Genomic DNA, 57,400 nt, shown 5'->3' on the forward strand with positions numbered 1-57,400 from the left:
CAGCACTCTTCGGCACCGCCTGCGTGAACTCGCCCGCACTCGCCGGCACAGCCTGCGTGTACATCGGCGAACCAGCCACCGCCTCACCACTCAGCGGAACACCAGCACTCTTCGGCACCGCCTCCGTGTAAGCGGCCGTCTGCGCCGGCATCGTCGTGCCGAACGGATCCGTCCCGCTCATCGCCCGCATCACGCCGGGCTCGTACGCCGTCTCGGCCGGGATCACCCCCTCCACCGGCCGCCCGACGCTGCCGCCGACCCTCGGCTCGTACTGCGCGGCCATGGTCTCGCCACCGCCCCACAGCGGTGCGGCCTCCGGCTGCATCCTGTGCTGCGCGGGGATCACGTCCTCGGACGGCCCGTAGCTCGCCGGGATCACGTCCTCCGACGGCCCGTAGCTCGCCGGGATCACGTCCTCCGACGGCCCGTACCGCGCCGGGATCACATCGTCCGGCGCCGGTCCGTACTGCGCGGGGATCGTCTCGTCGTCTCCCCGGCCCCAGAGCGGTGCGGCCTGCGGCTCCATGACGGCGCGCCGCGGAGTGCTCTCCACGTAGTCGGCCGGCCGGAAGGGCGACTGGTCAGTCATGACGGTCCCTCATCGATGTCTACGGAACAGGGGAAGAAAGCAGGGGCGGCGGAGGACTGGGGGATGCCCTCCGCCGCCCGGACTTCGGGGAGCCGGTCAGCTCCGTGGGGCGCCCTCGCCGGCCGAGGCGATCCGGGTGAGCGCGGCGCGCAGGAACGGGCTCGGCACGTCGTACCCGCCCTCCTGCCGGATCGGCGTCGGTTCGACGGCCGGTGCGGCCGGTGCGGGATCGAGCGACGGGGCGTCCTCGTCGGTGCGCCCGCGCCGCTCCGCCACCGACCGTGCCCGGTCCAGGTACTCCTGCTCCGAGGAGGAGGGAGCAGCCTCCGCCACCGGAGCGCTCCCCGCCGAGGCGGACTCCGCCGTCGTGACGCTGCCCTCCGCAACCGGAGCGCCCGACCCGGCGTCAGCCGACGGAGCGTCACCAGCTCCCGCCTCGCCACTGCCCAGCAGGGCCCCTGCCAGCTGCGTCATCAGGTCGGCCCCACCGGCCGCCGCCGGCTGCGCGGCCGCGGCGGCCGCCGCGGCCTCGGCACCCTCCGGCACCCCGCCGCCCCGCGCCTCGTCCAGCCACTGACGCCGCATCCGCTCGAAGTGCGGGTCCGCCGTCTCGTGGTCGACCTGCTCGCCGCCGACGATGCCCCGGTCCCGGCGGCGGCGCTTCTCCTCCTCGCCGCCGAAGCGGGTCGGCCGGACGAACTTGCCGCCGCCCTTGCCGGCCCCGGCACCACCGGCACCGGCACCGCCGCCGTGACCGGCGCCCGCCGCACCCGGCATCCCGGACGCGCCTCGCCCGGCGCCTCCCGCCGCCCCGGTACCGGCGGCACCGCCGCGTCCGTAGGCACCGGCGCCACCGGCTCCGCCCATCCGGGAGCCCGCACCGCCGGCCCCGGCCAGACCGCCGCCGCGCCCGAGGCCACCGGCACCGCCGCCGACCCCGCCGAAGCCGAGCCCACCGCCGCCCGCGCCACCACCGGAACCACCACCGACGCCGCCACCGCCAGCACCCGACCCGGAGGAGGACGAGTACGGGCTCAGCGTGGAGCCGAAGCTGCCCTTGTAGTCGGGGTGGCTCGCCAGGTTGAGGCCGGGCGGCTGGACGGCCGGCTTGAACTTGCCGCCGCCACCACCACCCGCGCCACCGTCCAGGTACGGGTTCTTGACCTTCGGCGGCTCGTACGGCTTGACCTTCGGCGGCTGGTAGGGCTTGGTCTTGGGACCGCCGCCACCACCACCCGCACCGCCACCGGCGCCACCTCCGGCACCACCGCCCGACCCGGACCCACCACCGGCACCGCCGCCCTCGCCGCCACCGGCACCGCCACCACCGGCACCGCCCCCGGCGCCTCCGCCCGGGCCGGACGAGTTGATCTCGGTGCCGGGCGGCGGGCCGGCCTTGTCCTTGTTGAGGTTGCAGATCTCGGTGGCCGCGTCGGTGGCGGCGCCGTGGTCGGCGCCCTTGCGCAGCATCTGGTCGACGCTGCCCGTCACGCTCTTGACGTAGGTGTGGTACGCCTCGACGGCCGACTTCACGCCGCCGGACTTGGCGATGTCGTCCTTCTTGCCGGCCGGGTTCTGCTCGATGTACTTCTTCGCGTACTGGAGCTGGTTGATCATCTCGGTCTTGGTGTCGCCGATCGCCTGCGAGGCGCCGCTGAGATGAAGCTCCATCAGCTTTCCGGCCGTCAGGATCGTTCCGGCGTGCGAGCCCTCCCCGACCCCGTACTTCTGGAGGTAGCGCTCGAAGCTGTCGGCCGCCTCGCCGGACATGCTCTCGCAGGCCCGCTGGGCGTGCGCCAGGATCGTCCGGATCCGCACGTCGGCGACGTCGTTGAACTTCTTCCAGGCAGCGGCCAGATCGGCGATCCGGGTCTCGTTGCCGTCGGGGAAGAGGACGTCCTTGCCCTCCTCGTTGCTCTGGAGGGTCTTGAGCACGTCCTCGAGATCGGCAGGCAGCTCGATCGGCACGGCGGGTCACTCACTTCTCGGGGAGGGGACGGACGAGGAGAACGGAGGGCTCAGGTGACGAGGTTGCGGCCGGCACCGGGCTGCGGGCGCGGAGCGGGCTCCGGCCGGTCGCTCGCGTGGTTGTAGTCGAGCTTCGGCGGGGCCTGCGGCGAGACGTAGCCACCGCCGAGGTTGGAGCTCGGGGGCAGCGGCAGCGGGATGTCGTTGCCGTGCTCGATCTTCTTCATGTCGTCGGCGTTGTCGGTGTCGGTGCCCCGGTGACCGGCCGCCATGGTCTTCAGGTTGGCGGCCACCTGGGCGGTGTTGTCCAGGAAGGACTTCATCCCGGCCAGCACCTTGTCCTGCTGCTCCGACAGACCGATCACCGCCGCCGTCTTGCCGCCCAGCGACTCGCCGACCAGGTCCTTGCCGTAGATCTCCTTGTTCACCGTCCCCACGTACGTCTTCAGGACGATGAACGCCTCCTGGAGGTCGTCGTGCATCCGCTGGATCATCGTCGCGGAGGACTCGACCTCGGCCAGGTCGATGCTGAACGAACCGGAAGTGCCGGTCATGTACCCCTACCCCTAGGACAGTTGGGAAGCCTGCAGAGAAACGACGTCAGAGCGTGACCGGCCCGCCGGGGCCGACCACGTACAGCCCCGCCTCGCCGAAGGCGATGGCCAGCGGGGTGCGGTCCAGCGGTGCCTCGTTGACCAGGGCCCCGCTGGCCAGGTGCCAGAGCCGGAGCACCGAGCCCTGGTCGCCGGCCGCGACCAGCACCTCCCCGTCGAGTACCTGACAGACCAGAGAGCGCACCTCGGCACTGCCGCCCGGGAGTTCGGCCACCGTGTGCCCGCCGAGCACGTCCCAGCCGCGCACCGCGCCGTCGGCGCAGCCGGCCAGCAGGACGGCCCGCCCGTCCAGCGTGCCGAGCGCCAGCACCTCGGCGGGGGCGGTGAGTCCGTCCAGCACCGGGCCGGCCTGGCCGGCGTCCACGTCCCAGAGCCGGACGGTGCGGTCCTTCCCGGCGGTGGCCAGCACCCGGCGGCCGCCGAGCTCGCCCACCACCAGCGCCGTCACCCCGCCCTGGTGGGCCGTCAACTGCCGGACGGGCACGCCGTCGAGGGCCTGCCGCACCCGGACGGTGCCGTCCGTGCCGCCGGAGAGCAGCACCGCGTCCGCGCCGGGGACGGCGGCCGCGAAGGCCAGCGCGGTGACCGGGCCGGTGTGCGGGGTGGGCACCGAGAGCGGGGCGCCGTCCTTGAGCCGGTGGCAGCGGACCGCGCCCGCGACCGTGCCGCAGACCAGCACCGGACCGCCCGGCCCAGCCGGGCCGTCCGTCCCGTCCTGGTCGGCCAGCACCGCGACGGAGGCCACCGGGCCGCCGTCCGGCTCCAGCACGTACAGCTCGGTACGGGTGCCCGCGTCCCAGAGCCGGACCCGGCCGTCGCCGTAGCCGGCGGCCAGCACCGGGCGGCCGTGCAGCTCGCCCACCGCCAGCGCGTTGACCGGGACCGGGCCGGTGGCAGCGGCGCCCTCGGGCTCGCAACTGCCGACCGGCTTACCGCCCTTGAGCTCCCAGAACCTGATCCGGCCGTGCTCGTCGCCGCTGACCAGCTGCTCCGTCCCCGCGACCGGGACGGTCACCAGGGCGGTGAGCCAGCTGCCGCCCGCCGGACGGCCGCCGAGCGCCTCGGCGGCGTGCACGTCCCAGCTGCGCAGGGTGTTGTCCAGCGCGGTGGAGAACAGGACCGGGCGGCCGTCGAGTTCGGCGAAGGCCAGGCCGGTCACGGTGGCGGAGTGGCCGGAGAACTCGGCCACCGGCCGGCCGGTGGCCAGGTCCCAGAGCCGGATTTCGTGGTCCCGCCCGCCGGTGGCCAGCAGCGCCTGCTCGCCCAGCGGGAGCACGGCCAGCGCGGTGACCGGCGCCGAGTGGCCGACCAGCAGCTGGAGTTGGGCACCGCGCGCGGCGTCCCAGACCCGGACGGTGCCGTCCGGGGCGGCGGCCGCGACCAGGTCGAGCCCGGCCACCCGGGCGTGCAGCAGGGCGGTGACGCCCTCGTCGCCGACGGCCAGCAGGCCCAGTCCGCGGCCGTCCTCGGCCTGCCAGGCGCGCAGCTCGCCCCGGCTGCCACCGGAGAAGACCAGCGGCACCCCGCCGATCAGGCCGGCGGCCACCAGCTGGGCGCCCTCGCCGCCCGAAGTCCCGTGCGCGAGCTCGCCGGTGTCGGCGTCCCAGACCTGCACGGCACCGTCGGCCGCGCCCAGCGCGAACAGCTCCCGGCCCGCCACCTCGGCGAGCGCGACGGCGGTCGGCAGCAGCCCGTCCGCACCGTCCGAGCCGCCCAGCGAGGCGCCGCCGGGCAGCCGCCCGAGGTCGAACCCGGCCGCGCCGTCGGCCAGCACGTAGGCGGGTGAACCGCCGACGGTGCCGATCGCGGCGGCCGGGCGGAGCGTGTCGTCCACCGCCCCGGCCGTCTCCGACCGGACCACGGCGAACGGGAGTTGGCCGTACTCCAGCGGCTGCAGCAGCTGGACGGCGAGCGCCTCCAGCAGCCGGCCGACCGGCGGTACGGGGGTGTCGGTGCCGTCGGCCCAGCTGCTCTCCCCCACGGTGAGCTGCCGGGCCGCCGACTCCTCGGCCAGGCCCACATCCTGGCCCCTCCCCGGTGTCCCCGGGGTGGTCCTCAGCGCGGCACGGAGCCGCTGGTGCACCGCGTGGTCCACGGCACCGCCGCGGGTCTCGGTCCGCTCGGCGGTCAGCCGGCGGACGGTCAGCCCGCCCTCCTGATCGATCGCCAACTCGATCCGCCCGGAGGGCAGTCGGCGCGATCCGGCGGTGAAAAACACGTCGCTCACGGGTCTCCCAAGGAACGTCAGCAGAGCTCGCCCGGCACCCCGGTCACGTGGCGGCGTCTACGGGGCGAGGGCGCGAGAGTTGCGGTCGGCAGCCGACCAGGCGGAATCCGGCCTTTCGCTGCGCAGTGGCCGTCATCGAAACACCACCGGGACACGCCGCTCAAGCTGGGAAGGCCCCTCGGGGCACTTCACCGCAAACTCTGCCCGGTCGTTCACGTAGCACCGAGCGGGAAGGGCAGCCACCCGGTGACCGGTCGGGGACCGGGAAGGGCAGACCGCCCCCGGGCGGCACGCAAAGCCGCTGGTAGTGCCTACTGCGCGCCGATCGCCCGGAGCAGATCGAGCCGGGCCGCCCGGCGGGCCGGCCAGAGCGCGGCCAGCACGCCGATCGCGGGGCCGAGGAGCAGGAGGAGACCGAGCCGGGCCCAGGGCAGCACCAGCGCGTACTGCGGCAGGGCGGTGGCGGCCAGGCCGCCGCAGGCCCAGGCCAGGAAGATCCCGGAGGCCAGGCCGAGCACGGTGCCGAACAGCGAGATCACCACCGACTCCAGGCGCACCGTGCGCCGCACGCCGCGGGCGTCCAGGCCGACCGCGCGCAGCAGGCCGATCTCCCTGGTCCGCTCGAAGACGGACAGGGCCAGGGTGTTGACCACGCCGAAGCCCGCGATCACCACCGTCATCCCGAGCAGCCCGGCCACCATGCCGAGCATCGCGTCCACCTGCCCGGCCTCGGCCTTCGTCAGCTGCTCCTGGCTCTGCACCCGCAGCAGCGGGCTGCCGCCGAGCGCCGCCCGGACGTCCCGGTCCAGCGCCTCGCCGGCCCGGCCGGGGGCGGCCCGCAGCAGGACGGTGTCCGGCTTGCCGTCGAAGGACTGCGGCAGGGTCTCGTCCAGGGTGGCCAGGGCGCCGCCGAAGGCGCGGGTCTGCCGGTAGACGCCGGCCACGGTGAACTCCCGGGCGGGGGCGGCGCCGAACTGGCCCTCGAAGACGTCGCCCGTGGTCAGCCCGGTCTTCGCGGCCAGCGCGTCGGAGAGCGCGACCCGGCCGGGGCCGATCCCGGCCGCCGAACCGCTGCCGAACTCCAGGTCGGAGACGGCGGCCAGGCCCTTCGGGTCCACGCCGGTGAGGGTGGTGAAGTGGTCGCGCGCCCGGAAGGCGGCCGAGGCGAGCGGCACCGCGGCGGTGACGCCCGGGACGGAGGCGAGCCGCTCGGCGGCGGCCGGGTCGAGGCCGCCCGGGCCGGCCAACGAGACCTTGCGGTCGGCGGTGAGCCCGGACACCGCCGCCTCCCGCAGGGCGGCGTCCATCGAACTGCCGGTCACGCTCAGGCCGGTGATCAGGGCGAGCCCGACCATCAGCGCGGAGGCGGTGGCCGCGGTGCGGCGCGGGTTGCGCAGCGCGTTCTCCCGGGCGATCACCCCGGTGACGCCGAACAGCCGGGCGGTGGCCGCCCCGGCCAGCCGGATCAGCGGCCCGGCGAGCAGCGGCGCCAGCACGATCGTGCCGGTGAGCAGGAGCACGGCGCCCAGGCCGGCGGCGAGCAGGTTGTCGTCGTTGCCGGTGCGCTGCGAGGCGACGTACAGCAGGGCGAGCACCCCGGCGCCGGTGACCAGGCCGCCGAGGGTGTGACGCAGCTTCAGGCTGCGGGCCGGCGGCGGCAGTTCGGCGCTGGTGAGCGCCTCGACCGGCGCGATGCGGGCAGCGCGGCGGGCCGGCAGCCAGGCGGCGAGCAGGGTGACGCCGACCCCGACCGCCAGAGAGCCCAGCACCGCGCCCGCGGTCACCACCAGCGGGCCGTCCGGCAGTTCGGTCCCGCCGGCGCCCAGCAGCGGGCGCAGCGCGGCGGCGATGCCGAGGCCGAGCCCGGTCCCCGCGAGGGAGGCCAGCAGGCCGAGCAGCCCGGCCTCGGCCAGCACGCCGCGGACCACCTGGCCGCGCGAGGCGCCGACGGCGCGCAGCAGCGCGGTCTCCCGGCGGCGCTGGGCGACCAGCATGGTGAAGGTGTTGGCGATCACGAAGGAGCCGACGAACAGGGCGATCCCGGCGAAGGCCAGCAGCAGCCGGGTGAGCCCCTTGGTGTTCTCCTCGATCCGCTCGGCCTGCTCCCGGGCCAGCTGGGTCCCGCCGGTGACGGTGAGTCCGTCGGCGGGCAGCAGCGCGCGGATCCGGTCGGCCAGTGCCCGGTCGTCGGCGCCGGGGGCGGCGCCGACCGCCAGTTCGTCGAACTGGCCGGGCTGGAGCAGGAGTTGCTGGGCGGTGGCGGTGTCCAGCAGGACCAGGGTGGCGCCGGCGGTGACCCGCGGGTCCTCGGTGTCCACGATGCCGACCAGCGTCTTGGTGAGGGTCGGGCCGTCGGCGGCGAGCCGGACGGGGTCGCCGAGCCGGTACCCGCCGCGCTCGGCGGTGCGGCGGTCCAGGGCGAGTTCGGCGGCGGAGGCGGGGGCCCGCCCGGCCCGCAGCGGATGGCGGCCGTCCCCGCCGCCGCCCGGGGCACCGGGGTTGTCGGGGGAGAAGTTGGCCGCCAGGTTCTGCCAGGGCTGCTCGGCGTTCAACGGGCGGCCGTCCTTGGCCGCCACGGTGGCGTTGCCCTCGACCAGGGCCCGCACGGAGGTCACGCCGGGCACCGACCGCACCCGGTCGGCGAGTTCGGCGGTGAGCGCGGTGCGGCGGCCGCCGTCCCGGCCGTCACCGGTGGCGGCGGACTCGGCCCGGACGGCGACGGCTACTCCCCTGAGGTCCTTGGTGGCGGCGCCGCGCAGGGCACCGGCGACGGTGTCGCCGAAGACCAGCGTGCCGGAGACGAAGGCCACGCCGAGGGTGACGGCGAGGACGGTGACGACCAGTCGGGCGCGGTGCGCGAGCAGGCCGCGCAGGGCGGTGCGGAGCATGGTGGAGGTCTCGTTCCTGAGGTCCGGAGGAGGACGGGTGGGAGGGTCAGCTGGTCCGGGACGCGGTGTCGAACCGCCGCATCCGCTCCAGCACGCCTTCGGCGGTGGGCGCGCCCAGCTCGTCGGTGATCCGGCCGTCGGCCAGGAAGACCACCCGGTCGGCGTGCGCGGCGGCCACCGGGTCGTGGGTGACCATCACCACCGTCTGCCCCAACTCCCGGACGGAGCCTTGCAGGAGGCCCAGCACCTCGGCGCCGGAGCGGGAGTCCAGGTTCCCGGTCGGCTCGTCCGCGAAGACGATCTCCGGACGGGAGACCAGCGCCCGGGCCACCGCCACCCGCTGCTGCTGGCCGCCGGAGAGCTGGGCCGGACGGTGGCCGAGGCGGTCGGTGAGGCCGACGCTCTCCACCACCCGCTCCAGCCACTTCCGGTCGGGCCGGCCACCCCCGATGGCGATCGGCAGGGTGATGTTCTCCAGCGCGGTCAGGGTGGGCAGCAGGTTGAAGGCCTGGAAGACGAAGCCGGTCTTCTCCCGGCGCAGCCGGGTGAGCTGACGGTCGTTCAGCCCGGAGAGCTCGGTGTCGCCGATCCGCACCGACCCGGCCGTGGCCCGGTCGAGACCTGCCAGGCAGTGCAGCAGGGTGGACTTGCCGGAACCGGACGGCCCCATGATCGCGGTGAACCGCGCCCGGGCGAACTCCACCGAGACGGAGTCCAGGGCGACGACCCTGGTGCCGCCCTCGCCGTGGACCTTGCTCAGCCCGGTGGTCCGGGCGGCGGTGGTGCGGGAACGGGCGGGCGCGTGTGTCGTCATGTCAGCTCCGGTGCGGGGTGGGGTGGTCACCTCCCATCCTCGGAGCGCCGGACGGCCCGACCGTCGGCCTCAGGGCCTGACCTGGGCCTCTGTCCGAGGCCGGAGCCGGGGCCCGCTCTGCTCCCCGGGGCGGACGGCCGGCTCCCTCTTCCGGCAGAGGCGGCTCAGGAACTCAGCCCCGAGCGGTGGGCCAGCACCGCCGCCTGGAGCCGGCTCTCGGTGCCCGTCTTCACCAGGACGGCGCTGACGTGGGTCTTCACCGTGCCCACCCCGATGCCCAGGTGGCGGCCGATCTCCGCGTTGGCCAGGCCCTCGCCGAGCAGCGCCAGCACGTCGCGCTCCCGCTCGGTGAGCGCGGCGAGGCGCTCCTCGAAGACGGTCGGCGCGGCGGGCCCGGGCCCGGGCCCGGCGCCGCCGTTCAGCATCCGCTCGATCACGGTCCGGGTGACCCCGGGCGAGAGCACCGCGTCCCCGGCGGCGGCCGCCCGTACCGCGCTGACCAACTGCTGCGGGCCCTCGTCCTTGAGCAGGAAGCCGGTGGCGCCGGAGCGCAGGGCCCGGGTGACGTTCCGTTCGTCGCCGAAGGTGGTGAGCATGACCACCTGCGGCCGGGGCCGCAGCGCCAGCAGCCGCCCGATCGCGGCCAGCCCGTCCAGCACCGGCATCCGGACGTCGACCAGCGCCACGTCGGGGTGGGTCTCGGCGGCGATCCGCACCGCCTCCTCACCGTCGGCGGCCTCGCCCACCACCTCGATGCCCTCGGCATGACGCAGGATCAGCCGGACGCCGTGCCGGACGAGCACCTCGTCGTCGGCGAGCAGCACCCGGATCGGCCGGTCGGCGGGCAGGGTCACGGGTTCTCCCAGGGCGGTGTGCGGGCCGCGAGCGGCACGGTGAAGGGGTCGATGGCGGCCAGCACGCCGTCGCGCAGGCAGTAGCGGGTGATCCGCAGCCCGCCCGGCTCCGCCTCCGGCCCGGCCGGTCGCGGTGGCGGTGGCAGCGGCAGGTGGGGGCTGTAGAGGCACTCGGTCACGCCCGCCGGGTGGGCGGGCTCCCGGCCGGCCGCCGCCGCCCGGGACGCCGGGTCGTCCCCGTAGACCGCCTGGATCAGCGCCGCGCGGTCCATCCCGAGCACCGGCTCCGCCTGCGCCGCGAGCGGCTCCGGGGCCTGGAAGGCCTGCGAGACCAGGGCCAGGCCGCCCAGCATGGTGACGCCCACGCCCAGCAGCCCGACCAGCCCGCCGGCCACCCGCACGGCCCGTCGGCCGGCGGCGCCGCCTCCGGTGCCGCGAGCGGCTCCTGACGGTTCCTCGGCCGTCCGGAGGGCGGCGGGCCCGGGCTCGGCCGGCATCGAGGCGGACAGGGCGTAGCCGCCGTCCGCCGTCCGACCGGCCGTCAGGGTGCCGCCGAGCAGGGCGAGGCGCTCGCGCAGGCCGACCTGGCCACGCCCGGTGCCCAGCCCGGTCCGGGCCGTCGGCGGCACCGGCGGCTCGCCGTTGCGCACCCGCACCTCCACCCGGTCCGCGGTGTGGACGACGGCCACCGTCACCTCGGCCCCGGCGGCGTACCGGTGCACGTTGGTCAGCGACTCGCGCACCACCCGGTGCACGGCGTGCCGCACCCGGGCCGGCCGCCCGTCCAGGTCCGGCCCCTCCCACGCGACCGCCACCCGGACGCCCGCCGCCCGCGACTCCCCCGCCAACTCCGCCACGTCGGCCCGGGTGCCGGTGGCGCCGGTCGCGGCGGCCGGGCCGCCCGCCGGCTCCAACGGGCCGAGTACGCCGAGCAGTTCGCGCAGCTCCCGCATCGCCTCGCCGACCGAGCGGCGCACCAGGGCCGCCTCGTCACGCAGCTCGGGCGACTGCTCCCCCATCGCCATCTCCAGGCCGCCCGCGTGCAGCGAGACCACGCTCAGCCGATGGCCGATCAGATCGTGCATCTCGGCGGCGATCCGGGACCGCTCCTGGGTCCGGGCCTCGCTGTCCGCGGACCGTCGCGCCGCCTCGGCCGCCTCGGCCCGCTCCCGCAGCGCCCGCAGCAGCCGCTCCTCCTGCCCGCCGGTGCCGCCCAGCAGCCCCGGCAGCACCAGCGTGGTGGCGGCCAGCACGGCGCCGTAGCCGAGCCCGAACCCGTGCCCGCCGTAGCCGAACGAGGGCGCCGCCACCGCGGCCACCGCCGTCGTCAGCCCGCCCGCGGCGAGCAGCGCCGCGATCCGGCGCCGCGGTTCGGTCAGCCGCCGGGCGGAGGAGTACGCGACCACGGCGGCCGGCAGCCCGGCCGGCGGGTAGAGGCCGAGCAGGGCGGCCGCACCCAGCAGGGCCGCCACCGGGAAGCGCCGACGGAGCGTCAGGGGCACCAGCGCGGCCGCCGCCAGCGGCAGCTGCACCCGGGCGGACGGCCCGGGGCCGGTCAGGATCAGCTGGGTCACCAGCACCAGCACCGCCCCGCCGGCCACCTCGGCGCAGGCGCGCGCGAGCGCCCGGCCGGGCCGGCCCGGCCGGCCGCGGTCCTGGGGGGTGGGGGTGGAAGCCATCAACCCATTCTCCGGTGCGAGACGGGGCCGCCCGGTACGCCCCCGGGAGGAGCGGCCCTCTGCCGAAGGTCGCAGACGCCGTGGGGCCCGGGCGGAGATCCGCCCGGGCCCCACGGCACGCCTACGTCAGAGCACCCGGGTCATCGTCCGGTGCGGGATGCCCGCGTCCTGGTAGACCGGGCCCTCCGCCAGGTAGCCGAGCCGCTCGTAGAAGCCCAGCGCCTGCACCTGGGCGTGCAGCTCCAGCTCGGTGCCGCCGTGCTCGCGCCCGGCCTCCTCCAGCGCCCGCACCAGCTCGGCGCCGAGCCCTGTGCCGCGCGCGGCCTTGCGCACCGCGAGCCGCCCGAGCAGCACCCGGCCCTGACGGCCCGTCATGCCCAGCGCCTCGGCCCCGTGGATCAGCCGCCCGGTGCCCAGCGCCGTACCGTCCTCGCCGACCGCCAGCACGTGCACCGAGGTGGCGTCGTACTCGTCGTACTCCAGCTCCACCGGCACGCCCTGCTCGACCACGAAGACGTCGTGCCGGACCTCCCGGACCAGCGCCAGGTCGGCCTCGGAGAGGGCGGTCCGCAGCTCGGCGCCCATCAGCTCTCCGAGGCGATGATGTCCAGCGCCCGCTGGAGGTCCTCCGGGTACCCGCTGGAGAACTGCACCCACTGCCCGTCCGAGGGGTGCTCGAAGCCGAGCTGCACCGCGTGCAGCCACTGCCGGGTCAGCTTGAGCCGCTTGGCCAGCGTCGGGTCGGCGCCGTAGGTGAGGTCGCCCACGCAGGGGTGGCGCAGCGCGGACATGTGCACCCGGATCTGGTGGGTGCGGCCGGTCTCCAGCTTGATGTCCAGCAGCGAGGCCGCCCGGTACGCCTCGATCAGGTCGTAGTGGGTGATGGAGTGCTTGCCGTCCTGGGTGACGGCCCACTTCCAGTCCGAGCTGGGGTGGCGGCCGATCGGCGCGTCCACGGTGCCGCTCATCGGGTCCGGGTGGCCCTGCACCAGGGTGTTGTACTTCTTCTCCACGATCCGGTCGTGGAACTGCCGCTTGAGGTCGGTGTACGCGCGCTCCGACTTGGCGACCACCATCAGGCCGGAGGTGCCGACGTCCAGCCGGTGCACGATGCCCTGGCGCTCGGCCGCGCCGGAGGTGGAGATCCGGTACCCGGCGGCGGCCAGGCCGCCGATCACGGTCGGGCCGGTCCAGCCCGGGCTCGGGTGCGCGGCCACGCCGACCGGCTTGTCGATCAGCACGATGTCGTCGTCGTCGTGGACGATCCGCATGCCCTCGACGTGCTCGGCCACCACCTGGACGGGTGCGGCGGGGGCCGGGATCTCGACCTCCAGCCAGGCACCGGCCGACACCCGGTCCGACTTGCCGGCCGTCGTGCCGTCGATGGTGACCTTCCCGTCGGCGGCGAGCTCGGCCGCCTTGGTCCGGGAGAAACCGAACATCCGGGCCAGGGCGGCGTCGAGACGCTCGCCCTCCAGGCCGTCGGGAACGGGGAGGCTGCGGGTCTGTGCGGGGGTACTCACCCGTACGAGTATGCCGGACGGCCACCCCGCCGGATCACCGCCGAGCCGCCGCACCCTTGCCGGTCGGTCTCACTCGCCCTTGCCGGAAGCCGGCGCCGTGGTCCCGTCCGGGTTGCTCCCCTTGAACGACAGCAGCACCACCAGGATCCCCCCGCAGACGATCGCGCAGTCCGCCAGGTTGAAGACCGCGAAGTGCTGCACCGAGATGAAGTCCACCACGTGCCCCCGGAACACCCCCGGCGAGCGGAACAGACGGTCCGTCAGGTTCCCGAGCGCCCCGCCGAGCAGCAGCCCGAGCGCGATCGCCCACGGCAGGCTGTAGAGCTTGCGGGCGATCCGCCAGATCACCACGATCACGGCGGTGGCGATCGCGGTGAAGACCACCGTCATCGCCTGGCCCATGCCGAACGCGGCACCGGGGTTGCGGATCACCTGGAAGGTGGCGAACTCCCCGATCACCTCGATGGCCTGGTGGCCCTCCAGCCGGGCGACCACCAGCAGCTTGCTGCCGAGGTCGATCAGGTAGGCGAGCAGCGCCACCACCAGCAGCACGCCGATCCGGCGCCGCCGCACCGCCTCAGCGGCGGCCGCCGCTGCGGAGTCGGGCTCGGTGGTCACTGCGGCCTCCGCGACGTCGGTTGCGGGCTGGACGTCGTCGTCCTGGGTCTGGGGGGAACCTGGCGTACTGATGATCCGCTCCGCTGCCGGGATGGGGTGGGGTGGACAGGTCGTCGGGGTCGAGCGTACGGCACCCGCTCGACCCCGTGGCCCACCTGTCACCTGTGCTCGGACCGGACTACCTGCGCTCCTGCTTGGCCTTGCAGGTGACGCAGAGCGTCGCCCTCGGGAAGGCCTGGAGGCGGGCCTTGCCGACGGCCTGGCCGCAGGACTCGCAGACGCCGAAGCCGACGCCCTCCAGGCGGGCCAGGGCGCGCTCGGTCTGGGCCAGGCTGTCCCGGGCGTTGTTGGCCAGGGCCAGCTCGCTCTCCCGGCTGATGTTCTTCGTCCCGGCGTCCACCTGGTCGTCGCCGGCCCCGTCGTTGGAGTCCCGCATCAGGCCGTTGAGGGCCTGCTCGGCGGCGGCGATCTCGGCCCGCAGCCGGTCCGCGTCCTCGTTCAGCTCCTGGTGCAGCTCCTGCACCTCGGCCGCCGTCCACGGGTCCTCGCCGGGGCGGACCGGGAGCTCCGCCGGGTCCACCGACTCCGCGCCCCGCGCCCCGCTGCCCGCCGGGGCGTGACTGCGGCTGGTGGCGGCCACCCGGCCGGTGCTGGTGGTGGTCTTGCGCCGTGTAGTGGTCACGGTCCCCTCCCCTGAGTCGCCCGCCACGGCCTTGTGCGTCCGCTTGGTGGCGGTGGTGGCGGTAGCACCACTTGCCTTCTCAGCCATGGCTTCGACCTCATCTACGAACGAAACGAACCGCCGGTTCCCGGCGGTTTCCGTGCCGGAACGATAATCCCCATCGAATCCCCTCACAATGGGACATACCGATACGGCCGCCGGTTCCCACCCGATCCGACCCGGCTAGCCGTCCAGCCCGGATGCTGACCAGGTTGTGCCCAGATCGTCACCTGCTAACCACGACGCCCCGAGCGCCTCCGGCGGCGTGCGACACAAAACGGTTGTGCGGGCCGATACACTGAGCGCTGCAAGGCGCTGATGGGACGAGTACCGACGTACGCAGCCAGGAGCGACCCGGGGACGGTGCGAGCCCGGGGGTGTGCGCGGCGGGAAGATCACCCCGGAGCCGCCGGAAGAGGGGCCTGACGGCCCGTTAGAACCGGCCGCAAGCCCAAACAAGTGGGCCGCATCCAGCAGTTCGCGGCCAAGGAGGGTGGTACCGCGGGGCGGCCCGGCCGTCTCGTCCCTCCGTCGGAAGCCAGTCCACGCATCCGTCGGAGGAAGACGCCCGCGATGAGCACCTACAACTCCGTCCCCGCGCAGGTCGACCTGCCCGCGCTGGAGCACCAGATCCTCTCCTTCTGGCAGGACCAGAAGGTCTTCCAGCGCACCCTGGAGCAGTCCGAGGGCCGCCCCGAGTGGGTCTTCTACGAGGGCCCGCCGACCGCCAACGGCATGCCCGGCGCCCACCACATCGAGGCCCGCGTCTTCAAGGACGTGTTCCCGCGCTTCAAGACCATGAAGGGCTACCACGTCGCCCGCAAGGCCGGCTGGGACTGCCACGGCCTCCCGGTCGAGCTGGCCGTGGAGAAGGAGCTCGGCTTCTCCGGCAAGAAGGACATCGAGGCGTACGGCATCGCCGAGTTCAACGCCAAGTGCCGCGACTCGGTGACCCGCCACACCGACGCCTTCACCGAGCTCACCACGCGGATGGGCTACTGGGTCGACCTCGACGAGGCCTACCGCACCATGGACCCGTCCTACATCGAGTCGGTCTGGTGGTCGCTCCAGCAGATCTTCGACAAGGGCCTGCTGGTCCAGGACCACCGGGTCGCCCCCTGGTGCCCGCGCTGCGGCACCGGCCTCTCCGACCACGAGCTGGCCCAGGGCTACGAGACCGTGGTCGACCCCTCGGTCTTCGTCCGCTTCCCGCTGACCTCCGGCCCGCTGGCCGGCGAGGCCGCGCTGCTGGTCTGGACGACCACCCCGTGGACCCTGGTCTCCAACACCGCCGCCGCCGTGCACCCGGACGTCACCTACGTGGTGGCCACCGACGGCACCGAGAAGCTGGTCGTCGCCGAGCCGCTGGTCGCCAAGGCGCTCGGCGAGGGCTGGGAGACCACCGGGCAGTCCTTCACCGGCGCCGAGATGGAGCGCTGGGCCTACCGCCGCCCGTTCGACCTGGTCGCGATCGAGGACGCGCACTACGTCCTGAACGCCGACTACGTCACCACCGAGGACGGCACCGGCATCGTCCACCAGGCCCCGGCCTTCGGCGCCGACGACCTCGCGACCTGCCGCAAGTACGGCCTGCCGGTGGTCAACCCGGTGCTGGCCGACGGCACCTTCGACCCGGCCGTGCCGCTGGTCGGCGGGCAGTTCTTCAAGAAGGCCGACGAGGCGCTGGTCAAGGACCTGGCCGCCCGTGACCTGCTGTTCCGTCATGTGCCGTACGAGCACAGCTACCCGCACTGCTGGCGCTGCCACACCGCGCTGCTCTACTACGCGCAGCCCTCCTGGTACGTCCGGACCACCCAGGTCAAGGACGCGATGATCCGGGAGAACGAGGCCACCAACTGGCACCCCGAGAACGTCAAGCACGGCCGCTTCGGCGACTGGCTGAACAACAACATCGACTGGGCGCTCAGCCGCAACCGCTACTGGGGCACCCCGCTGCCGATCTGGCGCTGCGAGGACGACCACCTCACCTGCGTCGGCTCGCTGGCCCAGCTCTCCGAGCTCTCCGGCACCGACCAGTCCGAGCTGGACCCGCACCGCCCGTTCATCGACGACGTGACCTTCGCCTGCCCGAGCTGCGCGAAGACCGCGACCCGGGTGCCCGAGGTGATCGACGCCTGGTACGACTCGGGCTCGATGCCCTTCGCCCAGTACGGCTACCCGTACAAGAACAAGGAGCTGTTCGAGAAGCGCTACCCGGCGCAGTTCATCTCCGAGGCGATCGACCAGACCCGCGGCTGGTTCTACACGCTGATGGCCGTCGGCACCCTGGTCTTCGACAAGTCCTCGTACGAGAACGTGGTGTGCCTGGGCCACATCCTGGCCGAGGACGGCCGGAAGATGTCCAAGCACCTGGGCAACATCCTCCAGCCCATCCCGCTGATGGACCAGCACGGCGCCGACGCGGTGCGCTGGTTCATGGCCGCGGGCGGCTCGCCCTGGTCCGCACGCCGGGTCGGCCACGGCACCATCCAGGAGGTGGTCCGCAAGACCCTGCTGACCTACTGGAACACCGTCGCCTTCCAGGCCCTCTACGCCCGCACCGCCGCCTGGTCCCCGTCCGCGGGCGACCCGGCCCCGGCCGACCGTCCGCAGCTGGACAAGTGGGTGCTCTCCGAGCTGAACACCCTGGTCCGCGAGGTGGACGCGGCGCTGGAGGCCTACGACACCCAGCGGGCCGGCAAGCTGCTCTCCGGCTTCGTCGACGACCTCTCCAACTGGTACGTCCGCCGCGGCCGCCGCCGCTTCTGGCAGGGCGACGCCGCCGCGCTGGCCACCCTGCACGAGGCGCTGGAGACCGTCACCCGGCTGATGGCCCCGCTCACCCCGTTCATCACCGAGCGGGTCTGGCAGGACCTGGTCGTCCCGGTGGTCCCGGACGCCCCCGGCTCCGTCCACCTGGCCTCCTGGCCGGTGGCGGACGAGACGCTGATCGACACCGAGCTGTCCCGGAACATGGCGCTGGTCCGCCGCCTGGTCGAGCTCGGCCGGGCGACGCGCGCGGAGTCCGGTGTGAAGACCCGTCAGCCGCTCTCCCGGGCGCTGATCGCGGCCCAGGGCTGGGACGAGCTGCCGGGTGACCTGCGGGCGCAGATCGCCGAGGAGCTGAACGTCTCGGTGCTCGAGTCCCTGACGGCGGTGGGCGGTTCGCTGGTGGACACCACCGCGAAGGCCAACTTCCGGGCGCTCGGCAAGCGCTTCGGCAAGGGCGTCCAGGACGTGGCCAAGGTGGTCGCGGCCGCCGACGCCGCCGCGCTGGCCGCCGCGCTCCGCTCCACGGGCACCGCCTCGGTGGAGCTCAACGGCGAGACCGTCGAGCTGACGCCGGACGAGGTCATCATCACCGAGACCCCGCGCGAGGGCTGGGCCGTCGCCAACGAGTCCGGCGCCACCGTGGCCTTGGACCTGGCCATCACCCCGGCGCTCAAGCGGCTCGGCATCGCCCGCGACGCCATCCGCCAGATCCAGGAGGCCCGGAAGAACTCCGGCCTGGACGTCGCCGACCGCATCCAGCTCCGCTGGCGCGCCACCGACGAGGAGACCGTCGAGGCCATCGCCGAACACGGCCACCTGGTCGCCGAGGAGGTCCTCGCGACCGACTTCGCCGCGGGCTCCGCCGACTGGCAGTCGGAGACCTTCACCGACGAGGGCCTCGGCTTCCACTTCCAGCTCCGCAAGGCCTGATCTCGAACGAGGTTACGCCTCCAGGGGCGCGGGGAACTGCGCGGGCTGGAAAGGCAGCACCTGCAACTGACTGACGGTGGGTCAGTTGCAGGTGAGCCGCCTTCCGACTCGCGCAGTTCCCCGCGCCCCCGGCATGACCAACCACACGAGGGCGCCCCCGTGGTGACGGTTCGTCACTACGGGGGCGCCCTCGTTGGTCTTGCTGTTTAGTTGTCGCCGTCCTCGTCGATGAGGAAGCCGCGCATCGGGGCCGGAGCCTGCTGCATCGGCTGCGGCGGCTGCGGACGGACCGCGGCCATCGGCTGGGTCATCCCGGCGGGAGCCATCTGCGCGGCACCCGAGGGGGCACCGTTCGGCTGGCCGCCGAAGGAGGGCTGGCCGTTGCCGCCGCCGAAGGAGTTCTGACCGCCGAACGACGGCTGCGGGGCACCGCCGCCGAAGGAGTTCTGGCCGCCGAACGACGGCTGGCTGCTCATCGCGGAGGAGCCGGCCGGCGGGAGCGAGGCGGTGGCCGGGATCCGCGGCGGGGCCAGCGAGTCGTCCGCCTGCGACTCCAGCTGGCGCAGCTGGGTCTCCAGGTAGGACTTCAGGCGGGTGCGGTACTCGCGCTCGAAGGCGCGCAGGTCCTCGACCTTGCGCTCCAGGGTGGCGCGGGCGGACTCCAGGGAGCCCATCGCGACCCGGTGCTTCTCCTGCGCGTCCCGCTCCAGCGCGTCGGCCTTGGCGCGGGCGTCCCGCTCCAGGCCCTCGGCGCGGCTGCGGGCCTCGCCGACGATCTTGTTGGCCTCGGAGCGCGCCTCGGAGATCGCCTGGTCGGCGGTCTGCTGGGCGAGCGCGAGCACGCGGGCGGCGCTGTCGCCACCGGGGTTCTGCTGCTGCGGAGGCTGCATCGGACCACCGAGCGGGCCGCCGAGCTGCTGCTGCATCGGACCGCCCATGGGCTGGAGCTGCTGCCCGCCCATGGTCTGGCCCATCTGCTGCTGGCCCATCGGCTGCAGCATCTGACCACCCATCGGCTGCACCAGCTGCTGCTGGCCACCCATGGTCTGGCCCATCTGCTGCTGGCCGCCCATGGTCTGGCCCATCTGCTGCATGGGCTGCATCTGCTGCGGCTGGGGCTGGCCCATCGGACCGCCCTGGCCGGCCGGCAGCTGCGGAGCGCCCGAGGGCAGGCCGAGCGGCTGGTGACCCTGCTGCTGGTGGCCCTGCTGCTGCAGACCCTGCTGCTGGCCGGGGCCCTGCTGCATCTGCGGCTGGCCCGGCACCGGCGGGCCGGATATGGCGGCCGGGACGGGGGCGCCCTGGCGCCCGTCCTGCGGCTGCTGCTCCTTGCGCATGTTCGCCTGGTTCTGCGCGGCGGCACGGGTCGCGGCGGCCAGCTTGGCGCGCAGGTCCTCGTTCTCGCGGAGCAGGCGGGTCAGTTCGGCTTCGACCTCGTCGAGGAAGGCATCGACCTCGTCCTCGTCATAGCCTTCACGCAGGCGTACGGTCGTGAACTGCTTGTTCCGCACGTCCTCGGGGGTCAACGGCATCTCTTCACCTCAACGTGATCGTCGGCATCAGCGGCATCCTGTGGCAGCGCTCAAGACGGCAGAGTCAGCACGAGCGATCTCAGGACAAACACAATGATCATCAGTACGAAGAAGGACAGGTCGAGCGCCACGCCCCCGAAACGCAACGGCGGGATGAAACGCCGAAGAAGCTTGAGCGGCGGATCGGTGACAGTGTACGTGGCCTCCAGGACGACGACCATGGTCTTCCCGGGACGCCACGAGCGGGCGAACTGGAAGACCCAGTCCATCACCAGCCGGAAGAGGAGGACGAGCAGGAAGGCGCTCAGTGCGTAGTAGAGCACTGCCCGCACGATCCCCATCGAGTCTCCCTCTCCCTGGTCCTTCTGTCCCGCCTCGTAACGGACGGTCCGTCAGCCGCGTTCCACTGCCATCAGATCCACACATGAAGTCGTGGCCGGGTCAGCTCTGGTTGAAGAACCCACCCTCGGCGATCCGAGCCTTGTCCTCCGCCGTTACGTCGACGTTAGCAGGAGACAGCAGGAACACCTTCTGCGTCACTCGCTCGATACTGCCGTGCAGACCGAAGACGAGTCCAGCCGCGAAGTCTACGAGCCGCTTGGCGTCCGTGTCGTCCATCTCGGTCAGATTCATGATCACGGGGGTGCCGCCGCGGAACTGTTCCCCGATGGTACGGGCCTCGTTGTAGGTCCTCGGGTGCAGCGTGGTGATGCGGTAGGGCTCTCGTTCGTTGACGACCTTGGGCATGATCACCGGGGCGCTCTTCTCCAGGTTGTGGCGGCGTTCGGGTGTGATGGACGACACTGGCGCCATCCGCGGCGGCTCCTGCCGGATCGGCACGGCGGCCGGGACGGGCTGGGGCGCGATGTGCGCGACCGGCGCCGGGGCGGCGGGTGCGGGGGCGGGCCGCTCCAGGCCCTCGGTCCGTCCGGTCCGGATCGGCTCGGGGTCCGCGTCGTAGTCGTCGTCAGGGTCGTACCCCTGGCCGTCGTACGTCTCGTCCTCCACGAGGCCGAGGTAGACCGCCATCTTGCGCATCGCGCCGGCCATGCTCCCGTCTCCTCCGCTAGGTGGTGGATCGGGCGGCCTTCGCCTGCGGTTCCGCGCACACCCGACGCCCCGTCAGGGGGCTTGGGCGGGGGCGGACTTCCGTCGATCCACGGTTGCCAGCGCTGTAGGCAGCTGCTGGGTTCTGTCCTGTTTTGTCCTGCAGTCTGATCTACTTACCCGCTGACGTTACCGGAGCGTCGGGCGCACTCCGAGCACCGCCGTCCCGACACGCACGTGCGTCGCTCCGGCGGCCACGGCCTGCTCCAAGTCCCCGCTCATCCCTGCCGAGACCATCGTGGCAGCAGGGTGGCTCCCGCGTACGGCGCTTGCGATTTCCGCCAGCCGCCCGAAGGCCTTGGCCGGGTCGCCCGCCAGCGGTCCGGCCAGCGGAGCGACGGTCATCACACCGTCCAGGCGCAGCCCGGGCGTGTCGGCGACGGCGTCGGCCAGCGCGAGCACCTCCTCGGGGGCGGCACCGGCGCGGCCCTCGCCCTCTCCGCTCTCCTTGTCCAGGGCGACCTGGACCAGGCAACCGAGCGGCGGGCGCCCGGCGTTGCGCACCGCGGCGGCCAGCGACTCGACCAGCCGGAGCCGGTCGACGGAGTGCACGTGGTTGGCGTAGCGCACCACCGAGCGCACCTTGTTGGTCTGCAGCTGGCCCACGAAGTGCCAGTCCAGCGGCAGTTCGGCGCAGGTCTCCGCCTTGGGGGCGGCGTCCTGGTCGCGGTTCTCGGCCACGTCGGTGACGCCGAGCGCGGCCAGCAGGGCGGTGTCCTCGGCGGGGTAGGTCTTGGTGACCACCACCAGCCGCACCTCCTCGCGGGCCCGGCCGGCGGCGGCGCAGGCGTCGGCGATCCGGCGCTCCACGACCTCCAGGTTGGTGCCGAGCTCCTCGTACCGGGCCCGCTGACGGTCGGTCAGCGCGGCCAGGAAGTCCGGGCCGCCCGGGTAAGGGCCGTACAGGTCAGTCATGGTCGCCTCGGTGGGGGTCGCCTGAAGAACGATCAGATGATCGCACTCCGGACCGCACGATGCCCACCGTGTTCCCGCCCTGGGACGGGGACGCGGTGGGCATCGGCGCGTGGTCGGATGCTTCGTGGTCGGTTAGACCGACCGGTCCTACTTGAGGAAGTCCGGCACGTCGAGCTCCTCGGCGGGGCTCTCCACGAAGGGCTGGCGGGCCGGCTGGACCTGCGGCGGCACCGGCGGGGCGGTGGCGGTCGCGGTCTCGGCGGGGGCCTGGCTCTCCTTCGGACGGTCCGTCACCGAACCGAGGCCGCCGGAGTAGTTGGACGGCCGGGTGGTCGGGCGCTCCGGGGTGCTGGAGGCCGGGGTCGACTTCACCACGGGGTCGCGGACGATGGCCGGCGGCTGGCCGCCGTCGAAGCCGGCCGCGATCACGGTGACCCGGACCTCGTCGCCGAGCGCGTCGTCGATGACCGCGCCGAAGATGATGTTGGCCTCGGGGTGGGCCGCCTCGCTGACCAGCTGGGCCGACTCGTTGATCTCGAAGAGGCCGAGGTCGGAGCCGCCGGAGATGGAGAGCAGCACGCCGCGGGCGCCGTCGATGGACGCCTCCAGCAGCGGGGAGGAGATGGCCATCACGGCGGCGGCCTTCGCGCGGTCCTCGCCGCGGGCCGAGCCGATGCCCATCAGCGCCGAACCGGCGTCCGACATGACCGACTTGACGTCGGCGAAGTCGAGGTTGATCAGGCCCGGGGTGGTGATCAGGTCGGTGATGCCCTGGACACCCGAGAGCAGCACCTGGTCGGCCGAGCGGAACGCGTCCAGCACCGAGACCTGGCGGTCCGAGATGGAGAGCAGCCGGTCGTTGGGGATGACGATCAGGGTGTCGACCTCTTCGCGCAGCTGCGCGATGCCGTCCTCGGCCTGGTTGGCCCGGCGGCGGCCCTCGAAGGTGAAGGGGCGGGTGACCACGCCGATGGTGAGCGCGCCGAGCGAGCGGGCGATGTTCGCCACCACGGGGGCGCCACCGGTACCGGTGCCGCCGCCCTCGCCGGCCGTCACGAAGACCATGTCGGCCCCCTTGAGGACCTCCTCGATCTCCTCGCGGTGGTCCTCGGCGGCCTTGCGGCCGACCTCGGGGTTGGCGCCGGCGCCGAGGCCCCGGGTGAGTTCACGGCCCACGTCGAGCTTGACGTCGGCGTCGCTCATCAGGAGGGCCTGCGCATCGGTGTTGATCGCGATGAACTCGACGCCCTTGAGACCGACCTCGATCATCCGGTTGATGGCGTTGACACCACCGCCGCCGATACCGACGACCTTGATGACTGCGAGGTAGTTCTGCGGTGCTGCCACGTCGAAGGCCTCTCGCCTCGAGATTCCGGGTCGTCCGCACCGGTTGGCGCGGTCCGACGGATGTCGATGGGTGGGGAGCCCGAGTGATTCCTGACTGTATGTCCGAAATTCCGACCACCGACCCGAACCCTAAACTTGACCTTTAGGGTTGTGGCTGTGCCTGCGTCACATCACCGTGGGACACAGCCTGGTGACACAGGACACTATGGCGGCGAGCGGGCCGTGTTCAACGAACACGCCGAGCTTCCCGTTTTTCTTTTGAGCCTATGTGATCATCCATTTCCGGGCGAAACCGGGGTGACCACCAAGGTTCGGGCCGGAGCTGCCGCTCCGTCAACACCTCCCCCGGGGAGAGAACTTACCGGATCTTCCGGGTCCGACGGGCCGTCAACCCCCGATGCCGGGCGCTTCCGGGGCGCTCACGTCGTAGATCCGGGCCTTCCTGACCAGCAGCGCGCTCAGCACCTGCGCCTTGCGCGGAGTCCGCTCCGCGCTCCCCCAGCGCACCACCGACCCGTCGGCCAGCTGAAGTTGGATGTCGTCGAAGGACTGCACCCGGACGCTGCCGGCCTGCTTGCGGACCGCCTCCGGCAGGCCCGCCGCGACCGTGATCGCGGAGCGCAGCAGCTCCTCCCGGGGGAACACCGCCGCGGCGTCGTTCGCCTGCTGACTGAGTGCCAGCTCCACCACCGGCACCCCCTCGGGGGCGCCCTCCTCGGTGGCGAAGGTGAAGCCGGCCGCGTCCACCTGGCCGTACCTGCCCTCGGGGGTCTTCACCGCGGCCACCGCCCGGCGCTCGGTCACCTTGATCCGCAGGGTGTGCGGCCAGCCGCGCCAGACCTCGGCCTTGGCCACCCGGGGCAGCGCCTCCACCCGGCGCTCGGCCTCGGCCAGGTCGACCCGGGCCAGCGGCCCCTGCTCGCCGTCGGGCCCCAGCGCCTCGCGCACTTGGTGCGCCGTCAGTTTGTCGCCCACCAGGCCCTGGACGGCGACCACCCGCACGTCCAGCACCGAGGAGAAGAACACCAGCCAGCCGAGCGCGCCCAGGACCAGCGCCCCGAACGCGCTCAGCACCACGATCCCCCGCCGGGAGAGCCGGAGCCGGGGCGGCTGCTCCGCGGCGTCCTCCTCGTCCTCCTCGACCGGGTCGAGGACCGGCGTCTCAGCCACGGCGGCCCCGCCGGGAGGCCTCGATCGCCTCGTACACCATGCCGACCAGCAGGTCGTCCGCGTCCCGGCGGCCGAACTCGGCGGCCGCCCGGCTCATCTCCCAGAGCTTCTGAGGGGCGGTCAGCACCGGCAGCACGTTCTGCAGCACCCAGTCCGGGGTGAGGTCGGCGTCGTCCACCAGCAGGCCGCCGCCCGCCTTCACCATCGGCTGGGCGTTCAGCCGCTGCTCGCCGTTGCCGATCGGCAGCGGCACGAAGGCGGCGGGCAGGCCGACGGCGGCCAGCTCGGCCACGGTCATCGCACCGGCCCGGCAGAGCATCAGGTCGGCGGCGGCGTACGCCAGGTCCATCCGGTCCACGTAGGGGACGGCCCGGTACGGCGGCATCCCGGGGATGTCGTCGATCACCGGCAGCTCGTTCTTCGGGCCGACCGCGTGCAGCACCTGGACCCCGTACTGCTGGAGCCGGGGAGCGATGGTCTCGATGGTCTGGTTCAGCCGGCGGGCGCCCTGCGAGCCGCCGGAGACCAGCAGGGTGGGCAGCCGCTGGTCGAGGCCGAAGTACGCGCGGGCCTCCGGGCGGACGGCGTTGCGGTCCAGGGTGGCGATGGTGCGGCGCAGCGGGATGCCGATGTACCGGGAGTCGCGCAGCTTGGAGTCGGGGGTGGAGACGGCGACGAAGTCGGAGTACCGGGCGCCGATCTTGTTGGCCAGACCGGGCCGGGCGTTGGCCTCGTGCACCACGATCGGCACCCCGGCGCGCTTGGCGGCGAGGTAGGCGGGCATCGCCACGTAGCCGCCGAAGCCGACCACCGCGTCGGCCTTGACCCGCTCGATGATCGCCTGGGCGGCCCGGACGGTGGAGCGCAGCCGGCCCGGGACGGTGATCAGCTCGGGGGTGGGCCTGCGGGGCAGCGGGACGGCCGGGATCAGCTCCAGCTGGTAGCCGCGCTCGGGCACCAGCCGGGTCTCCAGGCCGCGTTCGGTGCCCAGGGCGGTGATCCCGATGGACGGGTCGTGCCGGCGGAGGGCGTCCGCGAGGGCCATGGCCGGCTCGATGTGACCGGCGGTCCCGCCGCCTGCGAGTACGACATGCACCGAAATTCACCGCTCCCTGCGCTTCGGCCTCGCGGCCCCGCGCCCCGTGGTTCGTCCTGGCAGCACCCGGTTCAGGACCGACCTGAACCGGCTGTTCTTGCTCCGTGCGGCCAGCGCCGCCCTGGCCTCCGGCGAGCTGCGCGCGAAGCAGAGCAGCACCCCGACGGCGCACAGGGCCGACAGCATCGCAGACCCGCCGTAGGAGAACAGCGGGAGGGGGACGCCCGCGATGGGCAGCAGTCCCAGTGCCGACCCCAGGTTGACCATGGCCTGGGCCATGATCCAGGTGGTGACGGCTCCCGCGGCGTACCTGACGAAGGGGTCCTTCGTGCCGCTGGCCACTCGGATACCCGCGTAGCCTAGTGCCGCGAAGAGCCCGAGGACCGACAGCGTGCCCACCAGGCCGAGCTCCTCGCCGGTCGCGGCGAAGATGAAGTCGGTGTGGGCCTCCGGGAGTTGGCCCCACTTCTCGACCCCGGCCCCGATGCCGGAGCCGAACGGGCCGCCGGCCGCGAAGGCGTAGAGCCCGTGCAGGGCCTGGAAGCAGTTGACGTTGGGGTCGGGCTTGGTGACGCCGATGCAGGCCAGCCGGTCCATCCGGTGCGGCACGGTGATCACCAGCGCGGTGCAGGCGACCACCGCGATGCCCAGCACGGCGGCGAACAGCCGCAGCGGCGCGCCGACCGTCCAGAGCAGGCCGAACAGCATGGCGATCAGGATCATCGTGGTGCCCATGTCGCCGCCGAGCATGATCAGCAGCATCAGCAGCAGGGTGCCGGGCACCAGCGGGACCAGCAGGTGCTTCCACTGGTCGAGCATGTGGGTCTTCTGCTTGCGGGCCAGCAGGTCGGCCGCCCAGAGGGCCAGCGCGAGCTTGGCGAACTCGGAGGGCTGGAGCTGGAGCAGGCCGAGGTCCAGCCAGTTGCGGTTGCCGCCGACCTCCTTGCCGATGCCCGGGATCGCGACCAGCACCAGGGCGCCGGTCACCCCGAGCGTCACCGGGTAGACCAGCATCCGCAGCAGCTTGACCGGCATCAGCGCGAACAGCACCAGGCCGGCCAGGCCCATCAGCACCGCGATGAACTGCTTGCCCACGAAGAAGGTGGCGGGCAGGCCCCATCGGACGGCCAGGATCTGCGAGGAGGAGAAGACCATGCTCAGCCCGAGCACCACCAGCAGCAGGGCCGAGCCCACGATCAGCAGGTACGGGGTGAGCGGACGGGAGAGCAGGTAGGCCACCCGGCCGCGGAACTGCCGCAGCCGGGTGACCGGGTCGGCCGCCTTGAAGGTGGCACTGCTGGCCGAGATGACCGGCGCCTGCCACGGGCCTCGCTCCGGGGCCTGACCCGCCATCACACCGCTCCCCCGTCTTGGTACTTACCTGCGGCTACAACGCCCGGACCGCCTCGGCGAAGAGGTCGCCGCGCTCGCCGTAGTCGGTGAACATGTCCATCGAGGCACAGGCCGGGGCCAGCAGGACGGTGTCACCCTCCCGGGCCAGTCCGGCGGCCGCGCGGACCACCTCGGTCATCGCCACCGCGCCAGTCTCACCCGCTGCCGCCTCGATCACCGGGACATCCGGGGCGTGTCGGGCCAGCGCCCCGGCGATCAGCGCCCGGTCCTCGCCCATCAGCACCACGGCCCGCAGCCGGCCCGCGGCACCCCGCACCAGCTCGTCGAAGGCTGCGCCCTTGGCCAGCCCGCCGGCGATCCAGACCACCGGCTCGTACGCGGCCAGCGAGGCCGCCGCGGCGTGGGTGTTGGTGGCCTTGGAGTCGTCCACCCAGCTGACCCCGCCGACCACCGCGACCTCGGCGATCCGGTGCGCGTCCGGGCGGAAGGCCCGCAGGCCGTCCCGGACGGCGGTGGTCCCCACCCCGTACGCCCGGGCCAGCGCCGCCGCCGCCAGGGCGTTGGTGACGTTGTGCGGGGCGGGCGGGTTCACGTCGGAGACGGCGCCGATCTCGGCCGCGTTCTTGTGCCGCTCGGGCACGAAGGCGCGGTCCACCAGCAGGCCGTCCACCACGCCGAAGTCCGAGGGGCCCGGCGCGCCGAGGCCGAAGCCGACGGCCCGGCAGCCCTCCTCGACGTCGGCCTCCTCGACCAGCGCGCGGGTGGCCTCGTCGGCCAGGTTGTAGACGCAGGCCACCTGGTTGCCCTGGTAGATCCGGCCCTTGTCGGCCGCGTAGGCCTCCATCGAGCCGTGCCAGTCCAGGTGGTCGGGGGCCAGGTTGAGCACCACGGCCGAGTGCGGGCGCAAGCTCGGCGCCCAGTGCAGCTGGTAGCTGGAGAGCTCGACCGCGAGCACCTCGTACGGCTCCTCGGCCAGCACCGCGTCCAGCACCGAGACGCCGACGTTGCCGACCGCGGCGGTGCGCTTGCCGGCCGCCGTCAGGATCGACGCGAGCATCTGCACGGTGGTGGTCTTGCCGTTGGTGCCGGTGACGGCCAGCCAGGGGGCCGGCTCGCCGGTCTCCGGCAGCGGCCTGCGCAGCCGCCAGGCCAGCTCGACGTCGCCCCAGACCTCGACCCCGGCCGCCTCGGCGGTCAGGAAGAGCGGGCTGTTCGGCGGCCAGCCGGGCGAGGTGACGACCAGTCGGGTGCCCTCGGGGAGGGTGGCGCCGTCGCCGAGGCGGACGGTGATGCCCTCCCCGAGCTGGCCGGCGCGGGCACGCAGGCCCTCACCGTCGCCGCCGTCCACCACGGTCACCCGGGCGCCGAGGTCACGGAGGACCCGGGCGGCCGAGATGCCGGAGATGCCCAGGCCCGCGACGACCACGGGCAGGCCCTTGAAGTCGGGGTTCCGAGGGGTCGTCATCCGGTCACCCAGCCCGCGTAGAAGAGGCCGAGGCCGACCGCGACGCAGAGGCCCTGGATGATCCAGAACCGGACCACGATCAGCACCTCGCTCCACCCCTTGAGTTCGAAGTGGTGCTGGAGCGGGGCCATCTTGAAGACCCGCTTGCCGGTCATCCGGAACGAGCCGACCTGGATGACCACCGACAGGGTGATGAGCACGAACAGGCCGCCCAGCAGGGCCAGCAGCATCTCGGTGCGCGAGCAGATCGCCAGACCGGCCAGCGCGCCGCCCAGGGCCAGCGAGCCGGTGTCGCCCATGAAGATCTTGGCGGGCGAGGTGTTCCACCACAGGAAGCCGAAGCAGGAGCCCATCAGCGCGGAGGCGATGACGGCGAGGTCCAGCGGGTCGCGGACGTCGTAGCAGCTGTTGGTGGCGGTGGCCATCACGGCGCAGGTCTGGCCGTACTGCCAGACGCCGATGAAGACGTAGGCGCCGAAGACCATCACCGAGGCGCCGGTGGCCAGGCCGTCCAGACCGTCGGTGAGGTTCACGCCGTTCGACATCGCGGCGATCATGAAGTACGCCCAGATCACGAACAGCACCGGGCCGATCGACCAGCTGAAGTCCTGTACGAACGACAGGCTGGTGGAGGCCGGGGTCAGCCCGCGGTCGTCCTTGAACTGCAGCGCCAGGATGGCGAAGGTCAGGCCGACGAAGGACTGGCCGAGCAGCTTGGCCTTGGCCCGAAGGCCGAGCGAGCGCTGCTTCACGACCTTGATGTAGTCGTCCAGGAAGCCCACCAGGCCGAGCCCGGCGGTCAGGAAGAGCACCAACAACCCTGAGGCGGTGGGCTTCTCACCCGTTATCACCTTGGTCGCGGCGTACGCGATCAGGGTGGCCAGGATGAACGCGATGCCGCCCATGGTGGGCGTGCCGCGCTTGCTCATGTGGGCCTGCGGACCGTCGTCCCGGATCATCTGGCCGTAGCCGTGCTTGGCCAGCAGCCGGATCAGGGCCGGCGTGCCCAGCAGCGTGAGGATCAGGCCGATCAGGCCGGAGAACAGGATCTGCTTCACTGCGCGGCTCCATCGGCCAACAGGGCCTCGGCGACCCGCTCGAGACCCACCGAACGGGAGGCCTTCACCAGGACCACGTCCCCGGGCCGCAGTTGACCCCGCAGCAGTTCCACCGCCGCGTCCGCGTCGGACACCAGCACCGACTCCTCACCCCACGAACCTTCGTTCCTCGCGCCCAGTTCCATACAGGCCGCGTCCCGTCCGCCGACCGCCACCAGCTTGGTGACGTCCAGTCGGACCGCGAGCCGCCCGATGGCGTCGTGCTCGTTGAGGCTGTCCTCACCGAGCTCCCGCATCTCACCGAGCACCGCGAAGGTACGGCGGCGCTCCGGGCCGCGTCCAGCCATGTTCGCCAGCGCCCGCAGCGCGGCCCGCATGGACTCCGGGTTCGCGTTGTAGGCGTCGTTGACCACGGTGACACCGTCGGCCCGTTCGACGACCTCCATGCGCCAGCGGGACAGCGCTTCCGCCTCGCCGAGCGCGGCGGCGGTGTCGTCTACGGACATGCCGAGCGCCACCGCCACCGCTGCGGCGGCGAGGGCGTTCGAAACGTGGTGCTCACCGTACAGGCGCAGGCTCACGGGTGCGGAACCGGCCGGGGTGGTCAGCGTGAACCGTGGCCGTCCGGCGTCGTCCAGGTGAACGCCGGTGGCCCGTACGTCGGCTGACGGACTCTCGCCGAAGTACAGGACCTTCGCCCGCGTACGGTCCGCCATCGCCTTGACCAGGGGGTCGTCGGCGTTCAGGATCGCGGTGCCGTCGGCGGGCAGCGCCTCCACCAGCTCGCCCTTGGCCTCGGCGATCCCGGCCTTGGAGCCGAACTCGCCCAGGTGCGCGGTGCCGATGTTCAGCACGGCGCCGACCACGGGCGGGGTGATGCCGCAGAGGTAGGCGATGTCGCCCTTGTGCCGGGCGCCCATCTCCATCACCAGGTGCTCGGTGGCCGGCTCGACCCGCAGCGCGGTCATCGGGTGGCCGATCTCGTTGTTCATCGAGCCGGGCGGGAAGACCGTGGCGCCCTTGCGGGCGAGCACCTGGGCGATCAGGTCCTTGGTGGAGGTCTTGCCGGCCGAGCCGGTCAGCGCCACCACGGCGGCGGTGGAGCGGTCCACCACGGCCCGGGCCAGCCTGCCCAGCGCGGTCTGCACGTCCTCCACCAGCACGGTGGGGACGTCCAGCTGACGGGTCGCCAGCACCGCGACCGCACCGGCCGCGACCGCCCGGTCGGCGAAGTCGTGCCCGTCCACCCGCTCGCCGACGATGGCGACGAAGAGCGAGCCGGGGGTGAGCTTGCGGGAGTCGTGCTCCACGGAGGAGGAGACCACGGCGGCCGGGTCCGCGTTGTGCAGGGTGCCGCCGACCGCCTCGGCCACCTCGGCGAGGGTCAGTGCGATCACAGGTGCTCAACTCCCTTGGAGGTACGGTGCTCGATCGCCGTGCGCAGGACCTCGCGGTCGTCGAAGGGGCGGACCTCGCCCCGAACGTACTGGCCGAGCTCGTGGCCCTTGCCCGCGACCAGGACGGTGTCCCCCGCGTGGGCGTGGGCCACCGCGTCGGCGATGGCCTCGGCGCGGTCCGGGACCACCAGGACCTCGCCGCGCTCGGTCTCCGGCACCTCGGTGGCACCGTTCAGCATGGTGGCGAGGATCGCCAGGGCGTCCTCGGAGCGCGGGTTGTCGCTGGTGAGCACCGCCGTGTCGGCGAGCCGGGCGGCGATCGCGCCCATCGGCCCGCGCTTGAACGGGTCCCGGTCGCCGCCGCAGCCGACCACCACGTGCAGGCGGCCCTTGGTCACCTCGCGCAGCGACTCCAGGACGGCCTGCAGCGCGTCCGGCTTGTGCGCGTAGTCCACCACCGCGACGAACGGCTGCCCGGCGTCCACCCGCTCCAGCCGCCCGGGCACGCCGGGGACGGCGGCCACACCGGCGACCGCCTCGGCCAGCGGCACCCCGGCGGTCACCAGCGCGGTGATCGCGCCGAGCGCGTTGGAGACGTTGAACGGGCCCGGCAGCGGCACGCTCGCCCCGGCCGACACCCCGTCAGGACCGGCCACCGTGAAGGTGGACCCGAGCGGGCCCAGCTGGACGTCCAGCGCCCGCCAGTCGGCCGCCGGGTCGCCCTTGGCGGAGAAGGTGGTGACCGGGATGGGCGCCTCGGCGGCGATCCGCCGGCCGTACGCGTCGTCGTGGTTGGCCACCCCGAGGCGGGCCTTGTCCGTCTGGAACAGCTTGGCCTTGGCCCGGTAGTAGTCCTCCATGTCCGGGTGGAAGTCCAGGTGTTCCGGCGTCAGGTTGTTGAACAGCGCGACGTCGTAGACCACGCCGTCCACCCGGCCGTAGCTGAGCGCGTGGCTGGAGACCTCCATCACCACGGCCTTCGCGCCGCGCTCGCCCATCACGGCGAGGATCGCGTGCAGGTCGGTGGACTCGGGGGTGGTGCGCTCGCTCTTGATCCGCTCGCTGCCGACCCGCATCTCGACCGTGCCGATCACGCCCGGGTTCAGGCCGGCCGCCTTCAGCCCGCCCTCCACCAGGTAGGCGGTGGTGGTCTTCCCGTTGGTACCGGTCAGGCCGATCATCCGCAGGCCCTCGCTGGGGCGGCCGTACACGGCGGCGGCCAGCTCGCCCATCCGGGCCCGCGGGCTCTCCACCACCAGCAGCGGCACCCCGCAGCCGTCCGCCTGCCCGGCGCCCTCACGGTCCGTCAGCACCGCGACCGCTCCCTGCCCGACCGCCTGGGCGGCGAACCGGGCCCCGTGGTGGTTGGCGCCCGGGAAGGCCACGTAGACGTCCCCGGGCCGGACCGCCCGGGAGTCGTGGGTGACGCCGGTGACCGCCGCGCCCTCGACGGCCGGCACCCCCAGCAGTCGGGCGGCCTCGGCCAGCGGCAGCGCCGCCACGGAGGTCGGTCGGGGCGGGCTCGCGGAGATTTGATCGGGTTTCGGCACGGCCGGAAGGCTATCCGCCGGAACCCCCGTAGAGCCAAACCGGGTCGCTGCGCTCTTGCTCATCAGGGCTTCCGCTCGACGGGGAGGTTCGGGGCCTGGCTGCCGCTGGGGGCGACGCGCAGGGTCTTGAGGGTGAACTCCATCACCTGCTTGAACACCGGTCCGCAGAGCTGGCCGCCGAAGTGGCCGTTCTTCGGGTCCTGGATCACGCAGGAGACGGTGACGCGCGGGGCGTCGGCCGGCGCGAAGCCGATGAAGGAGGCGGTGTAGCCGTTGTACTTGCCGGTCTTGGGGTCCACCCGGTTGGCCGTGCCGGTCTTGCCGGCCACCCGGTAGCCCTCCACGGCCGCCTTGGTGCCGGTGCCCTGCTCGTCCGAGACCACCGACTCCAGCATCTCGGTCAGGGTCTTGGCGGTCTCCGGCTTGACCACCCGGGTCTCCTTGCCGGGCGGCGCGGCCACGTACCGCCCGTCCGGCCCGGTGGTCCCGGCCAGCAGGCTCGGCGTCACCCGGACCCCGCCGTTGGCGATGGCGGAGAACACCGAGGTGGCCTGCAGCGCGTTCACCGACAGGCCCTGGCCGAACGGGATGGTGTACTGCTGCGAGCCGTTCCAGGCCTCCGGCTTGGCCAGGATGCCCTTGGTCTCGCCGGGGAAGCCCAGGCCGGTGGACTGCCCGATCCCGAACCGGGTCAGGTAGTCGTGCAGCACCTTGTTGGAGGCCGCCTGGTCCGCCCCGAGCTTCTCGGCGGCCAGGATGGTGCCGATGTTGGAGGACTTGGCCAGCACGCCCGCCAGGGTCAGGTGCCAGGTCGGGTGGTCGATGTCGTCGTGGAAGATCCGGTCCGAGCGCTGCAGGGTGTTCGGCACCTCGACGTAGGTGTCCCAGGCCGCCGTGCCGGTGTCCAGCACCGCCGCCATCGTCATCAGCTTGGCGGTGGAGCCCGGTTCGAAGGCGTCGCCGACCGCCGCGTTGCCCAGCTGCTCGGCCTTGGCCTTGGCGAGCTCGTTCGGGTTGAAGCCCGGGGATCCGGCCATCGCCAGGACCTGACCGGTCTTCACGTCCTGGACGATGACGTAGCCCTTCTCCGCCCCGGCGTTCGCCACCTGGTCGGTGATGGCCCGCTGGGCCGCCCACTGGATGTCCCGGTCGACGGTCAGCCGCAGGTCCGACCCCTCCACCGGGGACTGCTGGCTCCCGCCGGCCGTCGGGACCTGCCGCCCGCCCACCTGGGCGTAGGTGCTGTGGCCCTCCTTGCCGGCCAGCTCGCCCTGGTACTGGAGCTCCAGGCCGCCGGTGCCGATGCCGTCCGCGTTCACGTAGCCGAGCAGGTTGGCGGCCAGGCCCCCGGCCGGGTAGACCCGGCGCTTGGAGTCCTGGAAGACGATCCCGGCCAGCGGGTTGGCGCAGGCCGCGTCCACCGACGTCCGGCCGCCCTGCTCGGCGGGCTTGCCCACCAGCTTGCGCTGGGCCCGGCAGGCGGCGGTGTCGGCCTGCTTGGCCAGGGTGGCCTTGAGGTCGGTGATCTGCTTCTTGGTCTCCGGGCTCTGACGGGGCGCCAGCATCACCCACTGGGTCTTCGGGGTGTGCAGCAGGGCGGCCAGCTGCTCCTTGCCGCGGTTCAGGATCGGCGCCAGCAGCGCGGCGGCCTGCTCCGGCGCGTCCGGCACCAGCGACTTGTCGAGCGGGTAGAGCGAGGGGTCGGCGGTGACGTCGTACGCGTCCACCGTGGTGGCCAGCGCGACGCCGTCGGAGGACGTTATCGAGCCGCGGTCGGCGGAGAGCTTGGCCTGCACGTACTTGTTGGCCTGGGCCGCGGCGGCCAGCTCGTCCGAGTCCAGCAGCTGCAGCTGGACCAGCCGCCCGGCGAAGACCGAGAAGACCGCCACCATCGCCACGCCCACCAGCCGTAGCCGCTTCTTCGGGTCGCCCAGCTTGATCAGCCGGGGCTGCGGCGGGGCCGGGCGGCGGGGCGGCTGACGGCGCGGCGGCTCGCCGGTGCGCGGGCGGGGGGTGCGGGGGCGCTGCGCTCCGGCCGCCGCCCGGGCGGCTCCTGACGCACCGGCGGCGCGCCCGGCCCCGGCGGCGGGGCGGCGGGCCGGCTGCGGGCGGGGCCGGGGCTTGCCGCTCCCGCTCCCACCCGATCCGCGGCCGGGCTGACGGGGGGTGCTCATCGCGCGGTACCTCCGGCGGACGGGGCGGCCGCTGACGGGGCGTCGAGCGGCGGGGCCGGGTTGATCTGCACCCCGGTGTCGGCGGGCGGAGGGGCGGCCGGCGTGGGGCTGGGCGAGGTGCCGGTGCGGCTCCACAGCTCCTGGTCGGTGCGCTTCACCGGCGGGCTGTCCTCGGCCTTCTCCGGCTTGCCGTTGACCGAGCCGTCGTCCTTCAGGAACCCCAGGTCCCCGCCGGGCACCATGCCCAGCTCGCGGGCCCGGCGCTCCAGAGCGTCCGGCGCGGACTGCTGGTCGATGTCCTGCTGGAGGGTCTGCTGGCGGTCCGTCAGCTCGGTGGTCCGCCGCTCCAGCCGGCTCTGCTCGAAGGAGCCCTCGTTCAGCGCGGTGTTCAGCATCAGCAGCCCGAGCAGACCGCCCGAGAGCAGCGCCACCACCAGCACCGCGAAGGGCGTGCGCCCCCGCATCTGCCGCCGGGCCGGGCGCACCGAGATCCGCACCCCGCCCCCCTGGCCGGGGACCGACCCGCGCTCCCGCCGCGTCCGACCACCCGTCAGGCCTCCACCGGCCACCGGCACCGCTCTTCTCCCTCGCCGCTGCACGTCCCCCCGTCCGGCGTCCGTTCTAGCCGCGGGTCACAGACCGGTTGACCATAGGGCCCGCGGCGTCGCGACCCCGGAGCACGCACCTCGCCGCGTTGTCGTCGGTCGCCGCAGCTCCGCTGCTACTCCCTCCTCCGCCTTGCGATGCACGCGCTCCAGCGCCGCTCCTTCTTCCGCGCTCCCTACGGTCAACCGGTCTCCCTGATCCTCTCCGCCACGCGCAGCCGCACGGGCGCGGCACGCCGGTTCTCCTCGATCTCCTCCTCCGTGGCCAGCTCGGCACCGCGGGTGAGCAGCTTCAGCCAGGGCTGGTGCTCCTCCGGGATGATCGGCAGCCCCGGCGGGGCGGTGTTGGTGGCCGCCGCCGCGAAGTACTGCTTCACCAGGCGGTCCTCCAGCGACTGGTAGGACATCACGGCGATCCGGCCGCCGAGCGCGAGCACGTCCAGCGCGCCCGGGATGGCCCGGTCCAGCACCTCCAGCTCACCGTTGACCTCGATCCGCAGCGCCTGGAAGGTCCGCTTGGCCGGGTTGCCGCCGGTGCGGCGGGTGGCGGCCGGGATGGCGTTGCGCACCAACTCGACCAGACGCGCGGAGTTGGTGAACGGTTCCTTCTCGCGCTCGCGCAGGATCACCGAGGCGATCTTCCCGGCGAACCGCTCCTCGCCGTAGACCTTGAGGATCCGGGCCAGCTGGCCGTGGGTGTAGGTGTTCAGCACCTCGGCCGCGCTCAGGCCGCGGGTCTGGTCCATCCGCATGTCCAGCGGGGCGTCCTGGGCGTAGGCGAACCCGCGGTCCGCCTCGTCCAGCTGCATCGAGGAGACGCCGAGGTCGAACAGGATGCCGTGCGCCTCGGGGATGCCGAGCCGGTCCAGCACCTCGGGGATCTCGTCGTACACCGCGTGCACCAGCGTCGCCCGCTCGCCGAACCGGGCCAGCCGCTCGCCGGAGAGCTTGAGCGCCTCGGTGTCCCGGTCCACCGCCACCAGCCGGACCTCGGGGAACTGCGTGAGCAGCGCCTCGCTGTGACCGCCCAGACCGAGGGTGGCGTCCACCACCACGGAGCCGGGTGCGGAGATCGCCGGGGCCAGCGCGTCTACGCAGCGCTGCAGCATCACCGGGACGTGCTTGGGGGCCGGACTGTCGGTGCTCATGACGACCATTCTGGTCCATCCCGCCCACCCCGCCGCCCACCCGGGGCCCGGCGGCACGACACGGTCGCCCGCGAAGGTGGTCACCCCGGGGGCGCGAGGAACTGCGCGCAGGGGATCGGCACGAGCTGCAACTGGCTCGCATGCCCCGACCTAACGCTGGTCCGCCTTCCGCACTCGCGCCCCGCGGCGGAGCCGCAAATCAGCAGAGCCTCGCGCCCCGGGGTGACCACCGTCGCCGGGCGGTTGCGGTTCGCAGTCCGGGGTCCCCGCCCGCTCGTCCGGGGAAGGAGTGACCGCCCGGCACCGGGGAAGGTGCGCCAGGTGGGCACGGAGCGGGTGGAGGCCTCGGACTGCGTACCGGCCGGGCCCCGGGCGGCAGTTGACGGGCCGTCAGGGGCGGGGCTCCACTGGCCGGAACTCTACCGTCCCCGCCTGCCGAGTCAATCGTCCACGGCCGCGCGCCACCCGGGCGGCGGCATGGATTCCCGCAGGTCGGAGCAGGGGCGGCCGCTCCCCTCCCCCACACGGCGGCACCGCGCGCGACCCCCGCCGCACGCCGGACGGACCGGCACGAACCGGACACCCGGCACCGCTCACCGGCTATGCCCTCCGTCACACCCCACCCGTTCGCCTCCGGCCCCCCTCCACAACGGCCGAAAGCCCACTACCGTCATCGGCATGACAGTGACCCCCGACCGGCCCGTGCCGACCGCCGCTGCCGACTCCACCCCGTCCATCACCGACCGGTTCGTCGCCGCGAACCGCGAGTACGCCAAGACCTTCCGGGACGGCGGGATGGACGCCCGCCCGGTGCGGAACGTCACCGTGGTGGCGTGCATGGACGCCCGCCTGGACCTGTTCGCCGCCCTCGGCCTCGAACTCGGCGACGCCCACCTGATCCGCAACGCCGGCGGCGTCGTCACCGACGACACCATCCGCTCCCTGACGATCAGCCAGCGCGCCCTGGGCACCCGCTCGATCGTCCTGATCCACCACACCGGCTGCGGCCTCCTCGGCCTCACCGAGGACTTCCGCCGCGACCTGGAGCTGGAGGTCGGCCAGCGCCCCACCTGGGCCGTCGAGTCCTTCGTCGACCTGGACGGCGACGTCCGCCAGTCGATGCAGCGGGTCCGCACCTCCCCCTTCATCCCGCACCGCGACGACGTCCGGGGCTTCGTCTTCGACGTCCACACCGGCCTCCTCCGCGAAATCCACTGAGCACCGCGCCCCCGGGACGGCGAGGCCGTCACCCGGGGGCGCGCAAAACGGACACTCCTCCCGTGTCGCCCACTCGGGTGACGACCCGCCCCCCGACAAGGAAGAATGCGCCTTCAGGCCGACCGGCCAGCTTGCATTTTCGGGGCATGGGAGCAATCGAGTGACGACCTTCAACGGACAGACCGGCACGGGCGGTTCAGGACTGCACGAGCTCGGCGCAGTGGTCGAACGGGTCCGGGCCTCGGTGGAGAGCGTCATCGAGGGCAAGCCCGAGGCCGTCCGGATCGCCCTCACCGTGCTGCTGGCCGAGGGCCACCTGCTGCTGGAGGACGTGCCCGGCGTCGGCAAGACGATGCTGGCCAAGGCGCTGGCCCGCTCGGTGGACTGCACCGTCCGCCGCATCCAGTTCACCCCCGACCTGCTGCCCTCCGACGTGACCGGCACCAACGTCTTCGACCAGCAGCGGATGGACTTCGAGTTCCGTCCGGGCGCGATCTTCGCGCAGATCGTGGTCGGCGACGAGATCAACCGCGCCTCGCCGAAAACCCAGTCGGCGCTGCTGGAGTCGATGGAGGAGCGCCAGGTCACCATCGACGGCACCAGCTACGAGCTGCCCAGCCCGTTCATGGTGATCGCCACCCAGAACCCGGTGGAGATGGAGGGCACCTACCCCCTCCCCGAGGCGCAGCGCGACCGCTTCATGGCCCGCGTCTCGATCGGCTACCCCAGCGCCGAGGCCGAGTTCGCGATGCTGGACGTGCACGGCGGCGCCAACCCGCTGGAGCACCTGACCCCGGTCGCGCACGCGCACGACATCCTCAAGCTGGTCGAGGTGGTCCGCTCGGTGCACGTCTCCGACGCGGTCCGCCGCTACGCGGTCGAGCTGGTCGGCGCCACCCGCTACCACCAGGAGCTGCGCCTGGGCGCCTCGCCGCGCGCGACCCTGCACCTGGTCCGGGCGGCCCGCGCCCACGCCGCGCTGGACGGCCGGGACTACGTGCTGCCGGACGACGTCCAGGCGCTGGCCGTGCCGGTGCTGGCGCACCGTCTGATCCCCACCGCGGAGACCCAGTTGAGCCGCCGCTCGACCGAGCAGATCGTCACCGACCTGGTCGCGAGCCTGCCCATCCCGCGTTCGCAGGGCCGGGCCTGAGGTGGCCAAGCCGGACAGTCCGACCGGACTGCGCACCGGGCTGCGCGGCCTGACCACCCGGGGGCGCTCCTTCCTGGCCGCCGGGATCACCGCCGCGCTCTGCGCCTACGTCTTCGGCCAGGACACCCTGCTCCAGGTCTCCGTGCTGCTGGCCGCCCTGCCGCTGGCCGCCGCCACCCTGCTGCTGCGCACCCGCTACCGGGTGGCCGGCGGGCGGCGGCTGAGCCCGTACCGGGTGGCGGCGGGCCAGGAGGCCCGGGTGCACCTGCGGCTGGACAACGTCTCCCGGGTGCCGACCGGCCTGCTGCTGCTGGAGGACCAGGTCCCGTACGTGCTGGGGCCGCGGCCGCGCTTCGTGCTGGACCGGGTGGAGCCGCGCGGCTTCCGCGAGGTCTCCTACCGGGTCCGCTCGGACCTGCGCGGGCGCTACCCGCTGGGGCCGCTGCAGCTGCGGGTGGCCGACCCGTTCGGGATGTGCGAGCTGAACCGTTCCTTCGCCGCCTCGGACGTGCTGACCGTGGTGCCCCAGGTGGTGACGCTGCCGACGGTGAAGCTGCCCGGGGAGTCCACCGGCCACGGCGAGTCCAACATCCACACCCTGGCGCTGGCCGGGGACGACGACGTGATCCCGCGCGAGTACCGGCACGGCGACGACCTGCGCCGGGTGCACTGGAAGTCCACCGCCCGCTACGGCGAACTGATGGTCCGTCGGGAGGAGCAGCCGCTGCGGGCCAAGGCCACCGTGCTGCTGGACACCCGGGAGGTGGCGCACCGCGGCTCCGGCCCGGCCTCCTCCTTCGAATGGGCCGTCAGCTGCGCCGCCTCGGTCGGCGTGCACCTGCTGGAGCGCGGCTACCGGACCCGGCTGCTGACCGACACCGGCCTGTCCGTGCCGGGCCCGGAGGCCGGGGCCATCGCCACCGTGGCGGAGGCGGCCGGCCTGCTGCTGGACTCCCTCGCCGTGGTCGAGCTCTCCGACGGCGGCACCCTGGCCCGGGCCGAGCAGGTGCTGCGCCAGGGCGGCGACGGCGTGCTGGTCGCGGTGCTCGGCTCACTGGACGAGGAGCAGGTGGCCCGGCTCGGCCGGCTGCGGCGGCGGGCGGCCGGGGCGGTCGCCTTCCTGCTGGACACCGGGACCTGGGCCGGCCTGCGCCACCTGGCGCCGGACACCCCGGACCAGGACGCGGCCGACCAGGTGACCCGCCTGCGCGAGGCCGGCTGGACGGTGCTCCCCGCCCGGGCCGGCGACTCGGTGGCCACCCTGTGGCGCCACGCCGAGCGCGCCGCCGCCGTCCCCTACCGCAACGGGGCTGGGTCATGACCACCTCCCGTCCGCACCCCCCGGCCGGAGGCGCTGCGCGCCCGGCCGTCCCTACCGACCGAAGCGGGGAGGCCACCGGATGACCACCCGGGCCAAGCTCACGCTCTACTCGGCGCTGGCCACCGTGCTGGTGACGCTCTGTCTGACCCCGCTGGTGCAGCCTGCCACCTGGGTCCTGCGGGCCGTCCTGGTGACCGCCGCGGCCGGCGGCGCCGGTGCCGGGCTGCGCCGGCTGGCGTTCTCCCGCGTGCTCCAGGTGCCGCTCCAACTGCTGGCCGTGGTCTACCTGCTGCTGCTGCTGTTCGTGCAGCGTGCGATGGACTACGTGGTGCTGCCGGGCCCGCACGCGCTGGACGCGGTCGGCACCCTGCTGGCGGAGGGTCAGAAGACCATCCAGGAGTACACCGCCCCGGCCCCGGCGACCGAGGGCGTGCAGCTGATCCTGGTCGGCGCGGTGGCGCTGATCGCGGTGCTGGTGGACGCCCTCGCGGTGACCTTCCGCCGGGCCGCACTGGCCGGGCTGCCGCTGCTCGCGCTGTACTCCGTCGGCACCGGCCTGAACGGCACCGACAACGCCTGGCTGTGGTTCCTGCTCTCCGCCGCGGGCTACCTGCTGCTGCTCTTCGCCGAGGGCCAGGACCGGCTCTCCCGCTGGGGCCGGGTCTTCCACGGCACCGCCCAGGACGGCAGCGGCACCATCTCGCACAGCGGCCACCGGGTCGGCCTGCTCGCGCTGGCCTGCGCCGTGGTGATCCCGCTGGTGGTCCCGCAGACCGGCCTCGGCCTGTTCGAGAACGGCAGCGGGAGCGGCCCCGGGCTCGGCAACGGCGGCCGCCAGGTCACCTCGCTGAACCCGGTGGTGGCCCTGACGGCCAATCTGACCCGCCAGGACAACACGGAGTTGTTCACCTTCTCCACCGACACCAACGCCACCGACCTCTACCTGCGGATCGGTGCGCTGGACAACTTCGACGGCGTCGCCTGGAAGTTCTCCGAGCAGCGCCTCCAGGGGATCCCCAACCCGCTGCCCGAGCCCGAGGGCCTCGGCCTGGACGTCGCGGCCGAGCGCTTCACCACCAACGTCACCGTCTCCAAGAACCTCTCCACCGAGTGGCTGCCGCTGGCCTACCCGGCCGACTCGGTCAGCGTGAAGGGCGACTGGAAGTACGAGCCCACCACCCGGTCGGTGGTCGGCGACGGCGGGCAGAAGACCGACGGCATCGCGTACAAGGCGGTCAGCCGGGACGTCCGCCCGACCCCGGCGCAGCTGCGTTCGGCCGGACCGGTGGCGGCCGAGTTCGGCCGCCGCTACACCAGCCTGCCGGACACCCTCCCGGCGGTGGTCGGCGAGACCGCCCGCAAGGTGGTGGCCGGCAAGAACAACCCCTACGACCAGGCGGTGGCCCTGCAGAGCTGGTTCACCGGCCCCGAGTTCCGCTACAACCTCCAGGTCAACGCGGGCACCGGGAACGAGGCCATCGCGCGCTTCCTGCGCGAGAAGACCGGCTTCTGCGTGCACTACGCGGCCACCATGGCCGCGATGGCCCGCTCGCTGAACATCCCCGCCCGGGTCGCCATCGGCTTCGCGCCCGGCACCGACCTCGGCCAGGGCCGGTTCGTGGTGCGCAGCCAGGACTACCACGCCTGGCCGGAGCTCTACTTCCCCGGCTCGGGCTGGCTGCGCTTCGAGCCGACCCCGAGCCGCGGCAGCGCCCCCGAGTACACCTCGGAGAAGGCGGCCCCGGCGCCCAGCACCCAGCCGACCGAGGCGACCACCGCCCCGAGCACCGCCCCCTCGGCGGTGCCCAGCTCCAGCAGCAGCTGCAGCGCACAGCAGCAGCGCCAGGACGGCTGCGCCGACGAGCGGACGGCGACCCCCGTCAACGTCGACGAGCGGCCCTGGTGGCTGGAGTGGCCGGTGCTGGTCTCGGTGCCCGTCGGGCTGCTGGTGCTGGCCCTGCTGGCCACCCCGATGCTCTGGCGGATCCGCCAGCGGCGCCGGCGGCTCGGCACCGGCCGGCGTGCACCGGGTGGCGACGGCGGCGGCGAGTTGACGGAGCACCAGGTGCTGGCCGCCTGGGAGGAGCTGATCGACACCGCCTGGGACCTCGGCATCCCGCCGGACGACTCGCGCACCCCGCGCACCACCGTCCGCCGGATCGCCGAGGTGGGGCAGCTGGACGAACAGGCGACGGCCGCCGCCGGACGGGTGGCGCTGGCCACCGAACGGGTGCTCTACGCCCGCAGCGCCGACACCGAGCTGCCGCTCGGCCCGGACGTGCGGACCGCCGCCGACGGCCTGCGGGCCTCGGCCGGCCGCCGCGGCCGGACCAGGGCCGTGCTGCTGCCGCCCTCCTCGGCGCGGCTGCGCCGGCGGATCGGCGACCGGACGGCGGCCGCCGGCGACGCGGTCCGCTCCGTCCTGGACCGGCTGACCGGGGCGGTGCGCCGACTGCCCGGCCTGCGCGGGCGGGGCGAGCGGGACTGACGGCGGGAGGGGGAGGAGGCCACAGGCCTCCTCCCCCTCGCACTCTCTCCACGTCCGGACACGACGAGGGCGGGCAGTCGGATCGACTGCCCGCCCTCGCGCGAACCCAGGTCTTCGGTCTTCGGTGCCGGTCACATACCGTCGTGCTCGTCCCGACGGCGTTGCCAGCGCTGCTCCATCCGGTCCATCACACCGGCCTTCCGGCGAGGGGGCGGGGAGGCCTTGGCTCCCGCTCCCGGCCCGGCCGGACCGCGCTTCCAGCCCTTCACGGCGAAGACCGCGCAGCCCAGCATCACCACGAAACCGACCACGCCCACCACGATCACGTTGGCGACCAGGCCCCCCATCAGGAGGGCGATGCCCACCACGAACCCCGCGGCGGCCAGGTAGACCCGCCGACGGGTGTAGGTGCGCAGCCCGGTTCCCTCAAGCGCTGACGCGAATTTGGGATCTTCGGCGTACAGCGCTCGCTCCATCTGCTCGAGCAGTCGCTGCTCGTGCTCCGAGAGCGGCACGGAGTCCTCCTACTCGTCGGTCGCGGGGCGACCGGTCCGCCACCCCTGGCTCGGGTCGTTGTGTGGACCATATGCCCCACGGGCCGGGCCGTCATGCTTTCCGGCTTTACCCAGATCATACGGTCCGAGCGCCCGGTTCGGGACGGTCGGGAACACGTGGCTCGGGCCACGTCACGTTCCCCGTCCTCAGCCACCCAACGCCCTGAAGTACCGACAAGTGCCCCGGACGGCGGAATCATCCCGACAAGGTCGTGCGGAATCGGGTTTCGGGGCGGGGAACGGCGGGCGAAAGCCGGGTCAGGCGAGGGTGGCCAGCAGGTGGAGCTGGGTCGCCACGGCGTGGAACGCGGGCTGCTCGGCGGCGGCCTGCTCCAGCTTCAGCAGGGCGTCCACCGCACCCGGCTCGGTGTCCACCAGGACGCCCGGCACCAGGTCCGCGAAGACCCGGACACCGTGCACCGAGGCGACCCGCAGGCCGGCGGCGGCAGCCAGCTCGTTCAGCTCCTCGCCGGTGAAGCGGCGGGGCATCGGGTCCTGGGTGCCCCAGCGGCCGTCCGGGGCATCGAGCACCGCACGGGCGTCGTCGAAGTGGCCGGCCAGGGCGCGGGCCAGCACGGCGCCGTTCCGGTTCGCGGCCAGCAGGCTGACCAGACCGCCCTCGGCCAGGGTGGCGGTGAGGTTCTTCAGGGCCTCGGCCGGATCGTCCACGACCTCCAGCACGCCGTGGCAGAGCACCGCGTCCACCGAACCGGGGGTGACCACCTCGGGCAGGGTCTGGGTGTCGCCCTGGACGGCCCGGACCAGCTCGGTCACCCCGGCCTCGGCGGCCCGGCGCTCCAGCGCGAACAGCGCGTCCGGGCTCGGGTCCACCACCGTCACCCGGTGGCCCAGCTTGGCCACGGGCACGGCGAAGTTGCCCGTGCCGCCGCCGGTGTCGAGCACCTCCAGCACGGGCTTGCCCAGCTCGGCCGCCCGGGTCTCCAGGGCGGCTCGCACCACCTCCCACACCACGGCGGTACGCAGGGCACTGCGAGGACGGGTCGGGTACAAGGCGGAGGCTCCTCGGCTAGGGCGAAGCGGGACGCTGGACGCCACCACCTTAGACGCCCCAGGCACCACACCCACCGCACCAGGCCTGACGGCCCCTCACCCAACCCCCGCGGCGCCCTTCACCCCACCGCGGACCGGCCTCCCCTTCTCAGTCGGTCTCCCCCACCCTGGCCCCCAGCGGGAGCGGCTGGTCCGGGTGGAGGTTCAGCAGCCGTTGGACCAGGCGGAGGTAGAGGGCCGTGTTCCTGATCAGGTCGTCCGCGTCGCGGGCCGAGGCCGCGTTCGGGATCCCCGCCTCGGCGGCCGCCCGGCGGCGGGCCCCGGCGGCGAAGTACGCGGCCCACTCGACCAGCTCGGGGGCCACCTCGGGCAGTACGTCCCAGGCGCTGCGGATCGCCTGCCGCCGCCTGGTCCGCTTCTCCGGGCGCCCCCGGACGGCGAGGACGGCCGCGGTGGTGCGCAGCGCGGCGAGGTGGGCGGTGGAGTAACGCTGCAACGGGTCCTCGTACTGACGGGCCTGGAGCAGGGTCAGCTCGGCGTGCCGAAGCAGGTCGAGCGCGGCCGGCGGGGCGGCCGCGCGACGCGGCACCGGGTGGATGTCGGCACCCCTCAGGCGGCCGGCCGGGACGGACGGCGGGCCTGCGGGTGCGGGCAGCAGTGGGGCGGTCTCGGGCTGACTGATGGTCATACTCTCCCCCGGTCCACGGCGGGTGTCCGGGCCGGACGGCCCGTACGTCTCCATGGTGGACGGCGGCACTGACAATCTGGTAGTGGGCACTGACGCACGGACACCCCGCACCCTTCGGTGCGAGGTGTCCCGGCGCTTTCCCCCCGGGCCCGGCGTTCCCCCGTACCGCGCTCCGCCGCCCCGTGTCGGCGGTGCGCGGCCGCACCCGGCCAGATGTCGCGGCCCGAGTGGTTGCCCACCGGTCCCCCACAGTCCGTGGACGTCGGGCCGCTACCCGGAGGGGACCTGACGGTCCGTCGCTCCGGGTTGCCCCCACTCTGCCGTTCCCGCAGGTCGGAGGGGTATCCGTCGAGGTACTCAACTGTGCGGCTGAGTATCCGTACTCAGCTTCACCTCGCCGGGAACCGGCACCGGTACGGTGGCGTCCTGTCAGCGCCTGGAGTGGTCACGAGGGGGAGTGGATGAACGTCATCCCGTTGGTATTCACCAGCGGTTGGGCCAGCGGCGTCAACGCCTACGCGGTGGTGTTGCTGCTCGGCCTGCTGGGCCGGTTCGGCGGGGCCGATTCGGTGCCGCCCGCACTGGAGCGCACGGACGTGCTGGTCGCGGCCGCCGTGCTGTTCCTCTGCGAGGCGGTCGCGGACAAGATCCCGTACGTGGACTCGCTCTGGGACGCGGTGCACACCGTGATCCGGCCGATCGCGGGCGCCACCATCGGCGCCCTGCTGGCCAGTCAGGACCCGGGCTCGCTGGGCGAGGTGGCGGCCGGGGCGGTGGGCGGCACCACGGCGCTGGTCAGCCACGGCATCAAGGCCTCGCTGCGGATGGCGATCAACACCTCGCCGGAGCCCGCCAGCAACATCGTCGCCAGCATCCTGGAGGACCTCTCGGTGGCCGGCCTGGTCACCCTGGCGATCTTCCACCCCTGGCTGGCCGCCTCGGCCGCCGCCGTCCTGCTGCTGGTCGGCGCGCTGCTGGTCTGGTTCGCGGTCTCCCGGATCCGCCGCTTCCTGGCCCGTCGCCGGGAGAAGAAGGCCGACCGCGCCGCCGGCCGGACCCCGGTGGGGCAGAGCGGCGGCGCGAGTCGGATGCCGTACTGACGGACCCTCAGGACGCGGGCGGCAGCTCCAGTCGGGCCAGCCGCTCGCGGTCCGCGAGGATGGCGATCTCGGTGATCCGGCCGTCCCGGACGGTGAAGGCCATCAGCGAGTAGGGCTGACCGCCCGGCTCGACCAGGCTGCCGACCTGCCCGTTAACCAGCACCAGCCGGCCGAACGGGGCCAGCCCGGCGAACCGCGCCGCCTGCGCGGCGACCAGCCGGGCGCCGCGCAGCAGCTGGGAGACGCCCGGGCCGGCGTCCACCCGCAGCAGCACCTCGGGGTCGAGCACCTCCAGCAGGGCGTCGAAGTCGCCGTCCCTGGCGGCGTTGCGGAAGGCCTCCACCACCACCCTCTGCAGCCCCCGGTCCGGCTCCTCCGGCGGGGTCGCGCCCTGCACCCGGCGGCGCGCCCGGCTGGCCAGCTGACGGGCGGCGGCGGGCTCGCGGTCCACGATCTGCGCGACGGTGTCGAACGGCACCTGGAACATGTCGTGCAGCACGAAGGCCACCCGCTCGGCCGGCGGCAGGGTGTCCAGCACCACCAGCATCGCCAGCCCGACCGAGTCGGCGAGCAGCGCCTGCCCCTCCGGGTCCGCCTGCTCCAGGCCGGTGACCACCGGGTCCGGCAGCTGGAAGTCGGTCGCGTCCTCCGGCCGGGCCTTGCGCGAGCGCAGCTGGTCCAGGCAGACCCGGCCGACCACCGTGGTCAGCCAGGCCGCGAGGTTGCGCACCTCGGCCACGTCCGCGCGGCTCAGCCGCAGCCAGGCCTCCTGCACCGCGTCCTCCGCCTCGGCCAGCGACCCGAGCATCCGGTACGCCACCGCCCGGAGCGCGGGCCGCTCGGCCTCGAACCGCTCCGCCAGCACGATCTCCTCGTTCACCCGGCCCACCCTACGGCCGCCTGACACCGCGTCAGCTCCGCCCCCTCCCCCTCGCCGCCCCGCGCAGCGGTCCCCTCCCCCGGCGCACCGCCCGCACCCGCCCCGACCAGCACTTCGGGCCGCCCGACTCCGCCGTGGCGCCAGCCCCTAGGATCGTCCGCATGGCACGGATCGTGATCGTCGGCGCGGGGATGAGCGGACTGGCCGCGGCGGCGCGGCTCGGCACGCTGGGGCATCGGGTGACGGTCTGCGAGGCCGGGCCGACGTACGGCGGGGAGCTCGGCCGGTACGAGCGCGAGGGCTTCGCCTTCGACACCGGGCCGACCCTGCTCGCGCTGCCCGCCGTCTACCGCGACCTCGCGCTGAAGAGCGGCCGGGAGCCGCTGGAGGAGCTGGTGCGGCTGGCCCCGGTCGACCCGGAGAGCCGGCACCTGTTCCCCGACGGCACCGAGCTGGTGCTCTCCAACGCCTCCCGCGGCCGGGTGGCGGAGGCCCTCGACGCCGCCTTCGGCCCCGGCACCGGCGCCCGCTGGGGCGAGGTCACCAACCGGGCCCGCGGAGTCTGGGAGGCCACCCGCCGCCCGCTGCTCGAGGAGCCGCTCCCCGCCGACCCCACCCCGCTGCACACCGACCCCTACCCCGCCCCGCCCCGCCGCGGCCTGGCCCGGCTGCGCCGCGAACGCCCGTACACCCTGGCCGCCGTCGCCGCCGAGGAGCTCGGCGGCGGGGCCGGGCCGACGGCGCTGCTGTACGAGTACGCGCTCCGCCACGGCCTGGACCCGCGCACCGCACCCGCCGGGGCGGCGGTGCTGGCGTACATGGAGCAGTCGTTCGGCGTCTGGTCGGTCGGCGGCGGGATGCGGGAGCTGGCCACGGCGGTGTACCGGCGGTGCGGGCAGCGCAAGGTGGAGTTCCACTTCGACACCGAGGTCGACGAGGTGCTGCACGAGGACGGCCGGGTGACCGGGGTGGCCGCCGGGGAGCGGCGCTTCGAGGCCGACGTGGTGCTCACCTCGGCCGACCGCACCGGCGCCCGCACGGGCGGGGCAAAGCTGAGCGTGCTGCTGTCCCTGCGCGGTGAGCGTCCGTCAGGCACGGTGGTGCGCACCGTGGTGCACGCCCGCGACACCGCCGCCGAGCTGGTCGCGCTGTTCGACCGGGGCGAGTACCCGCGCTTCCCCACCGTCCAGGTGCACCGCCCGGGTGACGGTGCCCCGGCGGGCCACGAGGCCGTCACCCTCACCGTCACCGTGCCGCCCGGCGGGACCGCCCCCGAGGACTACGCCGACCATCTGCTGGAGCACCTCGCGGCGGCCGGCCAGGACTTCCGCGAGGGGCTGGTCCGCCTGCACGTCCCCGCGCCGTCGGCGGCGCAGCCGCTGCCCTCGCTGGCCGGGATGGGCGGGGCCTTCCTCAGCCCGCCGAACGCGACCGGGTACTCCAACCTCCACCGGATCGGCTCCGCCTCCCACCCCGGCGGCGGACTGGCCCGCACCGGGATGTCGGCCTCGATCGTGGCCGGGCTGGTCGGCCCGGCCTGACGGACCGTCAAGGCCCGCCGCACCCCACGGAGTGCGACGGGCCACCTGACGGCGCACCGACCGGCCTACCCGACCAGGTTCGCGGCCCGGACCTCGTACACGGCACCGGCCTCCTGGTCCGCTCCCATCGCCTCGGCGAGGCGGCGGAACACGGCCCCCTCCTCCGGGCGGCCCTGCCGGCGCAGGGTGCGGCCGAGCGCCTCGTAGGCCCAGCCGTTGGCCGGGTCCAGCTCGACCAGGCGGCGGAACACGGCCTCGGCGCGGCCCAGTTGGGCGCTGTGGAAGTAGGACCGGCCGAGCAGCTCGACGGCCGCCCGGTTGGCCGGGTCCTGCTCGACGATCGGGGCGAGGATCTCGGCCGCGCCGCTGTAGTCCTTCGAGTCGAAGAACAGGTTGGCGCGCTCGTACTCCTGGTAGCTCACTGCGGGGGCTCCTTCCTCGTTCAGGCCCTCGTTCTGCCCCCTCCAACCAGCGCCGCCGTCCGGGTGTTCCCGGCTTGTGGGCGGGGCCCGGTGGGGCAGGATTGAGCGGGTCCGGAACCCCACTCGTTCACAGGAGAGACCCATGAGCGGCAAGGAGAACGCCGAGATCCTCGGCTCCATCGGCTCGATGGTGGAGGCCGAGAAGCAGCTCCGCGCGCGGATCGCGTCCGGCGGCGCGGACCAGGAGGCGGCCCGGGCCGAGCTGGCCGCCCTGGAGGTCAAGCTGGACCAGTGCTGGGACCTGCTGCGGCAGCGCCGGGCCCGGTCCGAGTTCGGCGAGGACCCGGGCGGAGCGAAGCTGCGGCCGGCCTCCGAGGTGGAGGGCTACCAGTCCTGACCGGCTGACGGCACGTCAGGACGACTACTGCTGCTGGTAGTTCCAGTGCTGCTGCTGGCCCTGGGCGTCGGGGCCGGGCTGCTGCGGGATCACCGGCTGCTGCTGCCAGTCCTGCTGCTGCCACCCCTGCTCGTAGGAGCCGGGCTGGGCGTACGGGTCCTGGTACTGCTGCTGGTACTGCTGCTCGTAGCCCGGCACCGGCTGCTGCTGTTGCTGCTGGTAGCCGAACTCGTCCACCGGCCCGGCGTAGTACTGCGGCTGCGGCTGGTAGTACGCGCCGGCGTAGACGCTGTCCTCGGTGAGCGGCTCCGGCTGGTACACGACCTGCTCGTAGGTGGTGGCGTCGAACGCGGCGGTGTCGTAGGCGGCGGGCTCGAAGGCCACCTGCTCGAACTCGTACGGCGCCGCGGCGGGCGCCCCCACCGAGGGCTCCTCGATCGGGCCGACCTCGCCGACCTGCACCACGGCGGCGGCCTCGGTGGCCGCGTCCTCGCCGCCGGTTGCCGCGCTCAGCAGCGGCACCTTGGCCAGCGCGCCGGGCAGTTCGCCGTCGGCCTTCCGCAGCGACCAGCCCGAGGTGTAGCCGCGCTTCACCGACAGGGTCACCATCACCTGGCCGGCCGCGAAGCCGGCCGCACCGGCGCCGATCACCGGCACGGAGGAGAGGAACATCCCGACGGCGACCAGCAGGAAGCCGCCCAGGGCGACGGCGCGCCAGTGCAGCGGGGAACGGCTCTGCAGCAGCAGCTCGGCGACCAGCCAGAGCGCGACCGCCGCGAGCGCGGCGTACAGCACGAGGTACCCGACGCCCATACCGCGTTCCTCCAAGTCACCGGCCCAGCCACCGCCCCCGCGTCCCGGCGACTGTACAGGCTAGCCACACCCGGGGACGACCCTCCGGACCGCCTACCGGCGCAACGCCGCTGGACCGACACCTTCCCGCCCCGACGGACCCCGCGGCCACCCCTCAACGCCGGTGCAGGCCCAGGTTCTGGTAGATCTCGAGCGTCGACGTCGAGTGGTTCAGCGTGATGAAATGCAGCCCCGGCGCCCCCTCCGCGAGGAGCCGCTCCGCCATCGACGTGGCGTGCTCCAGGCCGACCGACCGCACCGCGTCCGGGTCGTCGGCGACGGCCAGGAAGCGGTCCTTGAGGCCGGGCGGGAAGTCCGACCCGGAGAGCTGGGGGAAGCGGGTGAGCTGGCGGATGTTGGTGACCGGCATGATCTCCGGGATGATCGGCGTGGAGCAGCCCGCCGCCTCGACCCGGTCGCGCAGCCGCAGGTAGTCCTCCACCTCGAAGAACATCTGGGTGATCGCGTAGTCGGCCCCCGCGCGGCACTTGGCCACGAAGTGACGGATGTCGTCGTCCCAGTTCTCGGAGCGCGGGTGCATGTTGGGGAAGGCGGCCACGCCGACGCAGAAGTCCCCGATGCCCTTGATCAGCTCGACCAGCTGGTACGCGTACTCGACGCCCTTCGGGTGACGGACCCACTCGCCCTCGGGGTCGCCGGGCGGGTCGCCCCGGACCGCGAGCACGTTGCGGACGCCCTGGTCGGCGTAGTGGCCGATGATGTTGCGCAGCTCGGCGATCGAGTGGTCCACCGCGGTCAGGTGGGCGACGGGCGTCAGGGTGGTCTCGGTGGCGATCCGGCCGACCAGGTTGACGGTCCGTTCGCGGGATGAGCCTCCGGCGCCGTACGTCATGCAGACGAAGTTGGGGTCGAGGGCCTCGACCCGGCGGATCGCGTCCCACAGCTTGGACTCGCCGAGCTCGGTGCGGGGCGGCATGAACTCGAAGGAGAAGGACCGGTGGCCGGCCGCCAAGAGGTCGCGGACGGTCTCTGCCCGGTCGGTGCGGGTGGACGGGATTCCGAGAGCCATGCTGGCAGATTAGCCCTCCGCGCGAACGGCCCCGCAAACGTCGTCCACCTGCTGAGACGCCATTGATCCGCCCGATGGACGGGCCGTTCAGCCGTTCGACGGAGGTCCCGCCGGACGTTCGAGCGGGCTCTCGTCCAGCCGTTCGACGGTCGGCCCGGGCGGCCGCCGACGGCCGCCCGGTTAGGCTGATCGTCAACCGAGTGATCCGGAGTCCCATCGTGCCCACGCCCACCGCCCGGCCGGTCAGCCCCCTGGCGACCGAGTCCGTCCGCGAGCGAGTCAACGCGGCGCTCGCGGTCTTCATGACCGAGCAGGCCGAGCTGCTCGGCACCGTCTCGGCCCAGCTCGGGCCGGTGGCCGACGCACTGCGGGAGTTCCTGCTCGACGGTGGCAAGCGGCTGCGCCCGGCGTTCTGCTACTGGGGCTGGCGCGGGGCCGGCGGCTCCGCCGAGGGCGAGGGGATCGCCCGGGCGGCGGCCGCGCTGGAGCTGCTCCAGGCCAGCGCCCTGGTGCACGACGACCTGATGGACCGCAGCGACACCCGGCGCGGCCTGCCCTCGATCCACCGGCGCTTCGAGGCGCTGCACCGCGACAGCGGCTGGCGCGGCGACCGGGAGCAGTACGGGGCCTCGGCGGCGGTGCTGCTCGGGGACCTGCTGCTGATCTGGTGCGACGAGCTCTTCCTGCGCTCCGGCCTGCCCGCCGAGCGGGTGCTGGCGGCCAAGCCCGCCTTCGACCTGATGCGCACCGAGGTGATGGTCGGTCAGTACCTGGACGTGCTGGAGCCGGTCGCCGGGGACTCCGCCGACGGGCAGGCGCTGGAGCGGGCGCAGACCGTCCTGCACTACAAGTCGGCGAAGTACACCATCGAGCGGCCGCTCCAGGTCGGCGCGCTGCTGGCCGGGGCGGGGCCCGAACTGGTCTCCGCCTACTCGGACTTCGGCCTGCCGCTGGGCGAGGCCTTCCAGCTCCGGGACGACCTGCTCGGGGTCTTCGGCGATCCGGTGGTCACCGGGAAGCCGGCCGGGGACGACCTGCGCGAGGGCAAGCGGACCCTGCTGATCGCGCACGCGATGCGCGGCCTCTCCCCCGCCGACGCCCGTCACCTGGACGAGCGGCTCGGCGCCCCGGACCTGACGGCCGAGGAGGTCCCGGTCCTGCGCCGCCTGGTGGAGCGCAGCGGCGCGGCCGAGCTGGTGGAGCACCGGATCGACGAGCTGATGGCCCAGTCGCTGGCCGCCCTGGACGCGGCCCCGCTGTCGGCCGGCCCGGCCCGCGCGGTGCTGCTCGCGCTGGCCGAGGCGGCCACCGTCCGCAAGTACTGACGGCCCGTCACCCGGCCCCTCACGCCAGCCCGCGCCAGAGCTGCCCCGCCTCGGGCAGCGGCACCACCCGGTCGGGGTCCGCCCGGTCGGCGGTCACCGGCAGGGTGCGGAACTCGGCCTTCACCCCGCGCAGGCTGCGGGCCAGCCCGCCCAGCGCCGTGACCGAGGCCAGCCCGCTGTCGGTGGTGAGCGCGCCGGTCGCGGTGGAGGCCAGCCCGTAGAGCCGGGCCGGGTCGCCGAGCAGCGCCGACCTGGCCAACCTGGCGCTCCAGCTGGACCGGGCCGGCGGCTCCCGGGGCTGGCACACCTCGGCCGGCTACCGGGACGGCCCGCTGGTGCCGCCCGCGCCGCCGGAGACGGTCACCGGCCCGGCGAGCTGACGCCGGCTCAGCTCTGCGGTCAGCTCTGCGGTCAGCGCTGCGGGAAGCTGTACGTGTAGCCCTGCTGCTCGAACCAGGGCAGCAGGCGCTCCAGTGCCTGGTAGGTCTGCGAGCGGTCGCCGCCGCCGTCGTGGACGAGCACGGTGGGGCCGGTGCCCTTGGCCAGGCCGTTCTGGACGGCGGTGACGATGGCGTCCACGCCGGGGCGCTTCCAGTCGTCCGGGTCGACGTTCCAGCCGAGCGGCCGCATGCCGTGCTCGGCGGCGAGCCTGCGGCTGTCGGGGGTGAAGGCCCCGCCGGGGGCGCGGTAGTACTCCACCTTCGCGCCGGCGCCGGCGGCCTGCTCGATCATCCGCTGGGCGTCCAGGATCTCGCTCTCCTGGTAGGCGACCGGCTTCTTGTCCATGGCGGTGTCGTGGTGCACCGAGTGGTCGCAGAGCCGGTGGCCGGCCGCTACCACCTGCTTGACCAGGTCGGGGTGGGCCTGGGCGTTGGGGCCGACCATGCAGAACACCGCCTTGGCGTGGTGCTGCTCCAGCAGGCCGAGGACCTTCGGGGTCCAGACCGGGTCGGGGCCGTCGTCCACGGTGAGGTTGACGGTCTTCCCCTGGTCCTCGGAGGCGTGCACGATCGACTGGTCCACCGTCACCACCGGGCTCGGGCTCGCGCTCGGCGCGGCCGCCGGCCCGCCCTTGCTGCCGAGCGCCTGGTCGGCGACCACCCCGGTGACCACCACCAGCGCGGCGGCGACCGCCGTCGCCGCCGCGATCCGTATGCCACGCCCGCGAGTACCCGTCATCGTCACGCTCCCCTTGCCACCGCTCGGTCGTCTACGGTGACAAATACGCCCAAAGAGCACCTTTGGTTCCAAAGTTCTCGAACTGCCGCACGCGTCACACCCGTTCACCAAAGCGACCGGCCGCCCGCAGCGGACTGCGGACGGCCGGTCGGGGGTGTCGCGGGTGCTACTGCCGTACCCGGCGGGCCAGTTCGGCCGCGGCGGCGCCCGGGTCCTCGGCCGCGGTGATGGCGCGCACCACCACGATCCGGGTCGCGCCGGCCTCCAGCACCTGGTCCAGGTTGGACAGGTCGATCCCGCCGATGGCGAACCACGGACGGTCCGTCACGGCCTTGGCCGCGTACGAGACCAGGCCGAGGCCCGGCGCGTACCGGCCGGGCTTGGTCGGGGTCGGCCAGACCGGACCGGTGCAGAAGTAGTCCACGCCGGGCTCGGCGACCGCCGCGTCCACCTCGGACTCGGCATGGCAGGAGCGGCCGAAGAGGACGTCCTCGCCGAGGATCGCCCGGGCAGCCGGGACGGGCAGGTCGTCCTGCCCGAGGTGCAGCACGTCCGGGCGGGCCGCGTGCGCGACGTCGGCCCGGTCGTTCACCGCGAACAGCTTGCCGTGCCGGCGGGCGGCGTCGGCGAAGACCTCCAGGTACTCCAGCTCCTGCTTCGCCTCCAGCCCCTTGTCCCGCAGCTGCACGATGTCCACGCCGTTGGCCAGCACCGCGTCGAGGAACTCCGGGAGGTCGCCCTGCTCGCGCCGGGCGTCCGTGCACAGGTAGAGCCGGGCCCCGTCCAGCCGCTGACGGCGGTCCATCAGATCAGCTCCGCCTGGGCACGGCGCTTGACCTCGGTGCCGCGGTTCTCCACCAGGGCCTCGATCGGGCTGCCCGGCAGCGAGGGCTGCTCGGTGAACAGCCACTCGAGGATCTCCTCGTCGGTGAACTTGGCGTCCCGCAGCAGCGTCAGCGTGCCGGACAGGTGCTTCACCAGGCCGTCGTCCACGATGAACGCGGCGGGCACCTGGAGCGACTTGTTCGGGCCGCGGCGGACCGCGATCAGCTGGCCGGACTTCACCATGTCGCGGACCTCGGTGACCCGCACGCCCCACCGCTCGCTGATGTCGGGCAGGTAGGTCCACTCGCGGACCAGGGCTTCGATCTTGGACTCGTTCTCGCTCACGGCACCAAGACTGCCACCTCGGGCCCCCACGCCCTAACCCAGTGCGGCCTTCAGCTGCACCGCCGGGTCGGCGGCGAGCGCCGGGTCGAGCACCGCGCCGCGCTCGATCAGCTTCTTCGCCTGCCCGGTGTCACGCGGCCGGTCCACCGCGAGCAGCCCGGTCAGCCGGCCCTCCCCGTCCAGCCACAGCACCGTCCAGCCCCCCTCCTCCGGTGAGCCGCGCCACACCGGTGCGTCACCCCCGCCGTGCCGCCCGGCGTACTGCACCATCCGGCCGAACTGCTCCGACCAGAAGTACAGCACCGGGTCGTACGGAGCGTCCGCCCCCAGCAGCGCGGCGGCCACCGCCCGGCCGGACTGCAGGGCGTGGTCCCAGTGCTGGGTGTTCAACCGGGCCCCGAGCCGGGCCGAGGGGTACGAGACGCAGTCCCCCACCGCCCAGACCCCGGGCAGCGAGGTGCGCAGCCGGTCGTCCGTCAACACCGCCCCGGCGTGGTCGAGTTCGACCCCGGTACCGGCCAGCCATCCGGTGGCCGGGCGGGCACCGATGCCCACCACCACCTCGTCGGCGGGCAGTTCGGTACCGTCCGCGAGCAGCACCGCCCCCGGCTCGACCGCCGCGACCCCGACCCCGCAGCGCAGCTCGACCCCGGCCTCGTCGTACCAACGGGCCATCAGCTCGCCGACCTCGGCGGGCAGCGCCCCCGCGACGGGGGTGGCGGCGGCCTCCACCACAGTCACCTCACAGCCCAGCTCGCGCGCCACCGTCGCCGTCTCGGCACCGATCCAGCCGGCCCCGACCAGCACCAGGCGCAGGCCCGGCCGGAGGCGGTCACGCAGCGCGTGGGCGTCCTCGACGGTACGGAGGGTACGGGCCCCGGGAAGGGTGACGGGCTTGGCGCCGGTGGCCACCACCAGGGCCTCGTAACCGAGGTCACCCCGGTCGGTGTGGAGCGTGCCCGGGGTGAGACCGGTGGCCCGGCGGCCGGGCAGCAGCTCCACCCCGGACCAGTCGACGTCGAGGGTGGTGGATTCGGTACGGCCGAGCAGCACGTCCTTGGAGAGCGGCGGACGGTCGTACGGCGCATGCAGCTCAGCCCCGAGCAGCGTCACCGGCCCGTCCCACCCCCCGGCCCGCAACGCGAGCGCACACTGCGCCCCCGCCACACCACTCCCGACCACGACCGCCCGCCCACTACCCGTCAGCTCCACCCGGCCACCCTACCCACGGGGGAACCCAGCGGAAGTGGCTACGCCTCCGGGGGCGCGGGGAACGGCGGATCAGGATGGCTGGCGTGAGTGGCTACGCCGCTGGGGGCGCGGGGAACTGCGCGAGTACGGAAGGCGGACCAGCGTGAGATCGGGGCAGGTGAGCCAGTTGCACGTCTTGCCGTTCCCCTGCGGGGCGCTACCTCGGCGTCGCCTGGTGCGGCACCGTCACCACGATCTTGCCCACGTGGCTGTTGGACTCCATGTAGCGGTGGGCCTCCGCGATGTCGTCCAGGTCGAAGGTGCGGTCCACCACCGGAGCGAGCGAGCCGCTGCGGAGGCCGGCCGTGACGAAGGCGACGCCGCGCCGCAGCCGCTCGGGGTCGGAGGTGACCTCGAAGAGCGTGTAGGTCCGGGTGCTGAGCGCCGGGTACTCACCGGCGTTGGGCAGCGGGGTCGGCCGCGGGTCGAGCTGCCCGTAGACCACCAGCTGCCCGCCGGGGGCGACGGCTCGGGCGACGGTGTTCACCCCGGGCCCGGCGACGGGGTCGAAGGCCAGCCGGACGCCCCGGCCGCCGGTGATCTCCGCGACCCGGGCCGGGAGGTCCTCCTGGCCGGTGACGATCACGTGCTCGGCGCCGGCCTCCAGCAGGGCCTTGCGCTTGGCCTCGCCCCGGGTGGTGGCGATCGGCACCGCGCCCAGGTGACGGACCGTCTGGATCGCGGCCAGGCCGACGCTGCTCGAAGCGGCGGTGACCAGCACGTGGTCCCCGGGGAGCACGGGGGTGTTCTCGGCGAGCGCGCCGTACGCCGTCAGGTACGCCATCCAGACCGCCGCGCCGGCCACCGGGTCGAGCCCGGCCGGGGCGGGCACCAGGGCGTGCGCCGGGACGATCACGTGGTCGCCGTAGGTGCCGTACACGTTCTGTGGGAAGGCCGGGACGACGCCGACCCGGTCGCCCGGGGCGAAGCCGGTGACGTCCGGGCCGAGCTCCTCGACCGCACCGGCCGCCTCGGCCCCGAGGCCGGACGGGAAGGACGGCTGCATGAAGTACCCGCCCGAACGGAACATCACCTCGGCCCGGTTGAGGCCGATCGCGTCCACCCGGATCCGGACCTCGCCGGGGCCGGGGGCGCGGACGTCCACCTCACGCACCGTCAGGACCTCGGGGCCGCCGATCTCGTCGAACTGGACGTGCCGTGCCATGGGTTGGCCTCTCGTTTCCGCCGGATCTGCCTCTGCGACGACCGAACCATGAATTTCGACGCTCGTCAAACTTCGACGATGGTCGAAGTTACGCGGCTCCGGCCGTACGATGAGACCTACCCGCCCACCCGAGGAGTCACCGTGGTCCGCACCCTGGAGCACCCCGATCCGGCCGACCTGACGCTGCAACAGGTCCTCGAAGCCCTGGTCGACCCGGTCAGGCGGCGGATCGTCATCCAACTGTCCGAATCCGCCGAGGGCATGAGCTGCGGCACCTTCGACGCCACCGTCTCCCGCTCCACCCTCACCCACCACTTCAACGTCCTGCGCGAAGCCGGCCTCATCCGCCAGACCTACGCGGGCACCACCAAGCTCAACGTCCTGCGCACCGAAGACCTCGACTCCCGCTTCCCCGGCCTCCTCCCGGCCCTCCTCGCCGCCGACGCCTGAGGCGGGACGCCTGCGGCGGGCTCGACGGGCGGCGCGGGGCGTGACACCACCCCCGCGAGCGCGCCGCAGGCGTCCGCCCGGCCCTGCTCCC

General features: G+C 73.7%; 50 protein-coding genes. 10 read left to right on the forward strand and 40 right to left on the reverse strand.

From position 1 onward, the window contains the following. The 12 genes from ACZ6ZR_RS15655 to ACZ6ZR_RS15710 all read right to left on the reverse strand — a co-directional run. Positions 1-589: hypothetical protein (locus ACZ6ZR_RS15655; RefSeq protein WP_465642647.1), on the reverse strand; the 589-nt coding region annotated here is incomplete at its 3' end. A gap of 96 nt (positions 590-685) precedes the next feature. After that, positions 686-2,557 carry a WXG100-like domain-containing protein gene (locus tag ACZ6ZR_RS15660; RefSeq protein WP_465642648.1) on the reverse strand — a complete coding sequence of 624 codons (1,872 nt, stop codon included), beginning with the start codon at positions 2,555-2,557 and terminating at the stop codon, positions 686-688. A gap of 50 nt (positions 2,558-2,607) precedes the next feature. Next, positions 2,608-3,111: a hypothetical protein gene (locus ACZ6ZR_RS15665; RefSeq protein WP_465642649.1), complete on the reverse strand. Its 504-nt coding sequence runs from the start codon at positions 3,109-3,111 to the stop codon at positions 2,608-2,610. A gap of 46 nt (positions 3,112-3,157) precedes the next feature. Next, on the reverse strand, positions 3,158-5,398 hold the full coding sequence (locus ACZ6ZR_RS15670; RefSeq protein ID WP_465642650.1) for a WD40 repeat domain-containing protein: 2,241 nt from the start codon (positions 5,396-5,398) through the stop codon (positions 3,158-3,160). Positions 5,399-5,709: 311 nt separating this feature from the next. Then, complete coding sequence (locus tag ACZ6ZR_RS15675; RefSeq protein ID WP_465642651.1) at positions 5,710-8,286, reverse strand: ABC transporter permease; 2,577 nt, start codon at positions 8,284-8,286, stop codon at positions 5,710-5,712. 46 nt (positions 8,287-8,332) lie between these two features. After that, positions 8,333-9,100: an ABC transporter ATP-binding protein gene (locus ACZ6ZR_RS15680; RefSeq protein ID WP_465642652.1), complete on the reverse strand. Its 768-nt coding sequence runs from the start codon at positions 9,098-9,100 to the stop codon at positions 8,333-8,335. Between the two features lie 164 nt (positions 9,101-9,264). Beyond that, a complete protein-coding gene (locus ACZ6ZR_RS15685; protein WP_465642653.1) occupies positions 9,265-9,954 on the reverse strand; it encodes a response regulator in 690 nt (229 codons plus the stop codon). After that, positions 9,951-11,633: a sensor histidine kinase gene (locus tag ACZ6ZR_RS15690; RefSeq protein WP_465642654.1), complete on the reverse strand. Its 1,683-nt coding sequence runs from the start codon at positions 11,631-11,633 to the stop codon at positions 9,951-9,953. The genes ACZ6ZR_RS15685 and ACZ6ZR_RS15690 overlap by 4 nt, the downstream gene beginning before the upstream one ends. A 126-nt stretch (positions 11,634-11,759) precedes the next feature. Beyond that, positions 11,760-12,218, reverse strand: a complete 459-nt coding sequence (locus ACZ6ZR_RS15695; RefSeq protein ID WP_465642655.1) for a GNAT family N-acetyltransferase — start codon at positions 12,216-12,218, stop codon at positions 11,760-11,762. Continuing rightward, positions 12,218-13,156, reverse strand: a complete 939-nt coding sequence (locus tag ACZ6ZR_RS15700) for an RluA family pseudouridine synthase (RefSeq protein ID WP_465642656.1) — start codon at positions 13,154-13,156, stop codon at positions 12,218-12,220. Before ACZ6ZR_RS15700 ends, ACZ6ZR_RS15695 begins: the two co-directional genes overlap by 1 nt. A 69-nt stretch (positions 13,157-13,225) precedes the next feature. Continuing rightward, positions 13,226-13,867: a signal peptidase II gene (lspA, locus tag ACZ6ZR_RS15705; protein WP_465642759.1), complete on the reverse strand. Its 642-nt coding sequence runs from the start codon at positions 13,865-13,867 to the stop codon at positions 13,226-13,228. Positions 13,868-13,952: 85 nt separating this feature from the next. Further along, positions 13,953-14,456, reverse strand: a complete 504-nt coding sequence (locus tag ACZ6ZR_RS15710) for a TraR/DksA family transcriptional regulator (protein WP_465642657.1) — start codon at positions 14,454-14,456, stop codon at positions 13,953-13,955. 612 nt (positions 14,457-15,068) lie between these two features. Between ACZ6ZR_RS15710 and ileS the strand changes: the two genes are divergently transcribed. Continuing rightward, the gene (gene ileS / locus ACZ6ZR_RS15715) at positions 15,069-18,197 is read left to right on the forward strand and encodes an isoleucine--tRNA ligase (protein WP_465642658.1); all 3,129 of its coding nucleotides are present in this window, start codon (positions 15,069-15,071) and stop codon (positions 18,195-18,197) included. A 206-nt stretch (positions 18,198-18,403) separates the two neighbouring features. On the opposite strand, the gene ACZ6ZR_RS15720 is transcribed toward ileS, so the two are convergent. From ACZ6ZR_RS15720 to rsmH, 15 genes are all read right to left on the reverse strand, one after another. After that, positions 18,404-19,729 carry a DivIVA domain-containing protein gene (locus ACZ6ZR_RS15720; protein WP_465642659.1) on the reverse strand — a complete coding sequence of 442 codons (1,326 nt, stop codon included), beginning with the start codon at positions 19,727-19,729 and terminating at the stop codon, positions 18,404-18,406. Between the two features lie 50 nt (positions 19,730-19,779). Continuing rightward, on the reverse strand, positions 19,780-20,070 hold the full coding sequence (locus ACZ6ZR_RS15725) for a YggT family protein (RefSeq protein ID WP_345279720.1): 291 nt from the start codon (positions 20,068-20,070) through the stop codon (positions 19,780-19,782). A gap of 100 nt (positions 20,071-20,170) precedes the next feature. Beyond that, positions 20,171-20,779, reverse strand: a complete 609-nt coding sequence (locus tag ACZ6ZR_RS15730; protein WP_465642660.1) for a cell division protein SepF — start codon at positions 20,777-20,779, stop codon at positions 20,171-20,173. Positions 20,780-20,965: 186 nt separating this feature from the next. After that, on the reverse strand, positions 20,966-21,700 hold the full coding sequence (locus ACZ6ZR_RS15735) for a YggS family pyridoxal phosphate-dependent enzyme (RefSeq protein ID WP_465642760.1): 735 nt from the start codon (positions 21,698-21,700) through the stop codon (positions 20,966-20,968). Between the two features lie 198 nt (positions 21,701-21,898). After that, entirely contained in the window at positions 21,899-23,098 is a 1,200-nt protein-coding gene (ftsZ, locus tag ACZ6ZR_RS15740; RefSeq protein ID WP_465642661.1) for a cell division protein FtsZ, read from the reverse strand. A 387-nt stretch (positions 23,099-23,485) separates the two neighbouring features. Beyond that, positions 23,486-24,268: a cell division protein FtsQ/DivIB gene (locus ACZ6ZR_RS15745; RefSeq protein ID WP_465642662.1), complete on the reverse strand. Its 783-nt coding sequence runs from the start codon at positions 24,266-24,268 to the stop codon at positions 23,486-23,488. Next, the gene (gene murG, locus ACZ6ZR_RS15750) at positions 24,261-25,364 is read right to left on the reverse strand and encodes an undecaprenyldiphospho-muramoylpentapeptide beta-N-acetylglucosaminyltransferase (protein WP_465642663.1); all 1,104 of its coding nucleotides are present in this window, start codon (positions 25,362-25,364) and stop codon (positions 24,261-24,263) included. The genes ACZ6ZR_RS15745 and murG overlap by 8 nt, the downstream gene beginning before the upstream one ends. Before the next feature lie 6 nt (positions 25,365-25,370). Further along, a complete protein-coding gene (gene ftsW, locus ACZ6ZR_RS15755) occupies positions 25,371-26,717 on the reverse strand; it encodes a putative lipid II flippase FtsW (protein WP_465642664.1) in 1,347 nt (448 codons plus the stop codon). Between the two features lie 34 nt (positions 26,718-26,751). Then, positions 26,752-28,182: a UDP-N-acetylmuramoyl-L-alanine--D-glutamate ligase gene (murD, locus tag ACZ6ZR_RS15760; RefSeq protein WP_465642665.1), complete on the reverse strand. Its 1,431-nt coding sequence runs from the start codon at positions 28,180-28,182 to the stop codon at positions 26,752-26,754. Beyond that, positions 28,179-29,240 (reverse strand): phospho-N-acetylmuramoyl-pentapeptide-transferase, encoded by a 1,062-nt coding sequence (gene mraY, locus ACZ6ZR_RS15765; protein ID WP_465642666.1) that lies wholly within the window; start codon positions 29,238-29,240, stop codon positions 28,179-28,181. The genes murD and mraY overlap by 4 nt, the downstream gene beginning before the upstream one ends. Further along, entirely contained in the window at positions 29,237-30,637 is a 1,401-nt protein-coding gene (locus ACZ6ZR_RS15770) for a UDP-N-acetylmuramoyl-tripeptide--D-alanyl-D-alanine ligase (RefSeq protein ID WP_465642667.1), read from the reverse strand. The genes mraY and ACZ6ZR_RS15770 overlap by 4 nt, the downstream gene beginning before the upstream one ends. Continuing rightward, complete coding sequence (locus tag ACZ6ZR_RS15775) at positions 30,634-32,187, reverse strand: UDP-N-acetylmuramoyl-L-alanyl-D-glutamate--2,6-diaminopimelate ligase (protein ID WP_465642668.1); 1,554 nt, start codon at positions 32,185-32,187, stop codon at positions 30,634-30,636. The genes ACZ6ZR_RS15770 and ACZ6ZR_RS15775 overlap by 4 nt, the downstream gene beginning before the upstream one ends. A gap of 62 nt (positions 32,188-32,249) precedes the next feature. Further along, on the reverse strand, positions 32,250-34,361 hold the full coding sequence (locus ACZ6ZR_RS15780; RefSeq protein ID WP_465642669.1) for a peptidoglycan D,D-transpeptidase FtsI family protein: 2,112 nt from the start codon (positions 34,359-34,361) through the stop codon (positions 32,250-32,252). Further along, entirely contained in the window at positions 34,358-34,858 is a 501-nt protein-coding gene (ftsL, locus tag ACZ6ZR_RS15785; RefSeq protein WP_465642670.1) for a cell division protein FtsL, read from the reverse strand. Before ftsL ends, ACZ6ZR_RS15780 begins: the two co-directional genes overlap by 4 nt. A 290-nt stretch (positions 34,859-35,148) precedes the next feature. After that, entirely contained in the window at positions 35,149-36,114 is a 966-nt protein-coding gene (gene rsmH, locus ACZ6ZR_RS15790; RefSeq protein WP_465642671.1) for a 16S rRNA (cytosine(1402)-N(4))-methyltransferase RsmH, read from the reverse strand. Between the two features lie 678 nt (positions 36,115-36,792). Between rsmH and ACZ6ZR_RS15795 the strand changes: the two genes are divergently transcribed. The 4 genes from ACZ6ZR_RS15795 (at position 36,793) to ACZ6ZR_RS15810 (ending at position 42,294) form a co-directional block, all read left to right on the forward strand. Next, positions 36,793-37,332 carry a beta-class carbonic anhydrase gene (locus ACZ6ZR_RS15795; protein WP_345279745.1) on the forward strand — a complete coding sequence of 180 codons (540 nt, stop codon included), beginning with the start codon at positions 36,793-36,795 and terminating at the stop codon, positions 37,330-37,332. A 160-nt stretch (positions 37,333-37,492) separates the two neighbouring features. Then, a complete protein-coding gene (locus tag ACZ6ZR_RS15800) occupies positions 37,493-38,485 on the forward strand; it encodes an AAA family ATPase (protein ID WP_465642672.1) in 993 nt (330 codons plus the stop codon). Between the two features lies 1 nt (position 38,486). Beyond that, on the forward strand, positions 38,487-39,806 hold the full coding sequence (locus tag ACZ6ZR_RS15805) for a DUF58 domain-containing protein (protein ID WP_465642673.1): 1,320 nt from the start codon (positions 38,487-38,489) through the stop codon (positions 39,804-39,806). Between the two features lie 79 nt (positions 39,807-39,885). After that, positions 39,886-42,294, forward strand: a complete 2,409-nt coding sequence (locus ACZ6ZR_RS15810) for a transglutaminase TgpA family protein (protein ID WP_465642674.1) — start codon at positions 39,886-39,888, stop codon at positions 42,292-42,294. A gap of 131 nt (positions 42,295-42,425) precedes the next feature. Here ACZ6ZR_RS15810 and ACZ6ZR_RS15815 read toward each other — a convergent pair whose 3' ends face one another. The 3 genes from ACZ6ZR_RS15815 to ACZ6ZR_RS15825 form a co-directional block, all read right to left on the reverse strand. Next, positions 42,426-42,809 carry a DUF3040 domain-containing protein gene (locus ACZ6ZR_RS15815; protein ID WP_465642675.1) on the reverse strand — a complete coding sequence of 128 codons (384 nt, stop codon included), beginning with the start codon at positions 42,807-42,809 and terminating at the stop codon, positions 42,426-42,428. Positions 42,810-43,106: 297 nt separating this feature from the next. After that, positions 43,107-43,904, reverse strand: coding sequence for a methyltransferase domain-containing protein (locus ACZ6ZR_RS15820; RefSeq protein ID WP_465642761.1), 798 nt, complete (start codon positions 43,902-43,904; stop codon positions 43,107-43,109). Between the two features lie 103 nt (positions 43,905-44,007). Beyond that, positions 44,008-44,547 carry an SAV_6107 family HEPN domain-containing protein gene (locus tag ACZ6ZR_RS15825; protein WP_465642676.1) on the reverse strand — a complete coding sequence of 180 codons (540 nt, stop codon included), beginning with the start codon at positions 44,545-44,547 and terminating at the stop codon, positions 44,008-44,010. Positions 44,548-45,008: 461 nt separating this feature from the next. On the opposite strand from ACZ6ZR_RS15825, the gene ACZ6ZR_RS15830 reads away from it, so the two are divergent. Beyond that, a complete protein-coding gene (locus ACZ6ZR_RS15830) occupies positions 45,009-45,647 on the forward strand; it encodes a DUF4126 domain-containing protein (RefSeq protein WP_465642677.1) in 639 nt (212 codons plus the stop codon). A gap of 7 nt (positions 45,648-45,654) precedes the next feature. Here the strand turns inward: ACZ6ZR_RS15830 and ACZ6ZR_RS15835 are convergent, their stop codons facing one another. Next, positions 45,655-46,527 carry a sigma-70 family RNA polymerase sigma factor gene (locus ACZ6ZR_RS15835; protein WP_465642678.1) on the reverse strand — a complete coding sequence of 291 codons (873 nt, stop codon included), beginning with the start codon at positions 46,525-46,527 and terminating at the stop codon, positions 45,655-45,657. A gap of 161 nt (positions 46,528-46,688) precedes the next feature. Between ACZ6ZR_RS15835 and ACZ6ZR_RS15840 the strand changes: the two genes are divergently transcribed. Beyond that, on the forward strand, positions 46,689-48,068 hold the full coding sequence (locus ACZ6ZR_RS15840; protein WP_465642679.1) for a phytoene desaturase family protein: 1,380 nt from the start codon (positions 46,689-46,691) through the stop codon (positions 48,066-48,068). Between the two features lie 65 nt (positions 48,069-48,133). Here ACZ6ZR_RS15840 and ACZ6ZR_RS15845 read toward each other — a convergent pair whose 3' ends face one another. Further along, on the reverse strand, positions 48,134-48,490 hold the full coding sequence (locus ACZ6ZR_RS15845; RefSeq protein WP_465642680.1) for a tetratricopeptide repeat protein: 357 nt from the start codon (positions 48,488-48,490) through the stop codon (positions 48,134-48,136). Positions 48,491-48,632: 142 nt separating this feature from the next. Here ACZ6ZR_RS15845 and ACZ6ZR_RS15850 point away from each other — a divergent pair, with 142 nt between their 5' ends. Next, entirely contained in the window at positions 48,633-48,887 is a 255-nt protein-coding gene (locus ACZ6ZR_RS15850) for a DUF2630 family protein (RefSeq protein WP_465642681.1), read from the forward strand. Positions 48,888-48,911: 24 nt separating this feature from the next. Here ACZ6ZR_RS15850 and ACZ6ZR_RS15855 read toward each other — a convergent pair whose 3' ends face one another. Continuing rightward, complete coding sequence (locus ACZ6ZR_RS15855; RefSeq protein ID WP_465642682.1) at positions 48,912-49,700, reverse strand: hypothetical protein; 789 nt, start codon at positions 49,698-49,700, stop codon at positions 48,912-48,914. A 154-nt stretch (positions 49,701-49,854) separates the two neighbouring features. Further along, the gene (gene metF / locus ACZ6ZR_RS15860) at positions 49,855-50,769 is read right to left on the reverse strand and encodes a methylenetetrahydrofolate reductase [NAD(P)H] (RefSeq protein ID WP_465642683.1); all 915 of its coding nucleotides are present in this window, start codon (positions 50,767-50,769) and stop codon (positions 49,855-49,857) included. Positions 50,770-50,987: 218 nt separating this feature from the next. On the opposite strand from metF, the gene ACZ6ZR_RS15865 reads away from it, so the two are divergent. Beyond that, positions 50,988-52,094 (forward strand): polyprenyl synthetase family protein, encoded by a 1,107-nt coding sequence (locus ACZ6ZR_RS15865; protein ID WP_465642684.1) that lies wholly within the window; start codon positions 50,988-50,990, stop codon positions 52,092-52,094. A 19-nt stretch (positions 52,095-52,113) separates the two neighbouring features. Here ACZ6ZR_RS15865 and ACZ6ZR_RS15870 read toward each other — a convergent pair whose 3' ends face one another. The 6 genes from ACZ6ZR_RS15870 to ACZ6ZR_RS15895 form a co-directional block, all read right to left on the reverse strand. Beyond that, entirely contained in the window at positions 52,114-52,353 is a 240-nt protein-coding gene (locus ACZ6ZR_RS15870; RefSeq protein ID WP_465642685.1) for a hypothetical protein, read from the reverse strand. Between the two features lie 152 nt (positions 52,354-52,505). Further along, a complete protein-coding gene (locus ACZ6ZR_RS15875) occupies positions 52,506-53,273 on the reverse strand; it encodes a polysaccharide deacetylase family protein (RefSeq protein WP_465642686.1) in 768 nt (255 codons plus the stop codon). Positions 53,274-53,439: 166 nt separating this feature from the next. Further along, positions 53,440-54,078, reverse strand: a complete 639-nt coding sequence (gene thiE / locus ACZ6ZR_RS15880) for a thiamine phosphate synthase (RefSeq protein WP_465642687.1) — start codon at positions 54,076-54,078, stop codon at positions 53,440-53,442. Continuing rightward, positions 54,078-54,443 carry an Rv2175c family DNA-binding protein gene (locus ACZ6ZR_RS15885; RefSeq protein WP_465642688.1) on the reverse strand — a complete coding sequence of 122 codons (366 nt, stop codon included), beginning with the start codon at positions 54,441-54,443 and terminating at the stop codon, positions 54,078-54,080. The genes thiE and ACZ6ZR_RS15885 overlap by 1 nt, the downstream gene beginning before the upstream one ends. A gap of 33 nt (positions 54,444-54,476) precedes the next feature. Further along, positions 54,477-55,655: an NAD(P)/FAD-dependent oxidoreductase gene (locus ACZ6ZR_RS15890; RefSeq protein ID WP_465642689.1), complete on the reverse strand. Its 1,179-nt coding sequence runs from the start codon at positions 55,653-55,655 to the stop codon at positions 54,477-54,479. 196 nt (positions 55,656-55,851) lie between these two features. Further along, on the reverse strand, positions 55,852-56,859 hold the full coding sequence (locus tag ACZ6ZR_RS15895) for a zinc-dependent alcohol dehydrogenase family protein (RefSeq protein ID WP_465642690.1): 1,008 nt from the start codon (positions 56,857-56,859) through the stop codon (positions 55,852-55,854). Between the two features lie 141 nt (positions 56,860-57,000). Between ACZ6ZR_RS15895 and ACZ6ZR_RS15900 the strand changes: the two genes are divergently transcribed. Then, entirely contained in the window at positions 57,001-57,309 is a 309-nt protein-coding gene (locus ACZ6ZR_RS15900) for an ArsR/SmtB family transcription factor (protein ID WP_465642691.1), read from the forward strand. Positions 57,310-57,400 lie beyond the last annotated feature (91 nt).

Source organism: Kitasatospora sp. NPDC088742 (assembly GCF_055584905.1).

What these genes read in the sequence shown, in the direction of transcription:
- ACZ6ZR_RS15680 (WP_465642652.1), bottom strand. Translation starts at nt 9,100, where the DNA reads ATGACGACACACGCGCCCGCCCGTTCCCGCACCACCGCCGCCCGGACC.
- ACZ6ZR_RS15780 (WP_465642669.1), bottom strand. Translation starts at nt 34,361, where the DNA reads ATGAGCACCCCCCGTCAGCCCGGCCGCGGATCGGGTGGGAGCGGGAGC.
- ACZ6ZR_RS15895 (WP_465642690.1), bottom strand. Translation starts at nt 56,859, where the DNA reads ATGGCACGGCACGTCCAGTTCGACGAGATCGGCGGCCCCGAGGTCCTG.
- ACZ6ZR_RS15795 (WP_345279745.1), top strand. Translation starts at nt 36,793, where the DNA reads ATGACAGTGACCCCCGACCGGCCCGTGCCGACCGCCGCTGCCGACTCC.
- ACZ6ZR_RS15850 (WP_465642681.1), top strand. Translation starts at nt 48,633, where the DNA reads ATGAGCGGCAAGGAGAACGCCGAGATCCTCGGCTCCATCGGCTCGATG.
- ACZ6ZR_RS15695 (WP_465642655.1), bottom strand. Translation starts at nt 12,218, where the DNA reads ATGGGCGCCGAGCTGCGGACCGCCCTCTCCGAGGCCGACCTGGCGCTG.
- ACZ6ZR_RS15730 (WP_465642660.1), bottom strand. Translation starts at nt 20,779, where the DNA reads ATGGCCGGCGCGATGCGCAAGATGGCGGTCTACCTCGGCCTCGTGGAG.
- thiE (WP_465642687.1), bottom strand. Translation starts at nt 54,078, where the DNA reads ATGGACCGCCGTCAGCGGCTGGACGGGGCCCGGCTCTACCTGTGCACG.
- ACZ6ZR_RS15720 (WP_465642659.1), bottom strand. Translation starts at nt 19,729, where the DNA reads ATGCCGTTGACCCCCGAGGACGTGCGGAACAAGCAGTTCACGACCGTA.
- ACZ6ZR_RS15825 (WP_465642676.1), bottom strand. Translation starts at nt 44,547, where the DNA reads ATGACCATCAGTCAGCCCGAGACCGCCCCACTGCTGCCCGCACCCGCA.
- ACZ6ZR_RS15855 (WP_465642682.1), bottom strand. Translation starts at nt 49,700, where the DNA reads ATGGGCGTCGGGTACCTCGTGCTGTACGCCGCGCTCGCGGCGGTCGCG.
- ACZ6ZR_RS15725 (WP_345279720.1), bottom strand. Translation starts at nt 20,070, where the DNA reads ATGGGGATCGTGCGGGCAGTGCTCTACTACGCACTGAGCGCCTTCCTG.
- ACZ6ZR_RS15665 (WP_465642649.1), bottom strand. Translation starts at nt 3,111, where the DNA reads ATGACCGGCACTTCCGGTTCGTTCAGCATCGACCTGGCCGAGGTCGAG.
- murD (WP_465642665.1), bottom strand. Translation starts at nt 28,182, where the DNA reads ATGACGACCCCTCGGAACCCCGACTTCAAGGGCCTGCCCGTGGTCGTC.
- ACZ6ZR_RS15830 (WP_465642677.1), top strand. Translation starts at nt 45,009, where the DNA reads ATGAACGTCATCCCGTTGGTATTCACCAGCGGTTGGGCCAGCGGCGTC.
- metF (WP_465642683.1), bottom strand. Translation starts at nt 50,769, where the DNA reads ATGGCTCTCGGAATCCCGTCCACCCGCACCGACCGGGCAGAGACCGTC.
- ileS (WP_465642658.1), top strand. Translation starts at nt 15,069, where the DNA reads ATGAGCACCTACAACTCCGTCCCCGCGCAGGTCGACCTGCCCGCGCTG.
- ACZ6ZR_RS15675 (WP_465642651.1), bottom strand. Translation starts at nt 8,286, where the DNA reads ATGCTCCGCACCGCCCTGCGCGGCCTGCTCGCGCACCGCGCCCGACTG.
- ACZ6ZR_RS15690 (WP_465642654.1), bottom strand. Translation starts at nt 11,633, where the DNA reads ATGGCTTCCACCCCCACCCCCCAGGACCGCGGCCGGCCGGGCCGGCCC.
- ACZ6ZR_RS15875 (WP_465642686.1), bottom strand. Translation starts at nt 53,273, where the DNA reads ATGACGGGTACTCGCGGGCGTGGCATACGGATCGCGGCGGCGACGGCG.
- ACZ6ZR_RS15810 (WP_465642674.1), top strand. Translation starts at nt 39,886, where the DNA reads ATGACCACCCGGGCCAAGCTCACGCTCTACTCGGCGCTGGCCACCGTG.
- rsmH (WP_465642671.1), bottom strand. Translation starts at nt 36,114, where the DNA reads ATGAGCACCGACAGTCCGGCCCCCAAGCACGTCCCGGTGATGCTGCAG.
- ftsW (WP_465642664.1), bottom strand. Translation starts at nt 26,717, where the DNA reads ATGGCGGGTCAGGCCCCGGAGCGAGGCCCGTGGCAGGCGCCGGTCATC.
- ACZ6ZR_RS15840 (WP_465642679.1), top strand. Translation starts at nt 46,689, where the DNA reads ATGGCACGGATCGTGATCGTCGGCGCGGGGATGAGCGGACTGGCCGCG.